This window comes from Microbispora corallina, assembly GCF_016863035.1.
GTDB lineage: Bacteria > Actinomycetota > Actinomycetes > Streptosporangiales > Streptosporangiaceae > Microbispora > Microbispora corallina.
In genome coordinates this window covers 1-55615 of the sequence record NZ_BOOC01000013.1, presented here as the reverse complement: position 1 = coordinate 55615, position 55615 = coordinate 1, and the positions used below count along the sequence as shown (strand labels likewise).

Below are 55615 nucleotides of genomic sequence, written 5' to 3'. Positions count from 1 at the left end.
TAGAGCAGCTGACTCTTAATCAGCGGGTCCGGGGTTCGAGTCCCTGGCGGCGCACCTGCCGAGAAGCCCCGGGCTATCGCCCGGGGCTTCTTCGTGTCCCAAGGCTGTTTCTCCGTGTCCCCCGCGTGCCAGGCCTTCACGGCCAGGCCGGGCCCCACCGTCCTGCCACCGAATATGCCGGCGCGCCGGAGCAGGGCCGCCGGTCAGGCGCCGGGAGTGCGCCGGAATGAAGTCCTCGTCCAGGACCCGGCGGGCCATAGTGACGACGCCATGGGGGCGCCGCTGGCCGTCGCGAAGTCGACGTCATCGGAGGGCCTGGTGACCAGTCCGTGCGCTCTCATCGCGTGACCACCTGCGAGGACCAAGCCGTACATGTCGCAGACAGGGAGGGCGATCTCCATCAGAAGGGCGTGATCGCCCTCAAGCGGGGTGGGCATATGCGGTTGCCAGTTCCGGGAAACGCTCATGCCACAGCCGCCGCAGCGGACGGGGGAGACGGAGGTGCTCCCACTCGGTCATCAGCAGATCGGCATTGAGCCAGCGTGTGTAATGCTCGCGCTTGATGGCCGCCGTCAGCACCGTCATGTAGCAGAGGTACAACTGCCCGGGATCACCGAGGTCGAATAGCGTGCGCCCCGACCAGGCGAGATCCGGCGGCAACCGCACCATGCCGGCGGCGGGGCCGGCAAGATCGTTCAACTGTTCGGGCAGTGCCGAGGCGCCCGTGGACCATCGCGAGGGCATGCTGTCACGGCGGTTCATGCCTCAAGTCTTATCGAAAGAAGCTCCTGTCCGCAGCCTGGGTGCACATTGGGCTCTGGCCCGACCGGCGTGATCCCCTGGGCCAAGGGGATCACGCCGGTGGCCGTCCGCGCTCTGCTCGGAGTGGCTGGGCGGGGATCGGTCAGAGTTCGCCGCTTTCGATGGCCTCCTTGAGCCCCTGCTGGGTCTCCTGGTGGGAGGAGACGCCGTTCGTCACGGTGAAGTCGATGAGCAGGATGCTCGCCTCGAACGCGAGATGCTCGGTCACGCGGGTCCGCCCGTCCCCGAGGTCGTAGAAGACGATCTTCTGGTGGGTGACGACGTTGGGCAGCGTCCAGGTGTCGGTCTCGTAGTAGTAGCCGTCCGGGTGGATGCGCTGCTGCCCGTGGGTCTTGGTGGTGACCGGGACGCCCGCCACCACCGGGATGTCCTCGATGGCCGTGAAGTTGATGTAGTGGACGCCGCTCTCGGTCCAGTCCTTGTGGGTGACGACCCGCTGGAGGAACGAGTGCCGGCCGATGTGGTTGGCGAAGTTCGAGTACACCGCGAAGACGTGGTCCCGCGGCGCGTCGATGTCGATCGAGATGTCCCGCTCGACGCGGCTGCGTCCCGTGTACGGCAGGGGTGCGGTGCCGATCTCGTAGAACTTGTAGAAGTCCCAGGCCAGCTGCCACTCGGCGGCGAGCTGGGCGTCGGTCTCGATCGTGTCGGCCCGGGCCGGGGCCGCCACGAAGGTCAGGAGGAGGAGGGCGGAGAGCGTCTGAGCTGCGAGAAGCCGGAGAAGGTGCTTCACGTGACCTCGCGATGAAGAGCAATTTCGGTCTTAAGTGGCTTATATCCCAAGTGATCGCGATGGAGAAGCCTCAGCGGGTAGGTCCCGCCTCATGAACATCGATCTCACCGGACGCACGGCCTTCGTCAGCGGCTCGACCCAGGGGATCGGCCGGGTGATCGCGGCGAGGCTCGCCGCCGCCGGCGCGACGACCACGATCAACGGCCGGGACGCCGGACGGGTGGACGCCGTCGTGGGCGAGCTGCGGAAGGAGGTGCCGGGGGCGCGGATCGAGGGCGTCGCCGCGGACGTGTCCACGGCCGAAGGGGCCGCCGATCTGTTCGAGGAACTGCCCGCCGTCGACGTGCTCGTCAACAATTTGGGGATCTTCGCGCCTCGGCCCGTGCTGGAGGTCGACGACGACACCTGGCAGCGCTACTGGGACGTCAACGTGATGTCCGCGATCCGTCTCGCCCGGCACTACCTCCCGGGCATGCGTGACCGCGGGTGGGGGCGGGTGCAGTTCATGGCCAGCGACTCGGCCGTGGTGATCCCCGAGGAGATGGTCCACTACGGCGTGACGAAGACGGCGCTGCTGGGCGTCTCGCGCGGGTACGCCAAGGCCCTGGCGGGCACCGGCGTGACGGTCAACGCCGTGATCGCGGGCCCGACGCATACCGAGGGCGTGGAGGACTTCGTCCGCGATCTCGTCGGCGACGACCTGCCCTGGGAACGGGCGCAGGTGGAGTTCATGCGCGTCCACCGGCCGGGCTCCCTGATCCAGCGGCTCATCGAGCCCGAGGAGATCGCCAACATGGTCGTCTACCTCGCCTCCGACCTCGCGTCGGCCACCACCGGTGGCGCCCTCCGCGTCGACGGCGGCTACGTCGACTTCATCGTCCCCTGACCGGCGGCCCGGCCTGCGGCGGTGCCGGGGCCCGGGTCAGGGGGATCGTCGCGGGCTCGGCGGCTGTGGGCGGCGACGTCGGTTTCCTCAGCCCGAGGTGTCGTCGAAGCGGAGCTCGGAGGTGATGCGGTAGCGGTCGCCGCGGTAGATCGAGCGGGTGAACTCGACGACGCGGCCGCCGGCGTCGCGCGTGGTGCGCTCGATCAGCAGCGCGGGGGCGTGCTGGGGCACCCCGAGCAGCGCGGCCTCGGTCTCGTCGGTCACGGTCGGCTCGATGCTCTGGGTGGCGCTGCGGACGTCCACGCCGAAGCGCGTCCGGAGGAACTGGTAGAAGGAGCCCGACACCATGTCGTCCGGATCCAGGCCGGCCACCAGCCGGTGCGGCAGGTGGATGCGCTCGATGGCCATGGGCTCGTCGTCCACCACCCGGAGCCGTACGACCCGCAGGACCGGGTCGGCGGGGGAGACCTGCAGCCGGTGGGCGAGCCGCGCCGTCGCGGGGGCCGAGTCGAACTCCAGGATGCGGCTGAGCCAGTGACCCTCGGCCGCCGGGGCGTGGAAGGAACTGCTGCCGGCGGCGAGGGGCTGGGTGACCTTGCGACGTCCGGTGAACGTGCCCCGGCCGTGCTCCCGCACCAGCATGCCCTGCCGTACGAGCCCGTCGATCGCGGCGCGCAGCGTCGGACGCGACACGCCGAGCTCCCGGGACAGGTCCCGCTCCGAGGGGATCGCCGTGCCGGGCTCCTTGTCGGCGATGAGGTCGAGCAGGACGTCTCTCACCCGATCGCGCTTCAGCCCCGTTGGAAGTCTCTGCACGTCTGAGACCTTACCAGTTATCTAACCAGTTGCCCTGCCGAATACCCAGGCAAATCGGGGTCTAGGACCCTCTTGACACCTCTACTGGTTAAGACCACTCTCCTCTCAAGAAGTTACCAATAACTGACCAGTGGGAGAATCCATGAGGTACCGCCTCCCCGCCACGGCGGCCGCGCTCACCCTCGGGCTCGCCGCCGGCCTCACCGGTTGCGGGTCCACGTCCCAGCCACAGGCGTCGGGGAGCGCGAGCCCCACCACGCTCACCGTCTGGTTCATGCGCGACAGCCTCTCCGACGGCGTCGTCGACCGCTTCAGGACGGACTTCCAGACCGCGCACCCCGGCGTGCGCCTCGACATCCAGATCCAGGAGTGGGACGGCATCGGCCAGAAGGTGACCAGCGCCCTGGCCAGCAAGGACGCCCCCGATGTGATCGAGGTCGGCAACACCCAGGTCGCGGAGTACGCGTCGAGCGGCGGCGTCAGGGACCTCACCGACAAGGTGGCCGACCTCGGCGGCTCCGACTGGCTGCCGGGCCTCGCCGAGCCCGGCAAGATCGACGGCCACCAGTACGGCATCCCCTGGTACGCCGCCAACCGCGTGGTCATCTACAACAAGGACCTGTTCGCGAAGGCCGGGATCGACGCGCCGCCGAAGACCAGGGACGAGTGGATCGAGGACACGGCGAAGCTCGACAAGGGCGGCGTCCAGGGCATCTACCTGCCGGGGCAGAACTGGTACACGCTGGCCGGGTTCGTCTGGGACGAGGGCGGCGACCTCGCGGTCAAGGAGGGCGACCGGTGGCGGGGCGCGCTCGACACGCCGCAGGCGGTCGCCGGCATCGAGTTCTACCGGAGGCTGCAGGCGCTCGGGAAGGGGCCCAAGGACTCCGACGAGGCCAAGCCTCCGCAGGCCGACGTCTTCGGCAAGGGCGACGTGGCCCAGCTCATCTCGGCGCCCGGCGGCGCGGCGGCGATCGAGAAGGCCAACCCGGCGCTCAAGGGCAAACTCGGCTTCTTCCCGATCCCCGGCAAGACGGCCGACCGGCCGGGCGCGGTGTTCACGGGCGGCTCCGACCTGATCATCCCCGAGGCGTCGCGACACCCGGACGAGGCGTACGAGGTGGTCAAGGCGCTGGCCGGCGAGAAGTTCCAGACCGACATGGCCAAGGAGATGAGCTACGTCCCCAACCGGACCTCGTTCGCCTCGGTCCTGAGCGGCAACGAGGCGACCGCGGCCATGGCGGCCGGCGCGGCCAACGGGCACGCCACGCCCAACTCGGCCAACTGGGCGGCCGTCGAGGCCAAGAACGTCATCAAGGAGTACATGACCACGGTGCTGACCGGCGGCGACCCCGCGACCGAGGGCAAGGCGGCCTCCGACGTCATCACCGCCATTCTCAACACCAAGTCCTGAGATGGTGAGCACCGAGTCGCGCCCGGCCGGCGCGCGGGAGCGGCTCGCCGCCCCTCCGCGCGCCGCGGGCCCCCGGCCCCGCCGTACGGCGGCCCGCCGCGCGGCGGGGGCGCTCTGGCCGTACCTGCTGGTCGCGCCCGCCGTGGCGGGCTTCGCCTGCCTGCTCGTCTACCCGTTCGCCCGCAGCCTGGTGATCTCCGTCCAGCACTTCCGGCTGGGCGAGCTCATCCGCGGCGGGGCCGAGTTCGTCGGCCTGGCCAACTACGCGGAGGTGCTGGGCGGCCCCGAGTTCTGGAGCGTGGTCCGCCGGACGTTCGTGTGGACGGCCGTGAACGTCGCGCTGATCATGCTGATCGGCACCGGGGTCGCGCTGATGCTGCCGCACCTCGGGCGGCGGATGCGGCTCGCGGTGATGAGCGGGATGGTGCTCACCTGGGCCACCCCGGTCCTGGCCGCGACGACGATCTTCCAGTGGCTCTTCCAGTCGCGGCTGGGCGTGGTGAACTGGCTGCTCGTCCGGCTCGGGCTCGGCTCGTTCGAGGACTACACGTGGTTCGCCGACGGCACGGCGACGTTCGCGATCCTCGTGGCGCTCGTGGTGTGGCAGTCGGTCCCGTTCGCCGCGCTGACGCTGTACGCCGGGCTGACGACCATCCCGGCCGAGCTGTACGAGGCCGCCAGGATCGACGGGGCGAGCGCCCGGCAGGTGTTCGCCCGGGTCACCTTCCCCATCCTGCGCCCGTTGTTCGGGCTGATCACGTCTCTGGAGATCATCTGGGTCTTCACCTGCTTCGCCCAGATCTGGGCGATCAGCCGGGGCGGCCCGGACGACGCCACGACCACGCTGCCGGTCCACGCGTTCCTGATCGCGCAGTCACTGCACAAGTACGACCTGGGCTCGGCCGTCTCGACGCTGACCGTGCTGATCCTGCTGGCCGTCCTCGTCGTGCACCTGCGGCGCATGTTCCGGCACGAGGGGGAGCAGGCATGAGGCGCGTGACGCTGAACCTCGCGGCGCTCGCGGTCCTGGTGGTGTCGGTCTTCCCGGTCTACTGGATGGCGGCGACCGCCTTCACACCGACCGTCGACATCCTGTCCGAGACCCCGAGCCTCTGGCCGGCCCGGCCGACCCTCGACCACTTCGCCACCGCTGTACGGGCCGCCGGGTTCTGGGCGTTCTGGCGCAACAGCCTCACCGTCACCGTGAGCGCCGTGCTGCTCGCGCTGGCCGTGGCGCTGCTCGCGGCGTTCGCGGTGGCGCGGATGCGCTGGCGGGGGCGGCGCGGCTTCATCCTCATGGTGTTCGTGGCGCAGACCGCGCCCTGGTCGGCGCTGCTCGTGCCGGTGTACATCATCGCCCGCGACGCCGACATGCTCGACCGGCTGTCCACCCTCACCCTCGTCTACTTCGTCACCACGCTGCCGTTCACGATCGTGACGCTGCGGGGCTTCATCGCGGCGATCCCGCCCGAGCTGGAGGAGGCGGCGCTGATGGACGGCTGCGGCCGGGCCGCCGCCTTCCGCAGGGTCGTGCTGCCGCTGCTCGCGCCCGGCCTGATGTCGACCTCCCTGTTCGGGTTCATCACGGCCTGGAACGAGTTCGCCTTCGCCAACGCCCTCATCATCAAGGACCAGGGGGACCGGACCCTGCCCATCTGGCTGTCCACCTTCAGCAACGTCTTCGGCACCGACTGGGGCGCCACCATGGCCGCCGCCACGCTCTTCATGCTTCCCGTGCTGCTCGTGTTCCTCGTCCTCCAGCGCCGCGTCACCTCCGGGATGATCGCGGGCGCGGTGAAGGGATGACCTGACGTGATGATTCCGCGGCCACGTGAGCTGGCCGTGCTCGGGGGTTCCGTCACGCTCCACGACGACCTCGTACGGCACACACCCGATGACCCGTCCCTCGGCCCCGAGGGCTACCGGCTCGACGTCACGCCCACGGGGGCCGAGGTCGCGGCCGGCGGTCCGGCGGGACGCTACTACGCCCTCCAGACGCTCGCGCGGCTCGGCCCGCAGGCGCCCTGCTGCCGGATCGAGGACCGGCCCGCCCACCCCTGGCGGGGGGTGATGCTCGACGTCGCCCGGCACTTCATGCCCAAGGAGTTCGTGCTGCGGCTCGTCGACCTGATCGCCCTCCACCGCCTGAACACCCTGCACCTGCACCTGACCGACGACCAGGGGTGGCGCCTGGAGATCAAGCGCTATCGGCGGCTCACCGAGGTCAGCGGTGAGCACTACACGCAGGAGGACATCAGGGAGATCGTCTCGTACGCCGCCGACCGGTTCGTCACGGTCGTCCCGGAGATCGACGTGCCCGGGCACGCCCAGGCGGCGATCGCGGCCTACCCCTGGCTCGGCAACCAGCCGTCCCGACGGCTGCCCGTCTGGGACGGGTGGGGGGTGAGCGAGCACATACTCAACCTGGAGGAGGCCACGATCGCCTTCTGCCGCGACGTCCTCGACGAGGTCATGGACCTGTTCCCCGGCCGGTACGTCCACCTCGGAGGCGACGAGTGCCCGCCCACCGAGTGGGAGCGCAGCGAGGCGGCGTTGCGGCGGATCGCCGAGCTCGGGCTCTCCGGCCCGGACGCCGCGCGGGCCTGGTTCACCGCGACGCTGGGCGAGCACGTCGCCTCCCGCGGACGCCGGCCGGTCCACTGGTACGAGAAGCCCGACGGCGCGCCCGGGTCGACGGCCATCACCTGGCTCGACGACGAGAGCGGCCCCCGCGCCGCCCTGGAGGGCCTCGACGTCGTGCTCGCGCCGCACACCAGCACCTACTTCGACTACCCGGCCGACGCCCCCGGGCCGCACGGCCGGATGCTCACCCTCGCCGACACGTACGCCTTCGCGCCGCCCCCGGCGCCGGAGGGCGCGACCGGCCGGATCCTCGGCGTGCAGTGCCAGCTGTGGACCGAGTACATGCCCACGCCCGAGCACGTCGAGTACATGGCCTTCCCCCGGCTGTGCGCCTTCTCCGAGGTCGCGTGGGGCACGGCCGGCGACTACCCGGACTTCCTGCGCAGGCTCGGCCCCCACCTGGAGCGGCTCGGCGTCAGGCAGGGACCGGTCATCCCCTAGCCACTCCCCGGTTTCCTCATCCCCCAACGAAAGGAACCACCGTGCCCAGGAAACTGCTGTGGGCCGGCCTGCCGGCCGTCCTGGTGGCCGCGTTCGTCGCGGCGCCGCCCGCCGACGCGGCGCAGTCGCTGCGCCTGCAGTACAAGACCAGCGCGACCGGGGCCACGGCCGACCAGACCGAGCCGTGGTTCAACCTGGTCAACGGCGGCACCTCGGCCGTGCCGCTGTCGGGCGTGAAGATCCGTTACTACTTCAAGGCCGACTCGGCGTCGCAGCAGTACCGCTTCGCCTGCTCGTGGGCGGTGGTCTCCTGCTCCACGGTCACCGGCTCCTTCGGGACCATCTCCCCGGGCACCGCGACCGCCGACCGCTACCTGGAGGTCGGCTTCACCTCCGGCACCCTCGCCGCCGGCGCCCAGACGGGCGACATGCAGCTGCGCTTCTACCGCTCCGACTGGCAGACGCTCAACCAGAGCGACGACTACTCCTTCGGCGCGGCCAGGACGACGTACGCCGACTGGGACAAGGTGGCCGTCTACCAGAACGGGAACCTGGTCTGGGGCACCCCGCCCGCCGGCGGGGGCCCGTCGCCCTCGCCCTCCCCGTCTCCCTCCCCCTCGCCGTCGCCCAGCCCGGGCGGCAGCGGGGTCGTCTTCGACGACTTCGCGTACAGCACGTCGTCCGACCCGGCCATCACCGCGCACAACTGGACGGTCCGCACCAACAGCGGCGGCCCGGGCGTGCCCGGCGCGAGCTGGCCGGCCTCGAACGTCAGCTTCGCGACCGTGAGCGGGAGCAACAAGGCCCTCCAGCTCCGGGCGGCCACGGACGGCACCTCCGGCGGCACCTCCCAGGCCGAGTTCCTGCACCAGCGCAAGTTCTTCGAGGGCACGTACGCGGCTCGGGTGAAGTTCTCCGACGCGCCGGACAGCGGGCCCGACGGGGACAACATCGTGGAGACGTTCTTCACGATCACCCCACTGGCGTACGACCTCGACCCGAACTACAGCGAGCAGGACTTCGAGTACCTCCCGAACGGCGGCTGGGGCGCCCAGGGGCCGATCATGTACACGACGACCTGGGAGACCTACCGCAACGAGCCCTGGCTCGCGGTCAACGTGCACAACGAGCAGACGGCGAGCTACAACGGCTGGCACGACCTGGTGCTGCAGGTCGCGAACGGCAGCGTGAAGTACTACATCGACGGCGTCCTGTTCGCCGAGCACGGCGGGGACTACTACCCCGAGACGCCGCAGTCGGTGAACTTCAACCTGTGGTTCATCAGCGGCGGGCTGGTCGGCTCCTCGACCCCGCGGTCGTACACCCAGCAGGTCGACTACTTCTACTTCTCGAAGAACGAGGTGGTGGCGCCCGGTGACGTCACCGCCCGGGTGAACGCGTACCGGACGGCCGGGACCACCTGGAAGGACACCGTCCCGATGCAGTGAGCCGAGGACGGCGGGCCCGGGCATGCTCCGGGCCCGCCCCTCCTCAGTCGAGCAGGTCGGGGTCGCTCGCCAGGATCTGGTCGAGCAGCGGCTGGAAGTTGAGCCAGCCGACGAAGTCGTTGCCGATCTGGCCGTGGGTGAGCTTGGCGTTCTCGTGCGAGATCGGGACCGTCGGCCCGGCGGCCTTGGCGAGCAGCTGCGCCTGGCAGCTGCGCTCCATCGTGATGAACCACCAGGCGGCGGCCTCGACCGAGTCGCCCACGGTCAGCAGCCCGTGGTTGCGCAGGATCACGGCCTTGTGCGAGCCGAGGGCCTGGGCGATCCGCCGGCCCTCCTCGGTCTCCACCACCACGCCGGTGTAGTCGTCGAACAGGCCGTGGTCCTCGTAGAACGCGCAGGCGTCCTGCGTGAGCGGCTCCAGCAGCGTGCCGAGCGACGACAGGGCCTTGCCGTGCACCGAGTGGGAGTGCGCCGCGGCCACCACGTCGGGACGGGCCTGGTGGACCATCGAGTGGATGGCGAACGCGGCCTGGTTGACGTGGTGACGGCCGTCCACCACCTGGCCCTCGTGGTTCACCAGGATCAGGTCGCTGACCCTGATCTGCTTGAACGACATCCCGAACGGGTTCACCCAGAAGTGGTCGGTGTGCTCGGGGTCGCGGGCCGTGATGTGTCCCGCCACGCCCTCCTCGAACCCGAACCTGCCGAACAGGCGCAGGGCCGCCGCCAGGCGCTCCTTGCGGTGCCGCCGCTCGTCCGCCGCGTTCTCGAACGCCGGGGGCGTACGGAAGGCGAGCTGGTCGGCGGGGACGGGCTGGAGATCGGACAGGCTCATCGCTGCTCCAGGGGACGCGTGGTGGACGGGGGAGTCCACGAGGATCTACCCGTCCAGCCTGGCCCGCCCGCCCGTCCCCTGTCCACGGCGGAACCGAATTTTCGTCCAGTCACCCGCGTCCACCGTGCGGCCGGTCTCGACGATCGCCAGGTCAACTGGGCGGCAAAACTGCATAAGCGTGGCGCGTCCCGGCCGTCGCGGGCGAAGGGCCGTATTCCCATATCGGTAATCGCATACGTCACTACGTCGCGGAAAGGCTGACAATGGCGCACTTCAACCGGATGGGCTTGACAGCGTTGTCCACCGTATTCATCGCGTTCGCGGCCCCAACGGCCGCGTTCGCCGCCGACGACCCGGGTCCCGTGGCGGCGCCGGCGGCGGGTGGAGGGCCCACCATCACACGGAACACGCCTGCCGCGGCGGCGCAGCCGGCCGCCGACCCCGCGACGGCCAAGGGACTGGTCGTCCAGGTGCTGAGCCTGCTGAGCCCGAAGGACGTCACCAGAATGTCGTGGCAGTCCCTCATGAAGACCTTCAACCTCAGCAAGGAGGCGGCGCAGGCCCTCGTCACGATCATCGCGCTCGGCGACGACCCCGGCATGTATCCGCTCATCCCCGCCGGCTGCGTGGAGCTCGCGATGCACACCGCCTGGGACCTGATGGACCGATGGGATCCGACGGCGGCCGAAGGCGGCCGGTGAGGCGGCGGCGTCCGGGCGCCGTGATTTAGAGAAATCTCATGCGAGGAGACCGCCGCCCAGCGCGGGCGCGGCCTCCTCCATGTTCGGGGCCGATCGCGGGGCTCGGCCCCGCGGCGGCCTCCGGTCAGATGATGCCGCCGTTGGCGCGGAGGACCTGGCCGTTCACCCAGTGGCCCGCGGGGCTCGCCAGGAAGGCGACCACCTCGGCGATGTCCTCGGGCGTGCCGAGGCGCTCCAGCGGCGGCTGGGCGGCGAGGTGGGCGATCCGCTCCTCGTCGTTGGCCTCCAGGAACAGCTCGGTGGCGGTCGGACCGGGAGCGACCGTGTTGACCGTGACGTCCCGGCCGCGCAGCTCGCGGGCGAGGATCAGCGTGAGGGCCTCGACCGCGCCCTTGCTGGCGGCGTACGCCGCGTACCCCGGGAAGGCGAGCCCGACGACCGAGGAGGAGAAGGCGACGATCGAGCCGCCCCGGCGCAGCCGCCGGACGGCCTGCTGGCCGACCACGAACGTCCCGCGCACGTTGGTGCGGATCAGGCGGTCGAAGACGTCGAGGTCGTAGTCGGCCAGGGGCGCCAGGTCCATCCGGCCGGCGGCGTTGACGACCACGTCGACGCCCCCGAACCGCTCCTCCGCGAGGTCGAACATCCGCGCCACGGCCTGCTCGTCGGCCACGTCGGCCTGGACCGCGACGGCCTCGCCGCCCGCCTCGCCGACGGCCGCGACGACCTGCTCCGCGGCGTCCGCGCGGCCGCCGTAGCCCACGACGACGGCGTAGCCGTCCGCGGCCAGGCGCTCGGCGACGCCGCGGCCGATGCCCCGGGAACCTCCCGTGACGATCGCGACACGCCTCGTAGTCGTATCGGGCGTGCTGGTGCTCATATCCGTGTCCTTTCCGTTCCGCGGGCGTGCCGTATCGCCGGGCGGCGCCCGCGCGCCGTCCGTGCCGTGGGGATGTCTAGATCACGAGGGGGTGGAGGTGTCGGAGAGCCGGCCCAGCCACTCCCGCAGCAGGGCCGTCTCCGCCTCGGTGAGGGCCGCCGGGGGGCGGTCCCGCAGCAGCGCGCCGAGGGTGGCCGCCGCGACCGCCGTACGGCCGTCCTCGGGGGCGTCGTCCGCCGCTGTGGGCGGGACGGTGACCGCGTCGATGACGGCGTCGCGCACCCGGGTGGAGAACTCGGGGTCCGCGTAGATGGCCGGCCGGGAGATCAGCGACAGCGCGACGCCGGAGTTGGCCGACATGACCATGTCGGCGGCCGTCTCCGGCGAGACCCGCAGGCGCCCGGCCGCCGCGCACCGCTCCAGGACGGCGAGCAGCAGCCGGTGCGCCTCGGCCGCGGCCTCGGGCGGCGCGGACAGGCCGGGCGACCACATCAGCCGGTAGTAGTTCGGGTTGTCCACGGCGAAGGCGACATGGTTGTCCCATCCGTCGCGCAGGTCCCGCACCGGGTCGTCAGACGGCTGCGCCGCCCGCTTGCTCGAGAGGTACTGCTCGAAGCCGTAGTCGACGACGGCCGACAACAGCCCTTCCTTGTCCCCGAACTGCCGATACAGCGCCGGCGCGCCCACGCCGGCCGCCTCGCAGACGGCCCGGGTCGAGATGTCGGCCTCGGGCGCCTGCGAGAGCAGCTCCGCGGCCGCCTCCAGTATCCGCGTTCTCACGTCCACGTTATCGACGATAACACGGCATGCGAATCGGCGCTACCTCTGCTTCGTATCGGCGTTACGACCGGCCGATGTAGCGCCGGAGGTGCCGGGCGGTGAGGGAGGTGCCGGTCTCCACGAGGTCGGCCGGGGTGCCGGAGAAGACCACGCGGCCGCCGTCGTGGCCGGCCCCCGGGCCGAGGTCGACGATCCAGTCCGCGTGGGCCGCCACGGCCTGGTGGTGCTCGATGACGATCACGGTGTTGCCGTCGTCCACCAGGCGGTCGAGCAGGGCGAGGAGCTGGTCGACGTCGGCGAGGTGCAGGCCGGTGGCCGGCTCGTCCAGGACGTACGTCGTGCCGTTCCTCGCCATGTTGACGGCGAGCTTGAGCCGCTGCCGCTCGCCCCCGGACAGCGTGGTGAGCGGCTGGCCGAGGGTGAGGTAGCCGAGGCCCACCGCCGCCAGTCGCTCCAGGATGGTCTGGGACTGCCCGGTGGCGAAGAACTCCCGCGCCTCGGCCACCGGCATGCCGAGGACCTGGCTGATGTTCTTGCCGCGCAGCCGGTAGGCCAGCACCTCGGAGGTGAACCGCCTGCCCTCGCACTCCTCGCAGACCGAGGCCACCTCGGCCATCATCGCGAGGTCGGTGTAGATCAGGCCGATGCCCTTGCAGGCGGGGCAGGCGCCGTCGGAGTTGGCGCTGAACATGCCCGGCTTCACCCCGTTGGCCCGGGCGAACTCGGCCCTGATGGGGTCGAGCAGGCCGGTGTAGGTGGCCGGGTTGCTCCGGCGGGAGCCCCGGATGGGCGACTGGTCGGCCACCACCACGCCCTCCCTCCCGGCGACGTACCCGTGGATGAGCGAGCTCTTTCCCGAGCCGGCTACGCCGGTGACCACGGTCAGCACGCCGAGGGGGATGTCGACGTCCACGTCCCGCAGGTTGTTCAGCGACGCCCCCCGGATCTCGAGGCGGCCCCTCGGCTCGCGCGCCTTCTCCCGCAATTCGGCGCGGTGGTCGAGGTGGCGTCCGGTGAGCGTGCCGGAGGCCCGGAGCCCGGCCAGGTCGCCCTCGTAACAGATCCGGCCGCCCGCCGTCCCGGCCCCCGGCCCGAGGTCGACCACGTGGTCCGCGACGGCGATCGTCTCGGGTTTGTGCTCCACGACGAGCACGGTGTTGCCCTTGTCGCGCAGCCGCAGCAGCAGGCCGTTCATCCGCTGGATGTCGTGGGGGTGCAGCCCGGCCGTGGGCTCGTCGAAGACGTACGTGACGTCGCTGAGGCTGGAGCTCAGGTGGCGCACCATCTTCACCCGCTGCGCCTCGCCGCCGGACAGCGTGGACGACTCCCGGTCGAGGCTCAGGTAGCCGAGGCCGATCTCGACCAGCGAGTCGAGGGTCTCCAGGAGGGTCTCCAGGACCGGCGCGACCGACCGGTCGCCGATCCCGCGGACGAACGCGGCCAGGTCGTCGATCTGCATGGCCGAGCACTCGGTGATCGTGCGGCCGGCGACCACGGCCGACCGGGCGGCCTCGTTCAGCCGCGTGCCGCCGCAGGCGGGGCAGCGGGTGAGCCGGATGGCCCGGTCGGCGAACGCCCGCGTCCCGGACTGCATCGACTCCCGGTCCTTGGCCAGGTAGAGCCGGCGGACCTTGACCACCAGCCCCTCGAAGGTGACGTTGCCGGAGCCGATCCGCACCTTGGTCGGCGGCTTGTGGAGGAAGGCCTCCCACTCGTCCGGGCCGTAGTCCTTCAGCTTGCGGTCGGGGTCGAACAGGCCCGAGCGGGCGATCAGCTGCCAGTGCCAGGTGCCCACGCCGAACCCGGGCACGGTGACGGCCCCCTCGTTCAGCGACAGCTCCCGGTCGACCAGGGCGTCCACGTCGACGTCCGAGACCCTGCCGAGCCCCTCGCACTCGGGGCACATGCCCTCGGCGCGGTTGAAGCTGAACGCGTACGGCGGGCCGGCGTGCGGGACCCCGAGCCGGCTGAACAGGATCCGCAGCATCGTGTGGGCGTCGGTCGCGGTGCCGACCGTGGAGCGGGCGTTCGCCCCCAAACGCTCCTGGTCGACGATGATCGCCGCGCTCAGGTTGCGCAGCGCGTCGACGTCCGGGCGGCCGCGGCTCGGCATGAAGTTCTGCACGAACGCGGTGTACGTCTCGTCGATCAGGCGCCGCGACTCGGCCGCGACGGTGTCGAAGACGAGCGACGACTTGCCCGACCCGGAGACTCCCGTGAAGACGGTGAGCCGCCGCTTGGGGATGTCGAGTGAGACGCCGGTCAGGTTGTTCTCCCTGGCGCCGCGGATCTGGATGACGTCGTGGCCGTCGGCGGCGCGGTGATCCGATGCGCGGGGGTCGTCGAGCTGCGGGACGTTCACTGGGGAACCTTCCTGTCCTGTGATGCGTCGGTGAGGCCGGGGAGTGTCACACCGGCCGCTGCAGGGCCCTGGCCCGCCGGGCCGCCACCCACGAGCCGGACTCCCGCCGCGCCATGCGGCGCAGCACCACCGGCGCCACCGCGAAGCCCAGCACCGCCCAGGCGCCGAGGACGCCGGCCGTCTCCAGATGACGCCAGGAGTGCCCGATCTCCGCGGCGGCGAGGTCGCCGGGGAGCAGCGCCGAGCGCAGCCCGAGGCCGAGCCAGTACAGCGGGAAGGCCTGGGCGACACCCTGCAGCCATCCAGGGAACGCCGTGACGGGATAGAACACCCCGGAGATCGCCATCAGCAGCATCACCGGCAGCGTGACCACGCCCATGCTCTGCGCGCCTTCGAAGAGCGAGCCGAGGACCGCGCCGAGCGGCAGCAGCGCGACCAGGCCGAGCGCCGTGACCCACGCCAGCGTGACCCAGGACGACGCCTCGCCGAGCCGGAGGCCGTCGAACAGGAACGCCGCCGGGACCAGCGGGACGAGCAGGCCGGCGACCGCCGTCGCGGCCCGGGAGACGACCTTGCCGGTCAGGTAGCCCACCACGCCGTTCGGCGTGGCCCTGGCGCGCAGCAGCGTGCCGTCCTCCCGGTCCATCGTGAGCGCCATGGCGAGCGCCATCATGCCGTTGAGGACGACGTTCATCCCGAGGACGCCGGGGACGGCCTGGGAGCCCAGCGAGAACCGAAGGCCGGGGACCGTGGAGTTCCGCAGCAGGTACATCACCACCAGCGCGACCGCGGGGAAGAACAGCGCGCCCCACACCTCCTGGGCGTTCGTCACGCTCTGGCGGAACTCGACGCGCCCGCGCTCCAGGCCCGCGCGCAGGGCGACGGCGCGGGCACCGCTGACCCCGCCTCCCTCGTTCGAGGACTCGACGGCGTGGGCGCTCGTGCCGCCTTCATCGTTCGGCTCGACGGCGGGGGCGCCGCCGATCCGCCCGCTCACGCGGCCACCTCCGTCAGCTCGCCTGGGGCCTCGGTCCGCCGCCCCGACTCGAACTCGCGGACCATGGCCAGGTAGACGTCCTCCAGGCGCGGCCTGCGCACCTCCAGGTCGCCGATCCGCTCGCCGTACCGCGTGAACAGGTCGCGGACGAAGCCCGTCGGGTCCTCGGCCTCGTGCGTGTGGGACTCGCCGTCCCGCGTGTACCGGACCTCCGCCGTACGGGCGACCCGGGCGGCCAGCTCGGCGGCGGTGCCGTCCGCCACGATGCGCCCGGCCACCAGGATGAGGATCCGGCCGGCGAGCCGCTCGGCCTCGTCGAGGTCGTGGGTGGTCAGCAGGATCGTGGTGTCCTCCAGCCCGGACAGCCGGTGGACGAGGGCGTGGAACTCCTGCCGGGCCCGGGGGTCGAAGCCCACCGTGGGCTCGTCGAGGAACAGCAGGTCGGGCCTGCCCACCAGGCCCACGGCCACGTCGAGCCTGCGCCGCTGGCCCCCGGACAGCCTGGCGATCGCCATGTCCGCCTGCTCGGTCAGCCCGACGAGCGCCGTCAGCTCGTCCGGGTCGTACGGCCGGGGACGTCCCGCCGTGCCGTACGGCGTGTAGTAACGGCCGAGGTGGGCGAGCAGCTCGCGCACCCGCCACCTGCCGTGGTCGCGCCACGACTGCAGCACGATGCCGAGCCGCGCCCGCCACGCCTCGTCGCCGTGGTCCGGGTCGGCGCCCAGCACCCGGACCTCTCCCGCCGAACGCCGGCGGAACCCCTCGAGTATCTCGATCGTGGTCGTCTTGCCGGCCCCGTTGGGGCCGAGGAGGGCCACCACCTCGCCCCGCCGCACGCACAGGTCCACCCCGCGCAGCACGTCGGTCGTCCCGTAGCGCATCCGCAGGCCCCGGGTCTCGATGACCGGTTGACGGTCGTCCGCCTCCGCTGTTTCGTCGTTCGTGCCGACATCCATGGGTTCAAGTCTCTCATTAAACCTTTCAGTGAAGACTTTTCATTGATTCCGCCCGCGTCTGCCGTGTTCGGGAAGCGGTAACCTTCAACTCCCCTGTGGAAGCGCTCGGAGGCGGTGACGATGACGCGGGAGGAGACGAGGCTGCGGCCCGTCGACCTGGCCCGGCTGGCGGGCATCTCCGCCCAGCAGGTCCGCAACTACGCGGACGCGGGGGTGCTGCCCCAGGCGCCGCGCAGCCCGGCCGGGTACCGCACGTTCGACGGGCGGCACCGGCGGGCCCTGCTGACCTACCGCGTCCTGGTCCGGGGGTACGGCTGGGAGACGGGCCGGCGGATCATGCAGGCCGTGCACGCCGAGGACGTGCCGCGCGCGCTCGCGCTCGTCGACGCCGCCCACGCGGCGCTGCACGATCAGCGGCTGTCGCTCCGGGCCGCCGGGGAGGCGCTGGAGTCGGTCGCCGTCCAGGCCCCGGACGCCGCGGCCGCGCCGCGGCCGGCCCTGCGGATCGGCGAGATGGCCGCGCACCTCGGCGTGCGCGCCTCGGCCCTGCGTGTCTGGGAGTCCGCCGGGCTCCTCACGCCCCGCCGCGACCCCGCCACCGGCTACCGGTCGTACGGCCCCGCCGACCTGCGGGACGCGCGGATGATCAGCATGCTCCGGCAGGGCCGGTACCCGATGCCCCAGATCAGGCAGATCCTCGACGGCCTGCGCCGTACCGGAAGCAGCGACGCGCTCCGCGCGGCCATCGCCCAGCGCCAGGCCGAGCTGACCCGGCGCGCGGCGGCCATGCTGGAGGGCGCGAGCGTCCTGCACCACTACCTCTCGGGCGACGAGATCCCCGCCTCGCCGTCCTGACCCGTCCCCGTCCGCAGGAGGCGGGCGACGAGTTCGGTCCGGTTGGACACGCCGAGCTTGGCCAGCACGTTGCGGACGTGGCTCTCCACAGTGCGCTCGCTCAGCACCAGCAGGTCCGCGATCTGCCGGTTCGACAGCGCCCGCGCGACCAGCGCGGCTACCTCGCGCTCGCGCGGCGTGAGCGGGTCGCGCCGATCGGCGTCGAGCGCGGCGAGGACGGCGTCGGCCCTGGCCACCGGCCCCGGCAGGGCGAGCCGGACGGCCTCCGCGCGTGCGCGCCGGGCCAGCGCCGCCGCCTCGGCCCGGTCGTCCGCGCCGCCGCCCTCGCGGGACCGGCGCAGCAGGACGCGGGCGAGGTCCGCCCAGGTGTGCGCCAGCCAGGGACGCGCGTCGAGCCGCAGGTTGACCTCGGCCGCGGCGCGCAGGGTCACGACCGCGTCGTCGAGCCGGCCCATGACGGCGGCCATCCGGCCGGCGGCCCTGGCGGTGGCGCCCCCGCACATGCTGTCGGCCGCGCCCGGCAGGCCGCCCGCCTCCCGCCAGGGCGTCCACAGCGCGTACGCCCACCCCGCGGCCTCCGCGTCGTCGAACGCCTCCACCAGCTCGGTGAGGTACTGCAGGACTCCCAGAGAGCGGACCCCGGTCACGGGCTCGCGGAGCGACGGGCGCAGGTGCTCGTAGCGTGACCGCGCCTCGTCGCGGTCGCCCTCCAGGTGCAGGAACAGGCAGCGCGCCGCCTCGGTGAGAGGGGTGCGGGGGAGCGCGGCGAGGACGTCCCGGTGACGACGGGGCAGCTCGCCCGGGTCGCCCCGCACGACGCCGAGCACTCCCGCGAACATCACGCTGACGGCGGCCGCCACCCGGTCCTCCATCCGCCGCGCGAGGTCCCCCGCCTCGCCGGACAGGGCGCGCGCCTCCTCCAGCCGCCCTGCGAGCGCCGCCCGCGCCGCCGCCGCCCGCAGGTGGTACCAGCGCGCCCCCGGCAGCCGCGTCGCCGCGGCCAGCTCGCCGATCGCCGCGACCCCCTCGTCCGCCGCCGCGAGGTCGGCCGCCTGGTAGGCGGCGTCGACGCGCCACAGGTGCCCGCGCACCGCGGCGACGGGCCTGCCCGACCGCAGTCCCGTACGGATCGCGAGGTCCCCCAGCCGCCGCCGCTCGGCCGCGTCGTCCGGGTGGACCAGCACGGCCGCCCGAGCCTGGACGGCGTCCAGCAGCGCGAACGGATCGCCGCACTCCTCCGCCCGCCGCAGGGCCAGTTTCGACGCGCGGGCGGCGTCTTCGGCGCGGCCGGTCTCCACGTCGAGATACGTCCTGCGGGCGACCAGCCGCGCCCGTACGGCCTCGGGGGAGGGGACCGCGCCCGGCTCCTCCAGCGCGGCGAGGGCGCGGTCGCAGAGGGCGGCGACCTTCCTGCCGACGGCCGGGTCGCCGGCGCCGCCGACGACGAGCGCGGCGGCGGCGAGCAGGTCGGCCCGGCCCGCGAGCGCCGCGAGGCCCGCCGCCTCCTCGCAGTGCGCGACGGCGGGCCGTACCTCGCCCGCGGCGACCTCGGCTCTCGCCAGCTCCACCAGCAGTCCGGCCCGCTCGTCCGGCGGCGGGCCCAGGCGGTCGAGCGCGTTCAGCGCCTCGCGCGACAGACGGGCCGCCTCAGGCCCGGCGGGCGCCCGGAGGGCGTGCGCGGCGGCCGCCCGGGCCCACCGCACGAGGGCGCGCAGAGCCTCCTCGTCGCCTCCCGCGCGGCGCCAGTGGGCCGCGATGCGGGCGGCCTGGGCGGGGTCGGCGCCGGCCCGCCGTTCCAGGGCGGCGGCGGCCCGGCGGTGGGCCGTCGCGGTGGCGGCCGGGTCCTGGGCGGCGATGCCCTCCCGCACCAGCGCGTGCACGGCGCGCCGCCCCCGCGACCAGGCGAGCAGCCCGGCCGACGCGAGCGCGTCCAGGTGCCCGGGCACGGCCGAGGGCGGCACGCCGGCCACCTCCGCGAGCAGGTCCACATCCAGGTCCCCGTCGAGGCCCGCGTCCGGAGCCCTGTCCCGGTCCCTGTCCCGGTCCCTGTCCGGGCTCGCATCCGGGTCCGCGTCCGGGTCCGCATTCAAGTTCGCGGGCGCGTTCAGGTCGTCGCCAAGGACCGCGGCCGCCCGCGCCGTCCTCCGTACGTCGGGATCGAGACCGGCGAGCATGCCGAGAACCAGGACGGGCAGGTCGGCCGGAACCGTCCCGCCGCCGCCCGCGTCGCCGTGGCTCGCCTTCATGGCCCGGGCGACGGCGGACACGAGCAGCGGGGACCCGCCGGTCCGCTCGTGCACGCTCCCGGCGGCGGCGTGGCCGCCGGGCAGTCCGGACAGCAGCCGGGCGACCTCCGCCCGGGTGAGCGGCGGCAGGACCAGAGTCCGCGCGGCGCGGGCGCGCGCGACCTCCGCGACGACGGCGGTGAGCACCGGCCCGCCGGCCCGGTGCGTCGCGACCACGAGCAGGTGTGAGCCGGCGGCTTCTACGGCGACGTGGCGGAGCATCGCCTGCGAGGTCTCGTCCGCGTCGTGGACGTCCTCGACGACCACGACGAGCCCTCCCGCGTCCCCGGCCGCCCGGATCAGCGCGTCCGTCAGCGATGCGATCCGGAGGAACCGCGCGCCCGCCTGCCCGCCGGCCTCGGCGTCCCCGCCGGCCGCCGCGCCCCTCACCGCGCCTCCCGCGATGCCGGTCCCGGCGCCGGTCGTGGCGGTCGCCGGGAGGCGGGCCAGCGCGCGCAGCCAGGGCCACAGGGGCGGCGCGCCGTCCTCGGCGACGCAGCGCCCCCAGACGACGGGACGTACGCCCGCGAGCGCCTCCTCCACCAGCCGGGACTTGCCGATCCCGGCCGGTCCCGACACGAGGACGACCCCGCCGCGCCCGGCCCGCGCGTCCGCCGCGGCCTGCCGCAGGAGCGCGATCTCCGCCTCCCGTCCGACGAAGGCGTCCCGTGCGCCGTCCATCGGTCCAGTGTGGCAGCGCGGGCTCGGCGGCGGACCTCAGTGCTGCCCCTGATGTGCGGTCGCCCCCACGAGGCGACGCTGGACGCCTGACGAACGGGAGGACGCCATGGAGACGCACGAGTACGCGAGGTATGACGCCGCCGGGCTGCGCGACCTCATCCGCGCGGGCGAGGTCACGGCCGCCGAGGTGGAGACGGCCGCGAGGGCGGCCCTGGAGTGGGCCGACGCGCGCCTCAACGGGCTGGCGACTCCGGTGTTCGACCGGGCGCTCGACCACGCGGACGACGGCCCGCTGTCCGGTGTGCCGTTCCTCATCAAGGACCACGGCCCGGTGGCCGAGGGCGTGCCGTTCACGATCGGCAGCCGCGCCCTGCGCGGGGTGGTCGCCCGGCACGACACCGGCGTGATGCGGAGGTTCAGGGCCGCCGGCCTCGCGGTGCTCGGTGTGACGACCGTGCCCGAGATGGCGGTCGACTTCGCCACCGAGTCCGAGAGGTACGGCGTCACCCGCAACCCCTGGGACACCGGCCTCGGGGCGGGCGGGTCCAGCGGCGGCGCGGCCGCGCTGGTGGCCGCGGGGGCCGTCCCCGTTGCGCACGCGAGCGACGGGGCGGGGTCGATCCGGATCCCGGCGTCCTGCTGCGGGCTGGTCGGGCTCAAGCCGAGCCGGGGCCGCGTCACGAGCGGGCCCGACATGGGCGAGCCCATGTTCGGCATGGCCTACGAGTTCGCCCTGACCCGGACCGTCCGCGACGCCGCCCTGATGCTCGACGCGGTCGAGGGGCCGGGCGTGGGCGACAAGTACACGGCGCCGCCGCCGCTCCGCCCGTACGCGTCGGAGCCGGGGGCGGACCCCGGTGCGCTGCGGGTGGCCGTGACGACCGGCTCCTGGTCGGGCGGCGGCGTGGACCCCGAGGTGGCCGCCGCGGCGGTCGCGGCCGGACAGGTGCTGGAGGGGATGGGCCACCGCGTCGAGGCGGGCGGGCCGGCGGTCGACTGGGACGACGTGCTGCGGGCCATGCTGGCCGAGGCCGTCGCGGTGGCCTCCACCATGCTGCTCGCGCCGAGGGAGCCCGACCCGGCGTCGCTGGAGGGCCGGACCCGGCGGCTGCTCCAGGAGGCCCGGGAGGCGAGCGCGCTCGACCTGATCGAGGGCTTCCACGCGCAGAACCGGGTCTCCCGGGCGATGGGCGCCTTCTTCACCGGGTGCGACCTGCTCGTGACGCCACCCTGGCCCGGCTGCCGGTGCCGCACGGGACGCTCATCCACGGCGAGGGGCCGGCCGTCGAGGAGCGGCTGCGGGCCATCTTCGACTTCGCGCCGTTCACGATGCCGTTCAACGTGGCGGGGCAGCCGGCGATCAGTCTGCCGCTGGGCTGGAGCGCGGGTCGACTGCCGATCGGCGTCCAGCTCGTGGCGCCGTACGGGCGGGAGGACCTGCTCCTCCGGGTCGCCGCGCGGCTGGAGGAGGCGCTGCCGTGGCGTGACAGGACTCCGGCGGTCTCGCTCGCGGCGGCCGGACGGCGCCCGGAGGACGCCGAACGATCCCTTAGATAACGGCCAGGACGGCTGGACGGTTCAGTCTGGCCGATTCCCGTCGTCCCGGACATCCTCTGTGCCAATGTTCGTGTGTGCATCTGGTGGACACGACGCGGGATGGGCGGATGAGGCTGGAGGCCGTTTTCTTCGACGTCGGCGAGACGCTGGTGGACGAGACGCGGGAGTACGGCACCTGGGCCGACTGGCTGGGCGTGCCGCGCCACACCTTCTCCGCCGTGTTCGGGGCGGTGATCGCCCAGGGCGGCGACTACCGGGAGACTTTCGAGCGGTTCCGGCCCGGCTTCGACCTCCATCTCGAGCGCGAGCGGCGGGCCCGGCGCGGCCAGGCCGAGACCTTCGGCGAGGAGAACCTGTACCCGGACGCGCGGCCGTGCCTGGCCGAACTGGCCGCCATGGGGGTGCGCCTCGGGCTGGCCGGCAACCAGACGGCCCGGGCCGAGCGGATCCTGCGCTCGCTCGGCCTGCCGGTCGACGTCATCGGCACGTCGGACGGCTGGGGCGTGGAGAAGCCCGACCGGGCCTTCTTCCGGCGGGTCGTCGCGGAGGCCGGCTGCGCCCCGGAGGCGGTGCTGTACGTGGGCGACCGCCTCGACAACGACATCCGGCCCGCTCAGGAGGCCGGGCTGCGTACGGCCCTCGTCCGGCGCGGGCCCTGGGGGCACATCCTCAGGGACGACGCGGCGGCCCAGCGGTGCCTGTTCCGGATCGACTCGCTCGGTGAGCTTCCCGCGCTCGTCCGCAAGCACAACGGCGACTGAGGGTCGCCGGCCTCCCGCCTGGGGGCGACACGGGTCCCGCCCGTCTCCCGGGACGGGAGACGGGCGGGGGCGGTGGGCCGGGTCAGGCGCCCGCGGCCCGGAGGGCGGCGGACAGGTCGTTGACGCGGGCGTCCCGCGTCGCGACCGGGGCGAGGTGCAGGCCACGCTCGATCGTGGCGAGGATCGACGTGGTGTCGTACACCGTGTGGTCGACGCCGGAGTGGGGCAGCGACCGGCTCAGGACGATCGCGGGAATGCGGGTGCCGGGGCCGAACTGGTCGTGCGCGCCCCACGTCGGGCTGCCCCTGCCGGGCGGCGGGACGTGGTCCCACTGGCCGCCGAACTCGTCGTACGTCACCACGACCAGCGTGTCCTTCGCCTGCGGGCCGCTCTCGATCGTCGTGATCAGGTCGACCAGGTGGTCGCTGCCCTCGGCCTCGCTGGCGTAGCCGGGGTGCTCGTTCTCCGCGCCGTACGGCTTGACGAAGCTGACGGTCGGCAGCGTGCCCTGCCGGGCCGCGGCGACGAACTCGGTCTCGTCCTTGAGGTGGGCGCGGCCGGGCTGCCCGGGGGCGTACGCGGCGAAGTAGTTGAACGGCTGGTGGTGGTTCTGGAACAGCGGGCCGGGGTGGCCGCCGGCGGCGTCGTTCCAGCCGCCGGAGTACCAGGCCCAGTCGATGCCGGCGTCGCTGAGCCGGTCGCCGATGTTGGGGTACTTCGCATCGTCGATGAGCGGAAGCTGCGGGCCCGAGCCGAACGGCGCGCTGGCCGGCTGGATCGTGTTGACCGCGTAGTCGCCGCAGGCGACGTCCGGGTTGGCGGCGGCCCCGCAGGCCTGCGTGAGCTGGGCGTCCTTCACCGTGGTGGCGGGCTTGTAGAGCGGGTAGCCGGCGTTCGGGAAGCCGGCGGCGTCCACCACCGAGTGCAGGCTCTCCTGGGCGCCGCCGGGCCCCGCGGCCGTGTCGACGGGCGCCCGTGCCGCGATGAGGTACTGGTGGTTGAGGAAGGACCCGCCGAACGCGCCCTGGAAGAACCGGTCGGCGATGACGTACCTGGGCGCGCCGGGCCCGTGCAGGTACGTCCACAGCGGCAGCTTCCTGGTGTCGTACACGCCCATCGTCAGCCCGGCCGCGTCGCCGCCGGTGACGTAGCGGTCCTGCCTGCCGTGGTCGATCTGGTACTGCTCCTGGTAGAAGCGGTGGACGAGGTCGCGGGTGCAGCCGCCCGGCTCGGCGCCCGCGCTGTCCTTCAGCACGCCGTTCGGGGCGAAGACCCCGGGCGCGGGACAGGTCTTGTCCGTGGGCGCGATGTAGTCGTCGATCGTGAACGGCCGGTTGGCGAAGTGGCTCGCCGGGACGCCGTGCGCCGTGTCCTGGCAGGTGGACGACAGCGGGGGCGAGGTCAGGTTCACGTCGTTCTGCAGCAGGCAGGTGTACGGCGTGCCGTCCTGGGCCACCTGCTTCGCGTTGGGGGTGAAGGGACCGGACAGCCCGTCGACGCGGTGGCCCCCGACCGGGCCCCAGCCGCCCCACAGGTTGTCGAAGCTGTGGTTCTCCTCGTAGATGACCACGAGGTGGTGGTAACGGCCGACGACCGTCGTGTCGCCGTGACCGTTCCCGTGACCCGCGCCGCCGCCGGCCAGGGCGGGCGGGGCGGAGAGCAGGGCCAGCGCAAGGGCCGCCACGACGGACGGCAGCACTCGTGAAGATCGCACAGAACCTCCCTTGGGCAACCGGGACGTAAAGCCCCGGCCAAACCCTTTGACCCTGCACCTGCCGGGCAGGAGGGACAAGGGAGGTCATATGACTGTTGGATGACCGATACATGACACAGGCGGTACGGCCGCCCGGCGCCGAGGTGAAGGCGGGCCCGCGAAGGGGTGGCCGGCGTACCGGCCTCTCGTGCGCGCCGTGTCGCCGTGCCCGGCCGCCTGACCGGCGGTGCCTAGGGGATCAGCTCGGGCCGCGCAGTGCGGCCGAGCTCGGTGAGCCGCTCGCCGAGGGCGGCCGTCGTCTCGCCCGAGGGGAGCCCGCGCAGCACCGAGGTCACGCGCTCGTGGCCCACGCCGTACCAGCTGTCCTCCAGCGCGTCGACCGCGCGGCGCAGGTGGTCGGCCGCGGCGTCCTGGTCGGCGGGGGCGTGGGCCGCGGCGAGGTCGGCGTGCAGCACCGAGCGCTGCTTGCCGCCGTTCGGGCCGAGGTGCTCCAGGGCCCGGGCCAGGCGGCGCGCCGCCTCCTCGTGGTGGCCCGCGGTGAGCGCGCTGTAGCCGGCGAAGCCGTCGAGCCGGGCCCGTTCGAAGAAGTCGAGCCAGTGGGGGTCCTCGCCGGTGCCGTCCACCATCCGGTCGGCCCTGTCGATGTGGCGCATGCACTCCTTCGGCTCGCCGCACCTGGCCGCGATCTCCGAGGCGACGCAGTGCAGCCAGGCCCTCGTGAGCGGGCCCACCCCGTGCCAGGCGTGCGCGAACGCGGCGTCGAGCAGGCCCATCGCGGCCTCCCGTTCCTTCGCGAAGCCCGGGACGAACGCGGCGTGCGCGAGGACGGCGGCGGCCAGCGGGTGGTCGCCGCACTCCTTGGTGGCCGCCAGCGCCATCTGGAAGAGCCGCGCCGCCGAGGGGGAGTCGTCCAGGTCGAAGAACGCGACCCGGCCCGACAGCAGGGCCGAGCGGGCGGCCGCCTCGGCGAGCGTCTGCCTGACCGGCCCGGCGGGCGCGCCGCGCAGCAGGGTGACGCCGAGCCGGGTGTGGGCGAGCGACGCCTCGTAGATCTCCGCGGCGGGCGCGGTCCAGTACAGCGCGGCCTGCTGGTCCACCACCCGCGCGAACGCCTGGGCCGACTCGGCGTCGACGCCCCGGCGGTCGTCGGCGGGCAGCCGCTCACCCGAGTCGCTGAGAAGCGGAGCGAGCACGCCCACGCCGAAGAGCCCCCGCAGGAAAGTCGAGCGGTCGATGCCTTCCGTGTGGCCGGCGATCATGCTCAGCAGCCTCCGTATCTCGTCCACCACCTCCGCGACCGGCCGCATGGCCATCTCGTCGGGGGTGAGCAGTCCCAGTTCGCTCGCGGGCCTTCCGAATATGGTCACGAGGTGCTTCCGGTAGCGGGGGTCGGGCCAGCGCTCGCCGGTCTCCCACCGCCGCACCGTGTTGGCGGTGAGACCGGTGTCGGTCTCGCCGGCCGAGCCCATCTCCCTGCGGATGCGCTCGCACAGCTCCTCGTAGGACCACCCTCGCTGCAGGCGCTCCCACGCGAGCTGTCGATTGGGCGGGTAGCGGTGGTTGGCCGGCATGTCGCACCCCCAGCTCCGGGTGTCGCGTGACACACCGAACAGTATGAAGGTTTCCGTGATCGTATGGCTACTGGCTGTGATTGGACGTGTCCTGGCTGATACTCATGGGCCTCCGGACACGGTTTCCTGATGCCACCCCCCGCGAGAATCCGTTGGAGATGAGTGGCACATGACCACATTGGAGGACATCGCACGGGTCCACACCGGCTGGATCATCTGGAGGTCGGATGTGGGCCGCTGGTGGGCGACGCGGCGGGGGCACGTCGATCTCGAGGCGATCCGCATGGGGTGCTCCATGACCCTGGACGCCGACGACCCCGACTCCCTCGCTGCGGAGCTGGCCGCCCAGGACAGGCTCGTCACCACCGCGCCCGACGTCCGTCTCGGCACCGCCCGCTGACGGTCTCCGCACCTCGCACCCCGGCACGGGCGCGTCTCGCCCTCAGCGCCCGTGCCGGCGATCGAGCCGAGGCGAGCGGGGTCAGCCCTTCTCTGCGCCCTCGTTGGCTCCGCGGACGAAGTACCGCTGGAACACCACGAAGATCACCGCGACGGGGATCGTGGCGAGCACGGCGGCCCCGAGCTTCAGCGGGTACTGCGTGCCCTTGCCGAGCGAGCCGCTGACCAGGTCGGCCAGGCCGCGCGGGAGCGTGAACAGCTCGGGGCTCTGTACCGCCACCAGCGTGTGCGGGAACTCGTTCCAGCTGCCCTGGAAGGACAGGATCGTCAGCGTGATCAGGGCGGGCCTGGCCATCGGCAGCACGACCGACCAGAACGTCCGCCACACGCCGGCGCCGTCGATGCGCGCCGCCTCCTCCACGCTGACCGGGATCGTCTCGAAGAACTGCTTCATGATGAAGACGGCCGTCGCGTCGACGATCAGGGGGAGGATCAGCGCCGTGTAGCTGTCGTAGATGCCGAGCTGGTTGAGCACCAGGAACTTCGGCACGAACAGCACCACGGGGGGCACGGCCATGACCCCGAGGGTCGCCGAGAACAGCACCCGGCGCCCCCGGAACCGGATCCGGGCGAGCGCGTAGCCGGCCATCGAGCAGAGCAGCACCCGCCCGAGCGTGACGACGATCGTGACCAGCAGCGAGTTGCCCAGCCAGAGCGGCATGTCGGTGTTGAGGAACACCTTCTCGTACCCGGACAGGGAGAACGGGTGCGGGACCGGCGACAGCGGGTTGGCCGCGGCGTCGGGCTCGGTCTTGAACGAGTTCGCGATCTGGATGACGAACGGGTACAGGAAGACGAGCGCGAAGAAGATCAGGATGAAGTAGCCGGCGAAGGTCGAGGCGAGCGTCCGCGAGCGGACCTCCCCGGGACGGGTCCGGTTCCCGGCGGCCATGTCACGACCTCCTCAGCCGGCGGGACCCCGCCCCGCCGTTCCTGTCCCGCATGACCCACCGCTGGATCAGCGCGAACACCACGATGATGGAGAACAGCACGAACGAGATCGCCGTCCCCGAGCCGTAGTCGAAGCTGCGGAAGGCGGTCTGGTACGACAGGTAGGCCGGGGTCAGCGTGGTCTTGGCCGGGTTGCCCTGGCTCATCACGTAGACCTGGTCGAACACCTGCCAGGTGGCGATCAGGCCGAGCGTCACCACGAGGAACATGGTCGGCTTCAGCATCGGCAGCGTGACGTACCGGAAGCGCTGCCAGCGGCCGGCCCCGTCGAGCATGCTCGCCTCCTCCAGCGTGACGGGGATGTCCTGGAGGGCGGCCAGGAACATCAACATGAACGTTCCAGACGACGTCCACACGACCAGCATGATGATCGTCGTCATGGCCACGCTCGGCCCCGACAGCCACTCCCACCAGGACAGCCCGAACGGCCCCCCGTCCGTGAGCGCCGCCGGCGGCGAGGACGGGTCGACCACCCCGAGCGCGCCCAGCAGCAGGTGGACGACCCCCCGGGAGTCGGCGAACCACTGCGGCCCGTCCAGCCCGAACAGGTTCAGCAGGCTGGTGACGGCCCCCGAGTTGGCGAAGATGAACAGGAAGACCACGCTGATCGCCACGGAGCTCGTGATCGAGGGGAAGAAGAACGCCGAGCGGAAGAACGTCCGGCCCTTCAGCAGCCTGCTGTTGACGACCAGGGCGAGGCCGAGGGCGAGCACGGTCTGCGACGGCACCACGATCAGCACGTAGTAGACGTTGTTGCGGATGCTGGTCATGAAGTCCTGGCGGGCCAGGCCCTCCTCGGTGAACAGCCGCGTGTAGTTGTCCACCCCGACGAACGGCACGCCGGCGCGGAACGGGCTGCCCTGGCCGTTCCAGTCCGTGAGGCTGACCCACAGCGCCATGAGGATGGGCAGCAGCAGGAACAGGCCCAGGATCATCACCACGGGCGCCACGAACAGCCAGCCCGCGATGTTCTCCCTCGTGGCGGCGCGGAGCCGGGAGGTCCCGGCCGGCGCTTTCCCGGCCACGTCAACTCCTTCCGGTCGGGTGCGCCCCGGCCGCCGTGAGGCGCGGCCGGGGCGCTCCTGTCTGCGTCAGTCGCCGAGTGCGGCCTGGGTGTTCTTCTGCACGCGCTCCAGCAGCGTCTTGGGCGAGGAGGAGGCGAGCTGCTGGATGCCGGTGTCGAAGTCCGCCAGGACGCTGTCCATCTTCGGCGCGTTGACCGGGCCCTGGGCGTAGTCGGCGCCGTTCACGAACGGGGCGTCGTCCGGGAACTCCTTGGTGTAGGCGTCCTTGGCCGACTGCCGGGACGGCATGACGCCGAACGCGCGGGCGAAGGCCATCTGCTGGTCCACCGTGGTCATGGCCTCGACGAAGTCGACGGCCTGCTGCTTGTACTTGCTCTTGGCGGAGATCCCCCAGCAGTTGGTGAACGAGAGCGTGCCCTTGCCCTTGGGCCCGGCGGGCAGCTCGTGCACCGAGTACTTCACGTCGGGGAAGTCGGCCTTGAGGGCGCCCTTGATCCAGTTGCCCTCGATGGTCATCGCGGCCTTGCCCTTGCCGAACGCCTCGCCGCCCCAGCCCGCGTCGAGCTGCTTGGGGAACTGCGCGAGCTTGTCCTTCAGCAGCGACTGGACGTACTGCAGCGCCGTGAGGTTCTCCGGGCTGTCGGCGGTGGCGGTCTTGCCGTCCGGGCTGGTGATCCACCCGCCGGCCTGGACCATGAACGCGCCGACCCGGTCGCGGGTGTCGCCGAACACCAGCGGCGTGACGCCCTTGGCCTTGAGCTTGCGGCTGACCGCCGTGAGCTGGTCCCACGTGGTCGGCACATCCCCGTCGCCGAGGCCCGCCTTGCTCCACAGGTCCTGGTTGACGACCAGGGCGAGGGTGGAGAAGTCCTTCGGCGCGCAGTAGAACTTGCCGTCGTAGGTGAACGTCGTGCGCAGGCTCTCGTAGAAGTCCGTGGAGTTGGAGATCTTGTCGCCGTACGGTTCCAGCGCCCCCACGCTGGCGTAGTCGGCGAAGCGTGAGGCGTCGACGTAGAACACGTCCGGCGGGTTGCTGCCGGCGAAGGCCTGGCCGAGCTGCTGGGCGAGGTCCTGCGCGGGGGTCACGGTGGCGGTCGAGCCGCTCTTCTTGGCCCAGGCGTCCGCCGCCTGCTTCACCGCGGCCGTCTCGGCGTCCCCGGACGAGCCGATGAGGATCTGCAGCTTGGCCGGCCCGCCGCTCTGCTGGGCCGGCTGCGCGCCGTTGTCGTCGAAGCCGCTGCCGCAGGCGGCGGAGGACAGCAGGGCGGCGCACGCGGCGGCGCCCAGGGCCGCGACGCGGACGGTTCGTTTCATGGGAGTCTCCCGATCTTTCCGAGGGGGTGGAGGGAACCGGCGCCGGATCAGGCCGACTGCCGTACGACCAGCGAGGGGTCGAGGAGCTCGTGGGCCGGAGGGTCGTCCGGCGCGGGGGCGGGCCCGTCGAGGAGCCGGGCGAGCAGCGCCACGCAGCCTGCCGCGGCCTCGGCCAGGGGCTGGCTGACGCTGGTCAGGCCGACCGCCTTGGCCACCGGGGTGTCGTCGAAGCCGATGACCGCGACAGGCCTGTCGGCGGAGCCGCCCGCCCGCCAGGCGAGCCCGGGGGAGCGGGCCGCGTGCAGCGCGCCGAGCGCGAGCGAGTCGCTCACGCACACCAGCGCGGTCACGCCGCTGCCGCCCGGGCCGAGCAGGTCGTGGGCGGCCGCCTCGCCGTCGGCGACGCCGTCGCTGGTCGCGCGGCTCAGCCCGCCGGGGTCGATACCAGCGGCGGCGAGCGTGCGGGCCCAGCCCTCGCGGCGGTCGTCCCCCACCCCCGACCCCGGCGGCCAGCCGAGGAAGCCGATCCTGCGGTGGCCGGCGGCGAGCAGGTGGCGGGTCGCCGCGGCGGTCCCGGCGGCGCCGTTCACGTCGACCCACGGGTGACCGGCCCCGTCCAGGTCGCCCCACGGCCGACCGAAGGTCACGAACGGCACCTTCCGCTCGCGCAGCCACGAGGTGCGCAGGTCGTCGTGGTGGGTGCTGGTCAGCACGAACGCGTCCGGCTCGTACGCGCCGAGCAGGTCCTCAATCGTGTCGATCTCGCCCCGGTCGCCGTCGGCCGTGTAGAGCAGCACGCGGTAACCCGACCGGGCCGCCGAGTCGGTGAGCCCGTGCAGGAACCGGTCGAGGACCGAGCCGTTGATGCCGTCCCGGTCGGGCTCGATGCGGATGGCGATCAGGCGGGACCGGCCGGTGCGCATCTGGCGGGCGGCCTGGTTGACCCGGTACCCGAGCCGCTCCACCGCCTCCAGCACCCGCTGCCTGGTCTCCTCCCGGACGACGTCGGGGGTGTTCAGGGCGTTCGAGACCGTCTGCCGCGACACGCCGGCGAGCCGGGCGACGTCAGCTATTGTCACCTTCTCGGTCATACACGCGCCCTTCGGGGGATTGAACGTTAAAAGCGAAGTAAGGCATGATTAGATCGTTCAAGTAAAGGAAGTGTTTCGCAATCTGCACCTCCGGCGACCTTCTGTCAAGGTCACGCCGGCACGATTCGACCCAGGGGGCAATCCGTGCTCGTCGGAGCCACGTCCGAACCGGGCGGCGAGAGCGTCGCCGCATCGGCCGATCCGGGATCGGCGCGCCGTCTGCAGCCGCTCCTGCACGACCTGGTCGGCACCGTGATGGCGCCGACCAGCGCGCTGAGCGGGCCTGACGGGCAGGTCAGGCCGGCCGGGGTGCAGGGGCTGTTCCACGCGGACAGGAGGGCGCTCTCGCAGGTCGTCCTCCTGGTGGACGGCCGCGAGCCGGAGGCGCTCGGCCACGTGCACGAGGGGGCGGGCCGCACCCGGTTCGTGTCGGTCGTCCGGTGGCACGGGGACGCCATCGCCGATCCGACCGTGCGGCTCGACCGGGTCCGCGAGATCGGGGCGTACGGCATGGGCGAGCGCGTGGAGATCGTCTCGACCGCGTCGGTCCCGGTCGCGGTGACGGTCACGATCGACGTGGCCTGCGACTTCGCCCCGATCGAGGTGGTGAAGTCGGGCGGGCCCGCCGCCGCGGCCGAGCCGGACGGGTCGGGTGCCGGCGAGCTGTGGTGGAAGTCCGAGGCCGGCCGGGTCACCGTGGTCGGCGAGGCCGCGAGCGCCGAGGCGGCGCCGGGCGGGGGGCGGCTCCAGTGGGAGGTGTCGCTGCCGCCGCGCGGCCGGGCCGTCCTGCGCTGGGAGGCCGTGGTCGACGACCCGGCGGCGATCGTGGTCGCCCCGGCGGGGGCGCCGGAGTGGTCGCGGCCGGAGGTGAGCGCGGCCGACCGGCGGCTGACCCGGCTGCTCGGCCAGTCGCTGGAGGACCTGCGCTCGCTGCGGCTGGCGGAGGCGGACGCTCCCGAGGACACCTTCCTCGGCGCCGGCGTGCCCTGGTTCCTGACCCTCTTCGGCCGGGACAGCATCTGGGCGGCCCGCATGCTGCTGCCCCTCGGCACCGGCCTCGCCGCCGGCACGCTGCGCGTGCTGGCGCGCCGCCAGGGGACGCGCGTCGACGCGGCGTCCGGGGAGGCCCCCGGCAAGATCATGCACGAGCTGCGGCGGCACGAGTTCGCCCTGGAGTCCGAGAACCTGCGGCTTCCGGCCGCCTATTACGGCACGATCGACGCCACCCCGCTGTGGATCACCCTGCTGCACGACGCCTGGCGCTGGGGCATGCCCGAAGGGGAGGTGGCGGCGCTCGTGCCCGCCCTGGAGGCGGCCCTCGGCTGGCTCGCCGGCCACGCCGACCCCGACGGCGACGGCTTCATCGAGTACGTCGACACCTCCTCCCACGGCCTGGCCAACCAGGGCTGGAAGGACTCGGGCGACGCCGTGCGGTTCCACCACGGCGGCCAGGCCCGGCCCCCGATCGCCTTGGTCGAGGTCCAGGGCTACGCCTACCAGGCGGCCCGGCACGCCGCCGCGCTGCTCGACGCCTTCGGCCGCCCGGGAGGGTCCCGTTGGCGCGACTACGCGGAGGCGCTGGCCGCCCGGTTCCGCGAGCGGTTCTGGGTGGACGGCCCCGACGGGCCGTTCCCGGCGCTCGCCCTCGATCGCGACAAGCGCCCGGTGGACGCCCTGACCAGCAACATCGGCCACCTGCTCGGGACCGGCCTGCTGTCCGCGGAGGAGTCCGAGCGGGTCGCGGGCTTGCTGGCGGGCCCGTCGATGGCCGAGGGCTTCGGGCTGCGCACGATGTCCGCGCGCGACGCCGGGTTCAGCCCGCTGTCGTACCACTGCGGCTCGATCTGGGCCCACGACACGGCGATCGTCATGGCGGGGCTGGCACGGGAGGGCTTCGGCGCCCAGGCGGCGGGTCTGGCCGAGGGGCTGCTCGCCGCGGGGGAGGCGTTCGGCTACCGGCTTCCGGAGCTGTACGCGGGGGACGGCGGGCTCGGCCGGCCCCTGCCGTACCCGGCGGCGTGCCGTCCCCAGGCCTGGTCGGCGGCGGCGGCCGTCACCGTGGCGCACGCGGCCCTCGGCCTCTATCCCGACGTCCCCGGCGGCCGCGTCCTACTGCGCCCGCTGGCCGGGGCGCCGCTCGGCCCGGTCTCCGCGCGCGGGCTGCGGATCGGTGACGCCTCCGTAGACGTGGCCGTCGACTCGGCGGGCCGTCCCACCGTGTCGGGCCTGCCCGCCGGGATGGCTCTCGACATCGCCTGACCGGGCGGCCGCGCCGGTCCTACGATGTCCGGATGTCCCCCCGCCTCCCCGCCGTCCTCCTGATCTGGGTCGTCGTCCTGGCCGCCGCGGGGTGCGCCGGGAGCCCCGCCCTGCCCGCCCCGCCCGCCCCGTCGCCTCCGGGGACGGCGCGGGCGACCGCCGGGCCGTCGGCCCGGCCGTCCCCCGCCGGCATCTGGCGCCCGGCCCACCTGGTCGTGGTCGTGATGGAGAACAAGTCGTACAGCCGGGTCGTGGGGGACCCCCGGGCGCCGTACGTCACGTCGCTCGCGCGGCGCGGGGCGGACCTGACGGCGATGTTCGCGGAGACCCACCCGAGCCAGCCCAACTACATCGCGCTGTTCTCCGGGTCCACCCGCGGCGTGCGGGACGACTCCTGCCCGCAGTCGTTCCCCACCGCTCCCAGCCTGGGCCGCCAGTTGCTCGACGCGGGTCTGCGCTTCGTCGCGTACGCCGAGGCGCTCCCGCGGGCCGGGTACGACGGGTGCGTCGGCTCGGGCGGCAGGTACGCCCGCAAGCACGCCCCGTGGACGAACTTCGGCAACCTCCCGCCGTCCGTCGCGCGGCCGTTCGGCGACTTCCCCGGCGACTTCGCCACGCTGCCGGAGGTGGCGTTCGTCATCCCGGACATGTGCGCCGACATGCACGACTGCTCGGTCTCGACCGGGGACGCCTGGCTGCGCCGCGAGATCGGCCCGTACGCCGACTGGGCCGAGACCCACGACAGCCTGCTGATCGTGACCTTCGACGAGGACGACTACCACGCGGGCAACCGCATCCCCACCGTCCTCGTGGGCGGGCGGGTCAGGCGCGGGGCGTACGACGGGCGGGCCGACCACTACACGCTGCTGCGCACGATCGAGGAGATGTACGGCCTGGCCCCGCTCGGCCGGGCGGCGGACCGGCGGCCGCTCACGGCCGTCCTGACACCGGCCTGAGCGCAATGATCGAATAGGTGTTTGAATACCGGGCTTATGCTGGACGCATGGACGCGTTTCAGGGCTCGTTGCTGGACTGGTGCGAGGAGACCGGCCTCGGCCTTCTGGATGGGACGGTGAAGCGGACCCTCCTCGACCGGGGCGCCTGGATCGACGTGCGCCCGCAGTGGGTCACGGGGGCCGACCGGCTCTTCGAGCGGCTGCTGGAGGCCGTCCCCTGGAAGGCGGAGCGCAGGCACATGTACGACCGGGTGGTCGACGTCCCCCGGCTGCTGAAGTTCTACGACGAGGGCGAGGAGCTGCCCGACCCCCTGCTGGTGGAGGCGAGGGACGCGCTCAACATGCACTACGAGGCCGAGCTCGGCGAGCGGTTCGTGACGACGGGCATGTGCCTGTACCGGGACGGGCGCGACAGCGTCACCTGGCACGGCGACACGATCGGCCGGGCAAGCGAGGAGGACACGATGGTGGCCATCCTGTCGGTCGGCACGCCGCGCTCGCTCATGCTGCGCCCGCGCGGGGGCGGCGGCCCCACGCTCCGCCACGACCTGGGCCACGGCGACCTCATCGTGATGGGCGGCAGCTGCCAGCGCACCTGGGAGCACGCGATCCCGAAGACGGCCAAGGTGTCAGGGGCGCGGATCAGCGTCCAGTTCCGCCCGCGCGGCGTCCGCTAGACGCTATCCCGGGGGCGGGGCGCTGGCGGCGGCGCTTTCCTGGTAGTACCTGGGATGGACGGCTCCCGTGACACCCCGGGGAGCCGCGGACCCGGAAGAAAGGCCACGGATGATCCCGCCACGCTACGCCGCCGCCCCCGACCGCTACGCGACCATGCCCTACCGGCGCAGCGGCCGCAGCGGCGTCCGGCTCCCCGAGGTCTCGCTCGGCCTGTGGCACAACTTCGGCGACGGCCAGCCGTTCGAGGTCCAGCGGGCCGTCCTGCGCCGCGCGTTCGACCTCGGCGTCACCCACATCGACCTCGCCAACAACTACGGCCCGCCGTACGGCTCGGCCGAGGAGAACTTCGGGCGGCACCTCAAGGCCGACTTCCTGCCGTACCGCGACGAGCTGTTCGTCTCGACCAAGGCGGGCTACGACATGTGGCCCGGCCCGTACGGCGAGTGGGGGTCGCGCAAATACCTGCTGGCCAGCCTCGACCAGTCGCTGAAGCGGCTCGGGCTCGACTACGTGGACGTGTTCTACTCGCACCGGCCCGACCCGGAGACCCCGATCGAGGAGACCATGGGCGCGCTGGACGCGGCCGTCCGGTCCGGAAAGGCGCTCTACGCGGGCATCTCCAACTACTCGGCGGAGGAGACCGAGCGGGCCGCCGCCGTGCTGCGCGAGCTGGGGACCCCGCTGCTCATCCACCAGCCGCGCTACTCGATGCTCGACCGCTGGGTCGAGGACGGCCTGCTCGACACCCTGGAGCGGGCGGGGGCGGGCTGCATCGCCTACTCGCCCCTCGCGCAGGGCCTGCTGACCGGCCGCTACCTGGACGGCACCGTGCCGGCCGACTCCCGGATGGCGATCGGCCACTTCCTCACCCGCGACCGGCTGACGCCCGAGCTGCTGGAGACCCTGCGCGGGCTGAACAAGGTGGCCGAACGGCGCGGGCAGACGCTGGCGCAGCTCGCGCTCTCGTGGATCCTGCGCGACCGCCGGATCACGTCGGTGCTGATCGGCGCAAGCAGCGTCCCGCAGCTGGAGCAGAACGTGGCCGCCGTGCAGGCGCCCCCGCTGTCGCCCGAGGAGCTGGCCGAGATCGAGCGCCTGCTCTGACGGCCGTACGTCCGGGGAGGCCGCGGCGCCTCCCCGGGCCGCCGCCCCCCGAGAGGCGGCCGGGACGTCGCTAGTGCTCGTCCCAGTGGCCGGCGTGCGCGGCGTGGCGGTGCCCGTCGTGCACGTAGTCCATGTGGTCGCCGTGCAGGACCGCGGGGTGACCGCAGCCCTCGCCGTGCTGGTGCTCGTGCGGATGCTCCACGTGGCCCTCGGGCTCGCACTCGTCCCAGTGCCCCTCGTGCGCGCGGTGCAGGTGCCCGTCGTGCGCGTAGTCGGTGTGGTCGCGGTGCGGCACCGGCGTGTGCCCGCAGTCCGGGCCGTGCAGGTGGCCGTGCTCACCGTGGCTGTGGTGGCTCATGAGGTACCCCCCTCCCCCTGAGCGGGTGGCTCCTCCATCGAGCGTACCCACAGCCCCTGGGGTGAGGTCCAGGCCGGACGGTCTACTTCGGGCCCGGCGAGGCGGTCGTCCATGGAGGGGTGGGCACCCGGCGCAGGAGGAAGATCTGGTCGGCCTTGCCGGTGCAGGCCTGCTGGGCGAGCTCCGCGCCGGCGTTGACGTCCGCCTCGCCGTACAGGGCCCCGAGGCACAGGCCGCTGTGCGCCGGTCGCAGTGAGAACCCCCGGCCGGCGGGTTCCAGAAGGAAATGCTGGTGGGCGGCCCCGGTGCAGGTCGCCGGGGCGAGCAGCGCGCCAGGCCGGGTCTCGGCCTCGTCGACGGTGAGGCAGCCCGCGCCCTCCACCGGATGGTGCCACTGGATCTCGTACTTCCCGTCGCCGACGGGGCTCAGGAACGTGTCGGGAACGAGCCCCCGGCAGGGGCGCTGGACGGCGAGCGGCCGGTCGGTCCGCCCGCTGCGTTCGCGGCCCTCGCCGATGCACAGGTCCCGGTCGGCGACGTGGGACGGGAGGATCCGGTACCACCCCCGGGCCGGCAGAGCCGAGCGGGAGGGAGACGGTGCCCCGGCTGTACTGGCCTTATTGGTCAAACCGCCCGACGGCCTACCGGCCGCGCCGGCCGACGGGGCACCGGCCGGGGCGTGGCCGGTCCAGGAGGCCCGCACCGCCGGCACCGCCAGCGCGCCGGCGACGAGCACCAGGGCGATCGCCACGGCCGCGACGGGGAGACGCCACCGCCGCGGCCGTCCGTGAGCCGGGGGCGCCTGCGCGGTCCCCTCGTCGCCCGGCGAAGGGGAGGGGTCCGCCGGGGCCTCCGGCTGTTCCACCGGTACGGCGGGCTCCTGAGAAGGAGGGGGCGCTCCGGACGCCAGCCGCTTCCTGGCCGCCACCCACCGGGCGGCCTCCACGTCGCCGAGCCCGCACGCCTGGACGAAGGCGACGACGAACTCCTCCTTGGGCAGGGTGGTGCGGCCGAGCGCGCCCGCCGTGGTGCTCGCCGGCAGGACGCGGCCCGCCGCCTCGGCGGCGGCCGCGAGCTGCCGGTAGGTCAGGCCGGACCACTGGCGCAGGCGTCCGAGCGCCGCGACGAAGTCCCCGGCGGTAGAGGCGCCCTCGGGATCCGGAGGCGGGGTCACCGCTCCGTGCACGACATCTCCACGCCCCACAATTCGGTGTCAGTCGGGCAAAGACTAACAAAGATCGGTGACGCGGAGACGGCCCTCCGGGTCAGCGGAGACCGCCGCCCGGAGGGCTTCGACAGCGTGATCGGTGGGGGCTACTGGTCGCGGTGGGTCACGTACACGAACTCGCCGAGGTTGAATCCGGACTCGAGCCCGGCCTCGGCGTCCCAGCGGTAGTGGACGCCGAGCCAGAGCCTGCTCATCGCGTCCTCCTCGGCGGCCTGCTGGAAGCCGGTGAAGGTCCGCGCGCGGGGGTTGGCGTACGGGTCGTCCGTGGGCGCGGTGAAGGTGAGATCGTGCCCGAACCACCGCTGCATCACACCGGCCCACGCCCCGGCGAAGGTGGCGTGCCCGGAGACGTACGCGGGGAAGGGCGGCGAGAACGGCCGGCCCTCGGTGTCGGCCGACAGCGGCCGCCAGTTCGGGTCGGGCGTCAGCCCCGGTGTCACGGAGGGGTCCGCCAGGTTGATCGCGCTCTGCGGCCGCCACAGGTCGATCGGCGTCGCGTACTTCGCCCCCCAGGCGACGATGGAGGCGTCGGCCAGCGCCATCGAGACGAGGTTGAACAGCTCGGCCGTCTCGTTCTGCCTGAGCCCCTGGTCCCGGGAGATCTTCTGGGTGATGGCGAACAGGTGTCCCACGGGCCGGTAGGTGGTGGGCAGGTCGTTGGCCCAGAAGTGCGCGGCCTGGGTCTGGTCGGCGGTCCGGGCGGTGGAGGAGGCGCCGCCGTACTTCTGCACCTCGGCCACCTGGGCCGCGTACGCCGGGCTGCGCACGAGCGCGTCGTACGAGCCGAACCCTCCCGGAAGCGGCGGCCGGAACTGCGTCCCCGAGGTCATGGCGAACGGCTTGAGCTTCCACCAGTTCGGGCTGACGGGCAGCCGGTCGGGGTCGGTCTGACGCCAGGCGCCCGGGACGTTCACCTCCTGCGTGTAGGAGGTGTCGAACGCCGGGCCGTCCCCCGACCGGGCGGCGATCATCAGGTCGCCGATCTTCTCCCCGTCGGCCCTGCCGCCCTGGACGTACGCGGCCGGAACCCAGGCGGGAATCTGGCCGAGCGCGTAGGTGAGGTTCGCGTCGAAGTCGATGTACGGGTAGAGGTGCTCAAGGACCCGGTGCGCGGCCGCGTCCATGGTCGCCTCGATGGAGTCGCTCGGGTTCTGCTGGGTGATCTTCGGCAGGTACGTCACGGGTGCGGCCGGCCAGTTCGCGTCGTGGATCGCGATGTGCAGCATCGCGCCCGCGCGCGCCAGGAGCGTGGGGTCGCCTGCGTGCGGGTCCTGGCCGAGACGGGGAAGCGTGCGGATCGTGTCGAGGAACACGCTGTTCCAGTAGAGGACGTGGTCGAACGAGGACGCCTGCGGCGGTGGCCCCGTGACCGCCGCGTGCGCCCGAAACGGGACCGTCAGGAGGGCGCCGGTGGCGACGAGGGCCGTCGCGACCGCCGCCCATCGTCGTCTGCGGCCGATGGAGAGGTGCATCGAGGGGAACCTCCGTGGGAAACCGCTCGAACCCACCGATTGGGTCGAGGGGAGCACCACGAAAGATCCACGGCGCCGGAGGGGCGGGACAAGATCTTTGGGCGTCCGGAACAGTTCGGGACGGTTCCGGACGGCTCGGAACGCCTCCGGGCGTGCCGGCAGGCGCGGACGCCCGGACGGCCGGGCGGGCGGAAGGGGGGGTCAGTCGACCTCGGCGCTGCCGTTCACGCGCAGCTTGCGGCGGGCCCGCTCGTAGAAGGTGGTCGTGCCGAGCCGGACCACGCGGGCGGCGCCGCGCAGGGCGGTGACGGTGAGGCGGTCGCCGGGGGCGAGGTGGCCGCCGATGGCGCCGTCGACCTCCAGCGCGAGCTGGCCGCTGCTCGGCAGCACGTCGAGCGTGACCTCCTCGTCGGCCGACATGACGAGCGCCCGGTTGAACGACGAGTGGGCGGCCGCCGGGACCACGAGGAAGCCCTCGACCGTGGGGGAGACGATCGGCCCGCCGGCCGAGAAGCTGTACGCGGTCGACCCGGTGGAGGTCGCGACGATCACGGCGTCGGCGGAGTACCGGACGAACGGGTGGCCGTACACGGAGACGGCGACGGCGGACAGCCCGTCGCCGGGGATCCGCACGAGCGCGATGTCGTTGAAGGCCGTCACCATCTGGCCGTCCTTGCCGGTGGCCCGGACCGCCATGCGGGGCTCGACCGTGTACTCGTGGTTGTCGATGGCCGACAGCGCGGGCGCCAGGTCCTCCACGTCGATCTCCGCGAGGAAGCCGAGCCGCCCGAGGTTCACCCCGAGGACGGGCGTGGGGCGGCCCGTGATCAGCCGCATCGTGCGCAGCATGGTGCCGTCGCCGCCGAGGCTGACGAGCAGGTCGGCCTTGTTCACCAGCGTCTGCGCGTCCACCGCGACCGCGCTGCAGTCGATCCGCCCGACCTCGTCCGGCAGCCCGAGGACCGTGCCGCCGCGCGTGCGCGCCCACTCGACGATGGTGTCGATGGCCTCCTTGGAGTCGCGCTGCGGGTGCAGTACGAGGCCCACCGTGCTGACCATGCCCATGCCCACACTGTACGGCCGGTGGGAGGGCGCCCGGTCCGCCGGTCAGGCTCCCTGCTCGATCGGCAGGTACACCTGGAACCGGGTGTCGCCCGGCTCCGACTCGACCCGGATGTCGCCGTGGTGCTTGTTCACCACTATCCGATAGGAGATGTCCAGCCCGAGCCCGGTGCCCTCGCCGACCGGCTTGGTGGTGAAGAACGGCTCGAAGATCCTCGGGCGGATCTCCGGCGGGATGCCGGGCCCGGTGTCGCCGATCTCGACCACGATCCGGTCGTCCTTCCGGAACGTCCGTACGGACAGCGTGCCGCTGCCGCCCATCGCGGACAGGGCGTTGTCGATGAGGTTCGTCCAGACCTGGTTCAGCTCCGCCGCGTACGCCGAGATCTGCGGCAGCGACCGGTCGTACTCCTTCACCTTGCGCACGCCCTCGGGCATCTTGGCGTGCAGCATGGTCAGCGTCGCGTCGAGGAGGTCGTGCACGTCGACGGTCTGGTACGGCGCGCGGTCGAGCTGGGAGTACTGCTTGGCCGCCGCGACGAGGCCGGAGATGCGGGTGACGGCGTCGTCGATCTCGCCCATCAGCAGCTCGGTGTCTATCGTGTAGCACAGCCACCGGACGGCCGCCTCGAGGTTGTCCTCGCCGACGGCTCCCGAGATCTGGTCGAGCCACTCGGCGTCGATGCCGCCGGCCACGAGCGTGGGGGCGAGGTCCCAGGCGCCCACGATGTCGCGCTCGTCGAGCCAGTCGGCGATGGCGTCCTCGGCGTCCGAGGCCGCGAGCGGGGACAGCTCCGGCGCCGACGCCGCCCGCTTGACCGCCTCGTCCTGCAGTTCGACCAGGTCGTGGAGCTGGCGGCCGTCCAGCCGGCCGTCCGCGATCATCGCGAGCTTCTGGCGCATGCCGGCGACCCGGCCGCGCAGCGCCGCGGTCGCCCGGACGGCGGCGGCCGCGGGGTTGTTCAGCTCGTGGGTCAGGCCGGCCGACAGCGAGCCGAGCGCGAGCAGCCGCTCCCGCTCGCCGATGATCGTCTGGTGCGCCCGCATGCCGAGGAACAGCCCCTCCAGCAGGTGCATCGCCATCGGGAACCACTCGCGGACGCAGTCGCCGATGATCTCGGCGGGCAGGACGAAGAACTCGGCGTCGGTTATCGCGCTGAGCGTGTTGAGGTACGTCTGGTCGGCCCGGTCGCCCATGTACGCCTGGGTGGCGCCGCCGTACACGCCGCGCTGCTCGGTGCGGCTCACCTCGACGTCGTCGCCGTGGATGCGGCGGCTCATCGCGACGGTGCCGTGGAGCAGCACGAAGAAGCAGGTGGCGGGCTCGCCCTCCTGGTAGACGGCCGTGCCGGCCTGCCGCTGCTCCACCCGGCCGGCCTCGGCCAGATGGGCGAGCTGGTCGTCGGTGAGGGCCTCGAAGAGGAACAGGGTGCGCAGCTCGTCGGGGGTGAGCCGCTCGTTCATTGGGCCTCCAGGTAGCGGTGCACGAGCGACACGGCCATCGCGCCCTCGCCGACGGCGGAGGCGACCCGCTTGACCGAACCGGCCCGCACGTCGCCGGCGGCGAAGACGCCCGGCATGCTCGACTCGAGATGGTAGGGGTCGCGGGGGAGCGACCATCCGGCCGGGCGGCGTCCCTCGGCGAGCAGGTCGGGGCCCGTCAGCACGAAGCCGTTCGCGTCCCGGGCGACCGCGCCGCCCAGCCAGTCGGTGCGCGGCTCGGCGCCGATGAAGACGAACAGCCACGACGTGTCGACCGTCCTGGTCCGCCCCGACTTCTGGTCGCACAGCGTCAGCCGTTCGAGGTGGTCGTCGCCCTCGCCCTCGATCACCTGGGTGTTGGGATGCACCTCGATGGTGGGGATGGCGTCGATCTGGTCGATCAGGTACTGCGACATCGACCGGCCGAGGTCGTCACCCCGGATCAGGATGTGCACCTTGTGGGCGTACCGCGAGAAGTAGACGGCGGCCTGCCCGGCGGAGTTGGCCCCGCCCACGATGTAGATCTCCTCGCCGGAGCAGTTCGGCGCCTCGGTCGAGGCCGAGCCGTAGAACACGCCCCGCCCGGTCAGGTCGGCCAGCCCCGGGGCGTCCAGCAGCCGGTAGGAGACGCCGGTGGCCAGGACGACGGTGTGGGCCGCGATCGTGGTGCCGTCGCCGAACCGGAGCATGGTGGCCGACCCGCACCGCTCCAGGCCCACGACCTCGCGGGTGGTGAGGAGCTCGGCCTGGAACTTCAGGGCCTGGCGCCGCGCCCGTTCGGTGAGCTGGGCCCCCGAGACGCCGTCGGGGAAGCCGAGGTAGTTCTCGATCCGGCTGCTCTGCCCGGCCTGCCCGCCGGTCGCCCGCTGCTCGACGAGCACGGTCTTCAGGCCCTCGGAGGCGCCGTACACGGCCGAGCCGAGCCCGGCCGGGCCCGCTCCGATCACGGCCAGGTCGTAGAAGTCCAGCGCCGGGGTGGTGCTCAGGCCGACGTGCGCGGCGAGGTCGGTCTCGGACGGGCGGGCCAGCGCCTTGCCGTCCGAGGTGATCACCACCGGGACGTCGGTCGCGGCCATCCCGGCCGCGGTGAGCAGCCGGCCGCCCTCCGGCTCGTCCGCCAGCAGCCACCGGTAGGGCACGAGGTTGCGGGCCAGGAAGTCCCGTACGGCGAAGGACCGGGCCGACCAGCGGTGCCCGACGACCTTGGTCTCCGGGATCGCCACGTCGGGGGTGGCGAGCCACGCCTCCAGCATGGCGTCGACCACCGGGTAGAGCTTCTCCTCCGGCGGGTTCCAGGGCTTGAGCAGGTAGTGGTCCAGGTCGACGATGTTGATCGCGTCGATCGCGGCGTCGGTGTCGGCGTACGCGGTCAGCAGGACGCGGCGGGCCAGCGGGAACAGGTCCATCGCCGCCTCGAGGAACTGGATGCCGTTCATCTGGGGCATCCGGTAGTCCGCGAGCAGCACGGCCACCTGCTCGCCGCGCAGCTTGATCTCGCGCAGGGCGTCCAGGGCGTCCAGGCCCGACTCGGCGCGGACGATGCGGTAGCGGTCGCCGTACCGGCGCCTCATGTCGCGGGCCACCGCCCGCGACACGGCCGGATCGTCGTCGACGGTCAGAATCGCGGGATTCGGCATGAATACATAAAAGCATGTCTTTCCACCTCAAACGGCAGTGCGGCGGTCTGTTAGCCGGCGGTCGCGCGGCATGACGGGGCGGGCGCGCGGCGAACCTCGGGCGGGTGGTTACCGTGGATGAAGTCGCACGTGGACGGCGGTGCCGCGTGCGCCGGGGACGGGGGTCCAAGGTCCCGGGAAGGGATGACCTTCGCCGCTCCCCGCTCACACCCGTACGGCGGAAGGCTGAGGGTGAAGGAGGACGGGTCATGGCGATGACCGTCAGAGACGTCATGAACAGGTTCGTGGTGGCGGTCGAGACGAGCGCGTCGTTCACGGACATGGTGACGGCCATGTGCCGGTTCCACGTCGAGGCCGTCCCGGTGGTCGACGCCGACAGGAGGGTGGTCGGGATGATCTGCGACGACGACCTCCTGCTGCGGGAGATCGACAGACGCCCCGGCGACCTGCTCTTCGAGGGACCGGCGCGCCGCCGCGAGCGCCGCCGGGCCGGCGGGCGGACGGCCGGCGAGATCATGACGAGCCCGCCGATCACCGTCACGGAGGACACCGACCTCAGAAGGGCCGCCTGCCTCATGCACAGGAACAGGGTGAAGCAGCTTCCCGTCGTCGACGGCGGCACCGGCCGGATCATCGGCGTGCTGCGCAAGGCCGACCTGCTCCGGGCGTTCTGCCGGTCGCCCGAGGACATCCGCGACGACGTCCAGGCGGTGGTGCGGCGCCACGCGGTGCACGTCGACATACGGGTGGAGGACGGCGTGGTGGTCCTTTCGGGAACGGTGGACCGCCGCTCCGGCATCGCCCCCCTGCTGGAGGAGGTCGGGAAGGTGGACGGGGTGGTGGACGTGACCTGCGACGTCACGTTTCTGATCGACGATCTCGAGCGGCCGGCGGCGCCGGGCCGGCGCCGAGAGGAAGGCGGGGCGTCATGGACGTGGAGACCATGACCGCGGCCGACGTGATGAGCAGGATCCTCGTCACCGTCGAGCCGGACGAGTCGCCGCTGATGGCGTGGGAGCTCATGCGCCGGGCCGGGGTGCACCACCTGCCGGTGGTCGGTCCCGACTCCCGCGTGCTGGGCGTGCTGTGCCGGGAGGACCTGGCCAGCCACTGGTCGGGCGGGCCGGCCGAGCAGTCCGAGGCGGGCGTTGGGCGGCTGGTGCTCGGCCAGCCGTGCCGGCACGCGCGGTCGCAGACGCCGCTGCGCGACGTCGCCGCGATGATGATCGACTCGGACCTGAGCGTGGTGCCGGTGGTCGACCCCTCGGGCGTCCTGGAGGGACTGGTGACCGCCACCGACGTGCTGAGGGCGGTCGCCGGGAGGGTCGTCCGCGTCGAGCGTGCGGGCGACGTCAAGGGGGGCCTGTTCCGGCTGGAGCCGGTCCTGCCTCCCGGCTCGTGACACCCGCCCGGGTCCCCGGAGGCGGCGCGCCCTCCCGCTCGGCCGGCCGTCCGTGGACGGCGGCCGAGCGGACGTGGTCGGGTGTTCGCTGCGGTCGCGGTGACGCGGCGGACGCGGTCAGGACATCAGGAGGACGGCCGCGCCCTCGACGCGGTCGGCGGCCAGGTCGGACAGCGCCCGGTCGGCCTCCTCGAAGGCGTAGGGCGTGGTGGTCACCCGGGGCCGGTGCTCGGCCGCCAGCCTGAGGAACTCGCGGCCGTCGGCCCGGGTGTTGGCCGTGACGCTGCGCAGCGTCCGCTCCTGGAACAGGTGGCGCCGGTAGTTCAGCACCGGTATGTCGGTGAGGTGGATCCCCGCCACCGCCAGCGTCCCGCCCCGGTCGAGCGCCTCCAGCGCCACCGGCACGAGATCGCCGACGGGCGCGAACAGGATCGCCGCGTCCAGGGGTTCGGGCGGCGGGTCGGCGCTGCCGCCCGCCGAGGCCGCGCCCAGCCGGCGGGCCAGCTCCCTGGCCGCCGCCGACCTCGTCATGACGTGGACGGTCGCGCCCTCGGCGATCGCGATCTGCGCGGTCAGGTGGGCCGACGCCCCGAAGCCGTAGATCCCGAGCCGGCCGCCCGGGGGCAGGTCGGCCCGCAGCAGCGCCCGGTACCCGATGATCCCCGCGCACAGCAGCGGCGCGAGCTCCTCCGCCGGCTCGTCCTCGGGCAGGGGGTAGACGTAGGCGGCCGGGGCGGTGAGGCGGCGGGCGTAGCCGCCGTCCGCGTCCCATCCGGTGTACGTGGACATCGGGCACAGGTTCTCCGCCCCGCGGAGGCAGTAGCGGCATACCCCGCAGGTCGAGCGCAGCCAGGCCACGCCCACCCGGGAGCCCGGCGGCGGGCCCTGCGCGTCCGGCCCGAGCGCCTCGACCCGTCCGACGACCTCGTGTCCGGGGACCGTCCGCGGCCGTCGCGGCGGCAGGTCGCCCTCCGCCAGGTGGAGATCCGTACGGCAGACCGCGCACGCCTCCACGCGGACGAGCAGCTCGCCGGGGCCCGGCTCCGGGTCGGGGAGCCGGGTCCGCTCCAGGGGACGCGTGGCGACGGGCCCGGGACGGGCCACCACCCAGGCGTCCACTACGCGTGCCGGATCCGGCGGCCGCTGATGTCGACGGGCGCGATCCTGATGTACAGCTCGCGTTCGCCGCCCGCCCACGACTCGACCCCGGACGCCTCGGCCTCCGCCCGGTCCCGGTCGGTGATGTGGTGGGCCCCGCCGCGGACGAGCACGCTCCACCCCTCGCGGGTGCTCTCGTCGATGTGGTCGACCTCGAAGGCGACCATGAACTCCGCGCCCTCCACGCCGGTGCGCAGGTCGGTGTCCATCGGGCCGCCCAGGGCCGTGCGGAACAGGACGGCGTTGTCCTCGATCGTGTAGTTGACCGGGAGGATCACCGGCCCGGCGGGGTTGTTGAAGGCCACCCGGCCCACGCCGCCGGGGGAGATGAGCCGCAGGCAGTCGTCCTTGTCCAGGCGCTCAAGCCGCGGCATCCCGGCGGGGAGCGGCTCGCCGGGCTCGCTGAGAGGGCTGGTGAATTCCGTCATGAGAAACCTCCAGAGGCACACAAGGGCGCGCGGGACCAGCATCCGTCCCGTGGCCCGCCGCCGGGCACCGCCTTCCGTCACCGGTGCCCGGGACGAAGGGCCCTGACCGCCCTTGGGCGCCGCTTGCCGTAATCGGTCCTTTAACCGCATGCCCCCTGTGGGCACCAACGTCACATGGAAGTGCTGAGCAGCCGCATACTCCTGCGCCCCGCGGACCGGGCGGCGTGCCGCCGCTTCTACCGCGACGTCCTGGGGCTGGCCGTCTACCGGGAGTTCGGGCCGCCGGAGGACCCGGGGGTGGTGTTCTTCCTCGGCCAGGGGTTCCTGGAGATCTCCGGGCGGTCGTCCGGCGGGCCCGGGGCGGGCCTGCAGATCTGGCTCCAGGTCCGCGACGTCCATCAGGAGCACGAGAGGCTGGTGGAGGCGGGGGTTCCCGTGGTCCGGCCGCCCCGGATGGAGCCGTGGGGGCTGCTGGAGATGTGGATCGAGGACCCCGAGGGCACGGCCATCGTGCTGGTGGAGATCCCCGAGGGCCACCCGATCCGCCGCGACCAGCGGTCGTTCTCCCCGCGGCCCGCCTGACCTCCACCTTCGTGCCGTCCTGCCGATTTGAAGAATTTTGCAATTCAAGAAATGATGCAGGCGGCGACAAGGAGAGGGGACGGGGTGGAGGAGTTCACCGCGGAGCTGCGGGCCCGCCTGCGGGAGGCCCGGCGGGAGCTGCGCCGGGCCCGCGAGAACGGCGACGAGTACGACGTGCAGGTGGTGTCGGGCCGCCTGGACACCCTGGAACGACTCGCGACCGAGCACGGCATCGACCCGGCCGGCGACGAGGCCTGATCGCATGCCGGTCCCCCTTTATCAGGCCAAGGCCGAGTTCTTCCGCACGCTCGGCCATCCGGTCCGCATCCGGGTGCTGGAGCTGCTCAGGGACGGCCCCCGTCCGGTCAGGGAACTGCTGACCGAGATCGAGGTCGAGCCGTCCAACCTGTCGCAGCAACTCGCCGTCCTGCGCCGTACCGGGCTGGTGAACGCGGTGCGGGAAGGCGGCAGCGTCGTCTACTCGCTGTCCACGCCCGACGTGGTCGACCTGCTGGCGGCCGCCCGGCGGATCCTCACCGACATGATCGCCGACCAGGGCGAACTGCTGGCCGAGCTGCGGGCGGAGGCGGCCGAATGACGCCCTGGGCGGCCCGTGCGGCGCGGCTGCTCCCCTCGCTCGCGGACTGGCGGCCCGCCCGGCGGGCGCCCGGCCGCGACCTGCTCGCCGGACTCACCGTCGCCGTGGTGGCGCTCCCGCTCGCGCTGGCGTTCGGGGTCGGGTCCGGGCTGGGGGCTCAGGCGGGCCTGGCCACCGCCGTCGTGGCGGGGGCGCTGGCGGCCGTGTTCGGCGGGAGCAACCTCCAGGTGTCCGGGCCCACGGGCGCGATGACCGTGGTGCTGGTCCCGATCATGCGGAGTCACGGGCCGTCCGGCGTGCTCATGGTGGGCCTGCTCGCGGGGGTCGTCCTCGTGGTGCTCGCGCTGGCCGGGGTGGGCCGGTACGCCCGGTACATGCCCACCCCCGTCATCGAGGGGTTCACCGCGGGGATCGCCGTCGTGATCGCCCTGCAGCAGGTGCCCGCCGCGCTGGGCGTGAGCGGGGCGTCGGGCGAGCGGGTCTGGCAGGTCGCCGCGGACGCGGCCGTCCGGTTCGCCCGCGATCCGCGTCCCGTGCCGCTCGTCATGACCCTCGCCGTCGCCGCGGCCATGCTCGCCGGGGCCAGGTGGCGGCCGACCGTGCCGTTCTCGTTCGTCGCGGTGGTGGTGGCGACGGCGGTGGCCGAGGTGGCGAGGCTCGACGTGGCGAGGATCGGCGCGCTGCCCGTCGGCCTGCCCGTGCCGTCGGCGGGGTTCCTCGACCCCGGCGCCGTGGGGACGCTGGTCCCGGCGGCGCTGGCGGTGGCCGCGCTCGGCGCCGTCGAGAGCCTGCTGTGCGCCTCGGTGGCCGACGCGATGAGCGTGGGTGAGCGGCACGACCCGGACAGGGAACTCTTCGGTCAGGGGCTCGCCAACATCGCGGCTCCCCTGTTCGGCGGCGTCCCGGCGACGGCCGCCATCGCCCGTACGGCCGTCAACGTGCGGTCGGGGGCCCGGTCGAGGCTGGCCGCGCTCACGCACGCGGCGGTCCTGGCCGTGATCGTGTTCAGCGCGGGCGGCCTGGTCGGCCGCATCCCGCTGGCCGCGCTGGCCGGGGTGCTGGTGGCGACCACCGTCCGCATGGTGGAGGTGGGCTCGCTGCGCGCCGTCGCGCGCTCCACCCGGGGCGACGCCGCGGTCATGGCCCTCACCTTCTCGGTGACCGTCGCCCTCGATCTCGTCACGGCCGTGGCGGTGGGGGTCGGAGTCGCGATCGTGCTGGCCCTGCGCGCCGTCGCCCGCAGCGTCCGGGTCGAGCAGGTGCCGCTGGAGGCCGGGGACCACGGCGACGAGGAGCGCCAGCTCCTGGCCGAGCACATCGTCGCCTACCGGTTCGACGGACCGCTGTTCTTCGGCGCGGCCCACCGGTTCCTGCTGGAGTTGTCCGAGGTGGCCGACGTCCGGGTGGTCATCCTGCGCATGTCGCGCGTGTCGACGATCGACGCGACCGGGGCGGGGGTCCTCGGCGACGTGATCTCCCGTCTGGAGGGTCGGGGGATCGTCGTCCTGTTGTCCGGCATCCGGCCCGGGCACGACGGGGTCATCGGCCGTCTCGGAGTGGCCGGGCATCTGTGGCGGGACGGCCTCGTCCTCCCCGACACGCCCGCCGCGATCGCCCGTGCTCGTACGCTCATCGGGCGCACCCCGAAGGGTGTGGTCGCCCCTCTGGGGCCCGTACGCTTCGAGTGAGACGAAAGTAGCCGTATTACCTACCAAAAATGTGGGACTATGAGGCATGAGCTCGTGGCCACGCGCTGAGACGCCGATGACCGCCGCCATCATGGCCGCGCGCTGGGTGCGGTCGGCGGCCGTCGACGACGAGTCCGGACGGCACTGGCTGGCCAACCCCGATCCCCGGGGCCGGTCGGCGAGGGCGGGACATCCGTCGTCCCTTTATGCGGGCGCCGCCGGGATCGTGCTGTTCTTCCTGGAGCTCGCGGCGGCCACCGGGCACCAGGCGTACCTCGACGACGCCCGGGCGGGCGCCCGCTACCTCGCCCGTACGTGGCCGGAACAGGCCGACCTCACGCTGTACCACGGGCTGGCCGGCGCGGTGTTCGCGATGGCGGAGACCGGCTGGGCCACGGGGGACGAGGATCTCACCGACGCGGCCCGCGCCGCCGCCGACCAGATCGTTCGGAGCGTACGGCAGATGGGCGACGGCATCGGCTGGACCGGCGACCCCGCCCAGCGCGGCGACGGCGGCATCGTGCTCGCGCTCCTGCACGCGTCCGGCATCCTCGGCGTGCCCGTCTACGAGGAGGTCGCGGTCGAGGCCGGTCAGCGCATCGCGAACCTCGTGGTCCCCGGCCACCGCTTCGGCGGCGACTCCTGCGCGGACCTGCCGGTCGACGCCGTCACGCCGGGGTTCCTGTCCGGCACGGCGGGCACGGCGTTCCTGCTCGCCCGCCTGTACGGCGTGACGGGTGAGGAGCGGTTCCTCGCCGCGGCCCGGCGGGGGGCCGACTTCGTCCGCACGGTCAGCGAGGTGACCGACAAGTGCGCCCTCGTCCCGCACCACGTGCCGCAGGGACGCCGCCTCCACTACCTCGGCTTCTGCTCGGGCTCGGCCGGCGTGGCCCGGATGTTCTACGAGCTCCACCGCGTCACGGGCGACCCGGGCGACCTCGACTGGGTGGAGCGGCTGGCCCACGGGATCGTCCACAGCGGCGTGCCCAACCGGCACACCCCGGGCTACTGGAACGTCGCCTGCCTGTGCTGCGGGACGGCCGGCGTCCTCGAACTGTTCGTCGGCCTGTGGGCCGCCACCGGGCGGGAGCAGTACCTCGACTTCGCCCGGTCGCTCGCGGCCAACCTGATCGGCCGGGCGACCGAGCACGACGACTCGGGTTACCGCTGGTACCAGGCCTACCGCCGGCTGCGGCCCTGGGAGGTCACGGCCGACACCGGCTACATGGTCGGCGCCGCCGGCATCGGCGCCGCCCTCCTCCACCTGGACGCCGCTGGCCTGCCCGCCTCGCCCCGCCGGCTGATCCTCCTGCCCGACAACCCGTTCCCGGCCATTCCCGTCCCCGCCGCCGTTCTCCGCGACGGGCCGGCATAGGCGTTTCCGCCTTGAGGGCTCCCATGGGCTGGCTGTTTGCGCTGAGGTGAAAACTTCTGGGCACCCTGTCGGCGCGCGACCACACTGGTTCAGGTGTGCCCGGGGACCGGCCGCCGGGCGGCGGGGCCGATGCGGCGAGCCGAGGTGGCCTTCTGTCTCCGGCGAGAAAACCGAGCAGAAGACAACGAGCGTCCGCGCGAACACCCCCGGCTCCGGCCGCGTCTGAAAGCACGAGCGTCCGAATGCGCCACGAAGGCGCCGCCGAGTAACGGCTTCACGGGACGCCGGCATGTGACGAGCGCGCGAGCGCTTACCGACGGGAGGACACGATGAGAACGAGACGTGGCGGAGCGACCCTGGCAACCGGCGCGCTCGTCCTGACGGGCGTGTGCGTCGCGCCTTCCGCGCCGGCGCAGGCCGCCGCGGTCGCGGCCCCGCGCGCGGTGGCCGCGGCCACCGGCGTCGCGGCCGCCCGGGCGAGCCACAAATGCGACCGGAGCGACGACAGCAGGAAGTTCGCTCTTCCCGGCAAGAGCGACATCGCCGTCTTCATCAATCACTGCATCTTCAAGGAGAAGTCCGGCGGGAGCTACAAGATCAATTCCTCGATGGTCATTTCGTGGAACGAGGTCGGCCGGCATTTCGGGTCGATGCACAGGTTCAATCACTTCTACGCCTACCTGTACATCAACCGGAGGAAGCACAACCGGTTCGGCGGCGACGAGAACTACAGAAGGACCCGCTGCGACTTCACCGACAACCTCAACGCGCGCCGCAGCGGCAGCGTCGGATGTCAGACCCCGAAGGTGAAGTACAGCTCCAAGTACGACTACTACTCCGATGTCTACGTCGTCGCCGATGTCGCCAGCGACGGCAAGGGCGACATCAACTGGCCTCTCGACAGCTCGTACTCCATCCACTGATCCGCCGCTCCACGCGAGAGTCCACGGGCCGGAGGGCGCGAGCCCCCGGCTCGGCGGGGACGGGCGCCGCCGAGGGTGGGCGGCGTTCGGCGGCGGTACATATGTCACGCCGTTTTCCGTACGTATGAGCCTGTCCGGCGCCGGGCGCGGTGAGCACGCTGGATGGCATGCGACGACTGCTCCCGGCGCTGGCGCTGTTCCTCCTCGCCCCGCTGGTCGCCGAGTTCCTGCTGGGCGACTTCCCGATCACGTATCTGGCCGCCCTGGTCCTGCTCGCCCCGATGTACGGCGGGGGCGCCCTGCTGATCCGCGAGGTCGTCCGGCGGACGGGCCGGGGGTGGCCGTCCATCGTGCTGCTCGCGCTCGCGTACGGGGTGGTGGAGGAGGGGCTCGTCACCCAGTCCCTGTTCGATCCCGATTACGCGGGCGCCCACCTGCTCGATCGGGGATTCGTCCCGGGACTGGGCATCGCCCTGCCCTGGACGCTGTTCGTGCTCGGCCTCCACACGGTCTGGAGCATCAGCGTGCCCGTCGCGCTGGTCGAGGAACTGGCGGGCGAGCGGCGGACGCAGCCGTGGCTGCGCCGCACCGGGCTGGCGGTGACCGCTGCGCTGCTGGTGGCCGGGGCGGCGGTCACCACGCTGTTCACCTACGCGCAGTACCACTACATGGCGCCGGCGCCCCGGCTCGCGGCCGCCGCCGCGGTCGCCGTTGCGCTGGCGGTGCTCGCGTTCCGCCTCCCGGTCGCTGGGCCGCCGGTCGCGCGGCTCAGCGCGGGCCGTGCTCCGTACTCGCGCCTTGCTGCGGGCCGTGTTCCGTCCGCGCGCGTTGCCGCAGGCCGTGCTCCGTACTCGCGCCTTGCTGCGGGCCGTGTTCCGTCCGCGCGCCCGGCGCCGGGGCCGCTGCCGGTCTTCCTGGCGTCGCTCGCCGCGGGGGCGTGTTCATGGTCGCGATGGCCGCACCCGCGGCGGTCGCGGTCGCCCTGCAGGTGGCGCTCTACGCGGCGGCGGCCTGGGCGGTGACGGCGTGGGCGCGCCAGACAGGCTGGGGCGGGGGGCAGCGAGTGGCGCTCGCCGCCGGGGCTCTGCTCACCTACGCCTGGCACGCGTTCCTGTCCCGGCCCGTGGTGGACAGCACCCCGGCCCTGGACCTCACCAGCCACGTCGTGCTCGGCCTCGGCGCGGCGGCGCTCGCGGCCGCGGCCTACCGGTCCGCCCGTCTCCGGCCCCGGCCCGTCGTCTCCCGAACCTGACCCGTCGTCTCCCGAACGCGACCTGCCTGTTCCAGAACGCGACCCACCGGCCCCCCGAGCCCTCGTGCACCGGCTGCCGGGGGCCGCGATGACCGGGCACGACTGAAAATTTCAGCTGTGCGGCCTCATTTGCGCTGATGGAGGGTCGACGACCTCGTACGTTGTTGAATAAACCGGTCAAGTTGACAACGCTTCCGTCCGGTCTTCGACGGAAGGACGGAAGCGACCATGCGACGGAGAGGCGCCATCCTCACCGCCCTCGGCCTGATCGCCGCGGGTGGATTCGCGTTGGTGAACACGCCGGCGGCCGACGCCGCCGTGGCATGCAAGGTCACCTACGCCGCCAGTCAGTGGCAGGGCGGCATGTCCGCCAACCTGAGCATCCAGAACCTGGGCGACCCGATCAACGGCTGGACGCTCACGTTCACGTTCCCCGACAGCGGCCAGAAGGTCGTCCAGGGCTGGTCGGCCACCTGGAGCCAGTCCGGCAGCGCCGTGACCGCCGTCGGCCTGGACTGGAACAAGTCCCTGGCCAACGGCGCCTCGACGAGCATCGGCTTCAACGGCACCTGGACCGGCAGCAACCCCACGCCGACCGACTTCAAGATCAACGGCGTGTCCTGCAACGGCCCCACGCCGTCCCCCAGCCCGAGCCCCAGCCGGACGCCGACGCCCACACCGACGCCCACACCGACGCCGACCCCGACGCCGACCCCGACGCCGACCCCGACGCCGACCCCCACTCCTCAGCCGGGCGCGGCGCCCAAGCTCAAGGTCTCCGGCAACAAGATCGTGAATGCCTCCACGGGCGCCGCGTACCGGCTGCTGGGCGTGAACCGGTCGGGCGGCGAGTTCATGTGCGTCCAGGGCCGCGGCATCTGGGACGGCCCGACCGACAACGCGTCCATCGACGCCATGCTCACGTGGAAGGTGCGGGCCGTGCGCGTCCCGCTCAACGAGGAGTGCTGGCTCGGGCTCGGCAACATCCAGTCCGCGTACGGCGGGACCGCCTACCAGAACGAGGTCAAGGGCTACGTGAGCCGCCTGGTCGCGAAGGGGGTCACGCCGATCGTCGAGATGCACTGGAACTACGGCCAGTACACCGGGCCGTCGTCGGGCTGCTCCGACGTCCACGCCACCTGTCAGAAGCCGATGCCCGACGCGCAGTACGCGCCGCAGTTCTGGACGGGCGTGGCCAACGCGTTCAAGGGGCAGACCGAGGTGGTCTTCGACCTGTTCAACGAGCCGTACCCGGAGCGGGCCACGGGCGGCACGGCCAGCGGCTGGGCCTGCTGGCGCGACGGCGGCACCTGCTCCGGCATCCCCTACCAGGTGGCGGGCTTCCAGACGCTGGTCAACACGGTCCGGGCGACCGGCGCCCAGAACGTCATCATGATCGGCGGCCTGGCCTACTCGAACGACCTCAGCCAGTGGCTCCAGTACAAGCCCACCGACCCGCTGAACAACCTGGCGGCGGCCTGGCACGTCTACAACTTCAACGCCTGCGTCAGCAGCTCGTGCTGGGACAGCCAGCTCGCGCCGGTCGCGGCCCAGGTGCCGCTGGTCGCCGGCGAGATCGGTGAGAACACCTGCTCGCACGGGTTCATCGACCAGGTCATGGCCTGGCTGGACGGCAAGGGAGCGTCGTACCTCGGCTGGACCTGGAACACCTGGGACTGCTCCTCCGGCCCCTCCCTCATCAGCGACTACAACGGCACCGCGACCGGCTTCGGCGCCGGGCTGAGGGCGCACCTCCAATCGGTGTGACCCACCGGCCGTCCCCGCCGTGGCATGCCTTCACCCGTTCCGGGAAGAGGTATGCCACGGCTTTTGCCTGCTTCGTCCGGATCTCTACCTGTTCCAACCCAAAGTAAAATTTCTGTCCTAAATATCGCCTGTTGGGCTCTTCCTGGCTTAGTGTCCGATTACCAAACCGTGACCAGTCAGGAGATCCCCCATTTCCAGCTACGCGGACAACCACCACGACGCCTGGTGGCAGACGGCCTCTGTGGCCGACGGCGTCGCGCACGCACAGTACGACGGCGCGCGGGTCGAGCAGCATCAGGACTCCTCCCTGCTCCCCGCCGCCGCCCAGGACGGGACGGCCGCCCCCGAGCGCATGCTCGCCGTCTCCGCCCCCGCCGGTGAGACCGCGGCCGCGGACGCGACGGCCGGTCACACCGCGTCCGGTTGTCCCGGTGCCGGTGACGAGTTCCTCTTCAAGGGCCACACGACCGCCTCGTACTTCTGGGACGACGGTTCCGGCGTCAACGGCGACACCGGGGCCCCCGCCTCCGGCGAGCCGATGCAGAAGGGTCTCGTGGCGAGCCCGAGCTGGCCGATGGGCACGAAGGGCTACGTCCTGTACGACGGCAAGAAGGCCGACTTCTTCGTCGGGGACCGCGGCCCGGGGGTCCCGTCGAGCAGCGGGGTCATGATCGACCTCGACGGCAAGACGTTCGCGGAGCTGACCGGCGGCACGTGGAACCACGATTCCTACACCGTTCAGGGCGTCGGCGGCATCGGCCACATCGCCGTCCAGTACGTCATCACCGAGTGGGGCTCCGGACCGGGCAAGAAGGGCGCGCCCGTGCCGTTCTCCGATGGCGCGTACGCGATGCGGCACAGCCCGGACCCCTGCCCCCACGCCTCCGCCGCGCCGTCCCCCTCGCCGTCCGAGACGGCGGCGGCGCCGGCGGCTGACCCGTCGGCGTCCGCGCCCGCCGTGGCCAAGGCCGTGGCCGAGAACGCCCCGCGGAACGAGCAGGGATCGCAGGGCGCGGCGGGCGGCGCCGGCAGTCAGGGCGCCCAGGCGGTTCCCGAGACCACGGCCCCGAAGAGCCAGGCGACCGGCGCGGCGACCGGCGACCTCCACACGGTGTCGGCGGTCACCCCCCAGCCGGAGCAGGACCTGCCCGTCCCGGTCGTCTCCACCGCCGTCATCGCCTGCGCGCTCGCCGCCTGCGGCGCGAAGTTGGTCTTCCGCCGCGGATCC

The 55615-nt window shown here is 72.8% G+C and carries 50 protein-coding genes, 1 tRNA gene and 1 pseudogene (1 of these 52 cut by a window edge); 28 read left to right on the top strand and 24 right to left on the bottom strand.

Features of this window, described 5'->3' with window-relative positions; genetic code table 11:
- A tRNA-Lys gene (locus tag Mco01_RS15620) sits at window positions 1-54 on the top strand; it begins 20 nt to the left of the window's first position.
- 366 nt (window positions 55-420) lie between these two features.
- Here the strand turns inward: Mco01_RS15620 and Mco01_RS15615 are convergent.
- Together Mco01_RS15615 and Mco01_RS15610 are read right to left on the bottom strand one after the other, a co-directional pair.
- The gene (locus Mco01_RS15615; RefSeq protein ID WP_204057633.1) at window positions 421-762 is read right to left on the bottom strand and encodes a hypothetical protein; all 342 of its coding nucleotides are present in this window, start codon (window positions 760-762) and stop codon (window positions 421-423) included.
- 142 nt (window positions 763-904) lie between these two features.
- Window positions 905-1555 carry a hypothetical protein gene (locus Mco01_RS15610; RefSeq protein WP_204057632.1) on the bottom strand — a complete coding sequence of 217 codons (651 nt, stop codon included), beginning with the start codon at window positions 1553-1555 and terminating at the stop codon, window positions 905-907.
- A gap of 91 nt (window positions 1556-1646) precedes the next feature.
- Here Mco01_RS15610 and Mco01_RS15605 point away from each other — a divergent pair, with 91 nt between their 5' ends.
- Window positions 1647-2441 carry an SDR family NAD(P)-dependent oxidoreductase gene (locus Mco01_RS15605; RefSeq protein ID WP_204057631.1) on the top strand — a complete coding sequence of 265 codons (795 nt, stop codon included), beginning with the start codon at window positions 1647-1649 and terminating at the stop codon, window positions 2439-2441.
- 87 nt (window positions 2442-2528) lie between these two features.
- On the opposite strand, the gene Mco01_RS15600 is transcribed toward Mco01_RS15605, so the two are convergent.
- Complete coding sequence (locus tag Mco01_RS15600) at window positions 2529-3257, bottom strand: GntR family transcriptional regulator (RefSeq protein WP_204057630.1); 729 nt, start codon at window positions 3255-3257, stop codon at window positions 2529-2531.
- A gap of 142 nt (window positions 3258-3399) precedes the next feature.
- On the opposite strand from Mco01_RS15600, the gene Mco01_RS15595 reads away from it, so the two are divergent.
- The 5 genes from Mco01_RS15595 to Mco01_RS15575 are packed head-to-tail and all read left to right on the top strand — an operon-like array spanning window position 3400 to window position 9203.
- The gene (locus Mco01_RS15595; protein WP_204057629.1) at window positions 3400-4671 is read left to right on the top strand and encodes an extracellular solute-binding protein; all 1272 of its coding nucleotides are present in this window, start codon (window positions 3400-3402) and stop codon (window positions 4669-4671) included.
- A 1-nt stretch (window position 4672) separates the two neighbouring features.
- On the top strand, window positions 4673-5662 hold the full coding sequence (locus Mco01_RS15590; RefSeq protein ID WP_204057628.1) for a carbohydrate ABC transporter permease: 990 nt from the start codon (window positions 4673-4675) through the stop codon (window positions 5660-5662).
- The gene (locus tag Mco01_RS15585; RefSeq protein WP_204057627.1) at window positions 5659-6477 is read left to right on the top strand and encodes a carbohydrate ABC transporter permease; all 819 of its coding nucleotides are present in this window, start codon (window positions 5659-5661) and stop codon (window positions 6475-6477) included. The genes Mco01_RS15590 and Mco01_RS15585 overlap by 4 nt, the downstream gene beginning before the upstream one ends.
- 9 nt (window positions 6478-6486) lie before the next feature.
- A complete protein-coding gene (locus Mco01_RS15580; protein WP_239103633.1) occupies window positions 6487-7755 on the top strand; it encodes a beta-N-acetylhexosaminidase in 1269 nt (422 codons plus the stop codon).
- A gap of 41 nt (window positions 7756-7796) precedes the next feature.
- Window positions 7797-9203 carry a cellulose binding domain-containing protein gene (locus tag Mco01_RS15575; protein WP_204057625.1) on the top strand — a complete coding sequence of 469 codons (1407 nt, stop codon included), beginning with the start codon at window positions 7797-7799 and terminating at the stop codon, window positions 9201-9203.
- 43 nt (window positions 9204-9246) lie between these two features.
- Here Mco01_RS15575 and Mco01_RS15570 read toward each other — a convergent pair whose 3' ends face one another.
- Window positions 9247-10038: a class II aldolase/adducin family protein gene (locus Mco01_RS15570; protein ID WP_204057624.1), complete on the bottom strand. Its 792-nt coding sequence runs from the start codon at window positions 10036-10038 to the stop codon at window positions 9247-9249.
- A gap of 296 nt (window positions 10039-10334) precedes the next feature.
- Between Mco01_RS15570 and Mco01_RS15565 the strand changes: the two genes are divergently transcribed.
- Window positions 10335-10739: a hypothetical protein gene (locus Mco01_RS15565; RefSeq protein WP_204057623.1), complete on the top strand. Its 405-nt coding sequence runs from the start codon at window positions 10335-10337 to the stop codon at window positions 10737-10739.
- A 124-nt stretch (window positions 10740-10863) separates the two neighbouring features.
- On the opposite strand, the gene Mco01_RS15560 is transcribed toward Mco01_RS15565, so the two are convergent.
- From Mco01_RS15560 to Mco01_RS15540, 5 genes are all read right to left on the bottom strand, one after another.
- Window positions 10864-11619 (bottom strand): SDR family oxidoreductase, encoded by a 756-nt coding sequence (locus tag Mco01_RS15560; RefSeq protein WP_204057622.1) that lies wholly within the window; start codon window positions 11617-11619, stop codon window positions 10864-10866.
- Window positions 11620-11700: 81 nt separating this feature from the next.
- On the bottom strand, window positions 11701-12405 hold the full coding sequence (locus Mco01_RS15555; protein ID WP_239103632.1) for a TetR/AcrR family transcriptional regulator: 705 nt from the start codon (window positions 12403-12405) through the stop codon (window positions 11701-11703).
- 55 nt (window positions 12406-12460) lie between these two features.
- A complete protein-coding gene (locus Mco01_RS15550) occupies window positions 12461-14761 on the bottom strand; it encodes an ATP-binding cassette domain-containing protein (protein ID WP_204057621.1) in 2301 nt (766 codons plus the stop codon).
- A gap of 46 nt (window positions 14762-14807) precedes the next feature.
- Entirely contained in the window at window positions 14808-15758 is a 951-nt protein-coding gene (locus tag Mco01_RS15545) for an ABC transporter permease (protein ID WP_239103631.1), read from the bottom strand.
- Window positions 15755-16714, bottom strand: coding sequence for an ABC transporter ATP-binding protein (locus Mco01_RS15540; protein WP_204057620.1), 960 nt, complete (start codon window positions 16712-16714; stop codon window positions 15755-15757). Before Mco01_RS15540 ends, Mco01_RS15545 begins: the two co-directional genes overlap by 4 nt.
- Before the next feature lie 120 nt (window positions 16715-16834).
- On the opposite strand from Mco01_RS15540, the gene Mco01_RS15535 reads away from it, so the two are divergent.
- Window positions 16835-17569, top strand: a complete 735-nt coding sequence (locus Mco01_RS15535; RefSeq protein WP_204057619.1) for a MerR family transcriptional regulator — start codon at window positions 16835-16837, stop codon at window positions 17567-17569.
- Here the strand turns inward: Mco01_RS15535 and Mco01_RS15530 are convergent.
- Window positions 17530-20535: an AAA family ATPase gene (locus Mco01_RS15530; protein WP_204057618.1), complete on the bottom strand. Its 3006-nt coding sequence runs from the start codon at window positions 20533-20535 to the stop codon at window positions 17530-17532. The genes Mco01_RS15535 and Mco01_RS15530 overlap by 40 nt on opposite strands.
- Window positions 20536-20641: 106 nt before the next feature.
- Between Mco01_RS15530 and Mco01_RS15525 the strand changes: the two are divergent.
- Window positions 20642-22092, top strand: a pseudogene (locus tag Mco01_RS15525) (amidase).
- Between the two features lie 107 nt (window positions 22093-22199).
- Window positions 22200-22853: an HAD family hydrolase gene (locus Mco01_RS15520; protein ID WP_204057617.1), complete on the top strand. Its 654-nt coding sequence runs from the start codon at window positions 22200-22202 to the stop codon at window positions 22851-22853.
- Between the two features lie 82 nt (window positions 22854-22935).
- On the opposite strand, the gene Mco01_RS15515 is transcribed toward Mco01_RS15520, so the two are convergent.
- On the bottom strand, window positions 22936-24567 hold the full coding sequence (locus Mco01_RS15515; protein WP_204057616.1) for an alkaline phosphatase family protein: 1632 nt from the start codon (window positions 24565-24567) through the stop codon (window positions 22936-22938).
- A gap of 230 nt (window positions 24568-24797) precedes the next feature.
- A complete protein-coding gene (locus tag Mco01_RS15510; protein ID WP_204057615.1) occupies window positions 24798-26171 on the bottom strand; it encodes a helix-turn-helix domain-containing protein in 1374 nt (457 codons plus the stop codon).
- 136 nt (window positions 26172-26307) lie between these two features.
- On the opposite strand from Mco01_RS15510, the gene Mco01_RS15505 reads away from it, so the two are divergent.
- Window positions 26308-26538, top strand: a complete 231-nt coding sequence (locus tag Mco01_RS15505; RefSeq protein ID WP_204057614.1) for a hypothetical protein — start codon at window positions 26308-26310, stop codon at window positions 26536-26538.
- A gap of 81 nt (window positions 26539-26619) precedes the next feature.
- Here the strand turns inward: Mco01_RS15505 and Mco01_RS15500 are convergent, their stop codons facing one another.
- From Mco01_RS15500 to Mco01_RS15485, 4 genes are all read right to left on the bottom strand, one after another.
- On the bottom strand, window positions 26620-27489 hold the full coding sequence (locus tag Mco01_RS15500; RefSeq protein WP_204057613.1) for a carbohydrate ABC transporter permease: 870 nt from the start codon (window positions 27487-27489) through the stop codon (window positions 26620-26622).
- Window position 27490: 1 nt separating this feature from the next.
- Window positions 27491-28573, bottom strand: coding sequence for a carbohydrate ABC transporter permease (locus tag Mco01_RS15495; protein WP_239103630.1), 1083 nt, complete (start codon window positions 28571-28573; stop codon window positions 27491-27493).
- A gap of 66 nt (window positions 28574-28639) precedes the next feature.
- Window positions 28640-29887: a sugar ABC transporter substrate-binding protein gene (locus tag Mco01_RS15490; RefSeq protein WP_204057612.1), complete on the bottom strand. Its 1248-nt coding sequence runs from the start codon at window positions 29885-29887 to the stop codon at window positions 28640-28642.
- Between the two features lie 47 nt (window positions 29888-29934).
- A complete protein-coding gene (locus Mco01_RS15485) occupies window positions 29935-30978 on the bottom strand; it encodes a LacI family DNA-binding transcriptional regulator (protein ID WP_204057611.1) in 1044 nt (347 codons plus the stop codon).
- Window positions 30979-31122: 144 nt separating this feature from the next.
- Between Mco01_RS15485 and Mco01_RS15480 the strand changes: the two genes are divergently transcribed.
- From Mco01_RS15480 to mgrA, 4 genes are all read left to right on the top strand, one after another.
- A complete protein-coding gene (locus Mco01_RS15480) occupies window positions 31123-33237 on the top strand; it encodes an amylo-alpha-1,6-glucosidase (protein ID WP_239103629.1) in 2115 nt (704 codons plus the stop codon).
- Between the two features lie 32 nt (window positions 33238-33269).
- Entirely contained in the window at window positions 33270-34193 is a 924-nt protein-coding gene (locus Mco01_RS15475) for an alkaline phosphatase family protein (protein ID WP_204057610.1), read from the top strand.
- 47 nt (window positions 34194-34240) lie between these two features.
- Complete coding sequence (locus Mco01_RS15470; protein WP_204057609.1) at window positions 34241-34870, top strand: alpha-ketoglutarate-dependent dioxygenase AlkB; 630 nt, start codon at window positions 34241-34243, stop codon at window positions 34868-34870.
- Window positions 34871-34979: 109 nt separating this feature from the next.
- Complete coding sequence (gene mgrA, locus Mco01_RS15465; protein ID WP_204057608.1) at window positions 34980-35975, top strand: L-glyceraldehyde 3-phosphate reductase; 996 nt, start codon at window positions 34980-34982, stop codon at window positions 35973-35975.
- A 70-nt stretch (window positions 35976-36045) separates the two neighbouring features.
- Here the strand turns inward: mgrA and Mco01_RS15460 are convergent, their stop codons facing one another.
- The 6 genes from Mco01_RS15460 to Mco01_RS15435 form a co-directional block, all read right to left on the bottom strand.
- Window positions 36046-36333: a hypothetical protein gene (locus Mco01_RS15460; protein WP_036331500.1), complete on the bottom strand. Its 288-nt coding sequence runs from the start codon at window positions 36331-36333 to the stop codon at window positions 36046-36048.
- Between the two features lie 82 nt (window positions 36334-36415).
- Entirely contained in the window at window positions 36416-37519 is a 1104-nt protein-coding gene (locus Mco01_RS15455) for an RICIN domain-containing protein (protein ID WP_204057607.1), read from the bottom strand.
- 128 nt (window positions 37520-37647) lie between these two features.
- A complete protein-coding gene (locus Mco01_RS15450) occupies window positions 37648-39033 on the bottom strand; it encodes a vanadium-dependent haloperoxidase (protein WP_204057606.1) in 1386 nt (461 codons plus the stop codon).
- A gap of 201 nt (window positions 39034-39234) precedes the next feature.
- Window positions 39235-40098, bottom strand: coding sequence for an NAD(+)/NADH kinase (locus Mco01_RS15445; RefSeq protein WP_239103628.1), 864 nt, complete (start codon window positions 40096-40098; stop codon window positions 39235-39237).
- A 42-nt stretch (window positions 40099-40140) separates the two neighbouring features.
- On the bottom strand, window positions 40141-41559 hold the full coding sequence (locus Mco01_RS15440) for an ATP-binding protein (protein WP_204057605.1): 1419 nt from the start codon (window positions 41557-41559) through the stop codon (window positions 40141-40143).
- The gene (locus Mco01_RS15435; RefSeq protein WP_204057604.1) at window positions 41556-43214 is read right to left on the bottom strand and encodes an NAD(P)/FAD-dependent oxidoreductase; all 1659 of its coding nucleotides are present in this window, start codon (window positions 43212-43214) and stop codon (window positions 41556-41558) included. The genes Mco01_RS15440 and Mco01_RS15435 overlap by 4 nt, the downstream gene beginning before the upstream one ends.
- 248 nt (window positions 43215-43462) lie before the next feature.
- Between Mco01_RS15435 and Mco01_RS15430 the strand changes: the two genes are divergently transcribed.
- Both Mco01_RS15430 and Mco01_RS15425 read left to right on the top strand, forming a co-directional pair.
- Entirely contained in the window at window positions 43463-44161 is a 699-nt protein-coding gene (locus Mco01_RS15430; protein ID WP_204057603.1) for a CBS domain-containing protein, read from the top strand.
- The gene (locus tag Mco01_RS15425; protein ID WP_204057602.1) at window positions 44143-44616 is read left to right on the top strand and encodes a CBS domain-containing protein; all 474 of its coding nucleotides are present in this window, start codon (window positions 44143-44145) and stop codon (window positions 44614-44616) included. Before Mco01_RS15430 ends, Mco01_RS15425 begins: the two co-directional genes overlap by 19 nt.
- A 117-nt stretch (window positions 44617-44733) precedes the next feature.
- Here the strand turns inward: Mco01_RS15425 and Mco01_RS15420 are convergent, their stop codons facing one another.
- Together Mco01_RS15420 and Mco01_RS15415 are read right to left on the bottom strand one after the other, a co-directional pair.
- Window positions 44734-45735 (bottom strand): zinc-binding alcohol dehydrogenase family protein, encoded by a 1002-nt coding sequence (locus Mco01_RS15420; RefSeq protein WP_204057601.1) that lies wholly within the window; start codon window positions 45733-45735, stop codon window positions 44734-44736.
- Window positions 45735-46202 (bottom strand): pyridoxamine 5'-phosphate oxidase family protein, encoded by a 468-nt coding sequence (locus Mco01_RS15415; protein WP_239103626.1) that lies wholly within the window; start codon window positions 46200-46202, stop codon window positions 45735-45737. Before Mco01_RS15415 ends, Mco01_RS15420 begins: the two co-directional genes overlap by 1 nt.
- Before the next feature lie 174 nt (window positions 46203-46376).
- Here Mco01_RS15415 and Mco01_RS15410 point away from each other — a divergent pair, with 174 nt between their 5' ends.
- From Mco01_RS15410 to Mco01_RS39105, 10 genes are all read left to right on the top strand, one after another.
- Complete coding sequence (locus tag Mco01_RS15410; RefSeq protein WP_204057599.1) at window positions 46377-46784, top strand: VOC family protein; 408 nt, start codon at window positions 46377-46379, stop codon at window positions 46782-46784.
- Window positions 46785-46868: 84 nt separating this feature from the next.
- Complete coding sequence (locus Mco01_RS15405) at window positions 46869-47042, top strand: hypothetical protein (RefSeq protein WP_204057598.1); 174 nt, start codon at window positions 46869-46871, stop codon at window positions 47040-47042.
- A gap of 4 nt (window positions 47043-47046) precedes the next feature.
- Window positions 47047-47382: an ArsR/SmtB family transcription factor gene (locus Mco01_RS15400; RefSeq protein WP_036331514.1), complete on the top strand. Its 336-nt coding sequence runs from the start codon at window positions 47047-47049 to the stop codon at window positions 47380-47382.
- Entirely contained in the window at window positions 47379-49070 is a 1692-nt protein-coding gene (locus Mco01_RS15395) for a SulP family inorganic anion transporter (RefSeq protein ID WP_204057597.1), read from the top strand. The genes Mco01_RS15400 and Mco01_RS15395 overlap by 4 nt, the downstream gene beginning before the upstream one ends.
- Window positions 49071-49146: 76 nt before the next feature.
- Window positions 49147-50445 carry a lanthionine synthetase LanC family protein gene (locus Mco01_RS15390; RefSeq protein WP_239103625.1) on the top strand — a complete coding sequence of 433 codons (1299 nt, stop codon included), beginning with the start codon at window positions 49147-49149 and terminating at the stop codon, window positions 50443-50445.
- A gap of 329 nt (window positions 50446-50774) precedes the next feature.
- Entirely contained in the window at window positions 50775-51368 is a 594-nt protein-coding gene (locus tag Mco01_RS15385) for a hypothetical protein (protein ID WP_204057595.1), read from the top strand.
- Window positions 51369-51535: 167 nt separating this feature from the next.
- A complete protein-coding gene (locus tag Mco01_RS15380; protein ID WP_204057594.1) occupies window positions 51536-52390 on the top strand; it encodes an AF_0692 family protein in 855 nt (284 codons plus the stop codon).
- Complete coding sequence (locus Mco01_RS15375; RefSeq protein WP_204057593.1) at window positions 52321-52620, top strand: hypothetical protein; 300 nt, start codon at window positions 52321-52323, stop codon at window positions 52618-52620. Before Mco01_RS15380 ends, Mco01_RS15375 begins: the two co-directional genes overlap by 70 nt.
- A gap of 228 nt (window positions 52621-52848) precedes the next feature.
- Complete coding sequence (locus tag Mco01_RS15370) at window positions 52849-54387, top strand: cellulose binding domain-containing protein (RefSeq protein ID WP_204057592.1); 1539 nt, start codon at window positions 52849-52851, stop codon at window positions 54385-54387.
- 241 nt (window positions 54388-54628) lie between these two features.
- The coding region (locus tag Mco01_RS39105; protein WP_239103624.1) for a hypothetical protein at window positions 54629-55615 on the top strand (987 nt) is incomplete at its 3' end.

What these genes read in the sequence shown, in the direction of transcription:
- Mco01_RS15615 (WP_204057633.1), bottom strand. Translation starts at nt 762, where the DNA reads ATGAACCGCCGTGACAGCATGCCCTCGCGATGGTCCACGGGCGCCTCG.
- Mco01_RS15605 (WP_204057631.1), top strand. Translation starts at nt 1,647, where the DNA reads ATGAACATCGATCTCACCGGACGCACGGCCTTCGTCAGCGGCTCGACC.
- Mco01_RS15595 (WP_204057629.1), top strand. Translation starts at nt 3,400, where the DNA reads ATGAGGTACCGCCTCCCCGCCACGGCGGCCGCGCTCACCCTCGGGCTC.
- Mco01_RS15590 (WP_204057628.1), top strand. Translation starts at nt 4,673, where the DNA reads ATGGTGAGCACCGAGTCGCGCCCGGCCGGCGCGCGGGAGCGGCTCGCC.
- Mco01_RS15585 (WP_204057627.1), top strand. Translation starts at nt 5,659, where the DNA reads ATGAGGCGCGTGACGCTGAACCTCGCGGCGCTCGCGGTCCTGGTGGTG.
- Mco01_RS15580 (WP_239103633.1), top strand. Translation starts at nt 6,487, where the DNA reads ATGATTCCGCGGCCACGTGAGCTGGCCGTGCTCGGGGGTTCCGTCACG.
- Mco01_RS15570 (WP_204057624.1), bottom strand. Translation starts at nt 10,038, where the DNA reads ATGAGCCTGTCCGATCTCCAGCCCGTCCCCGCCGACCAGCTCGCCTTC.
- Mco01_RS15560 (WP_204057622.1), bottom strand. Translation starts at nt 11,619, where the DNA reads ATGAGCACCAGCACGCCCGATACGACTACGAGGCGTGTCGCGATCGTC.
- Mco01_RS15540 (WP_204057620.1), bottom strand. Translation starts at nt 16,714, where the DNA reads ATGGATGTCGGCACGAACGACGAAACAGCGGAGGCGGACGACCGTCAA.
- Mco01_RS15535 (WP_204057619.1), top strand. Translation starts at nt 16,835, where the DNA reads ATGACGCGGGAGGAGACGAGGCTGCGGCCCGTCGACCTGGCCCGGCTG.
- Mco01_RS15530 (WP_204057618.1), bottom strand. Translation starts at nt 20,535, where the DNA reads ATGGACGGCGCACGGGACGCCTTCGTCGGACGGGAGGCGGAGATCGCG.
- Mco01_RS15520 (WP_204057617.1), top strand. Translation starts at nt 22,200, where the DNA reads ATGAGGCTGGAGGCCGTTTTCTTCGACGTCGGCGAGACGCTGGTGGAC.
- Mco01_RS15505 (WP_204057614.1), top strand. Translation starts at nt 26,308, where the DNA reads ATGACCACATTGGAGGACATCGCACGGGTCCACACCGGCTGGATCATC.
- Mco01_RS15500 (WP_204057613.1), bottom strand. Translation starts at nt 27,489, where the DNA reads ATGGCCGCCGGGAACCGGACCCGTCCCGGGGAGGTCCGCTCGCGGACG.
- Mco01_RS15490 (WP_204057612.1), bottom strand. Translation starts at nt 29,887, where the DNA reads ATGAAACGAACCGTCCGCGTCGCGGCCCTGGGCGCCGCCGCGTGCGCC.
- Mco01_RS15485 (WP_204057611.1), bottom strand. Translation starts at nt 30,978, where the DNA reads ATGACCGAGAAGGTGACAATAGCTGACGTCGCCCGGCTCGCCGGCGTG.
- Mco01_RS15475 (WP_204057610.1), top strand. Translation starts at nt 33,270, where the DNA reads ATGTCCCCCCGCCTCCCCGCCGTCCTCCTGATCTGGGTCGTCGTCCTG.
- Mco01_RS15470 (WP_204057609.1), top strand. Translation starts at nt 34,241, where the DNA reads ATGGACGCGTTTCAGGGCTCGTTGCTGGACTGGTGCGAGGAGACCGGC.
- mgrA (WP_204057608.1), top strand. Translation starts at nt 34,980, where the DNA reads ATGATCCCGCCACGCTACGCCGCCGCCCCCGACCGCTACGCGACCATG.
- Mco01_RS15460 (WP_036331500.1), bottom strand. Translation starts at nt 36,333, where the DNA reads ATGAGCCACCACAGCCACGGTGAGCACGGCCACCTGCACGGCCCGGAC.
- Mco01_RS15450 (WP_204057606.1), bottom strand. Translation starts at nt 39,033, where the DNA reads ATGCACCTCTCCATCGGCCGCAGACGACGATGGGCGGCGGTCGCGACG.
- Mco01_RS15445 (WP_239103628.1), bottom strand. Translation starts at nt 40,098, where the DNA reads ATGGGCATGGTCAGCACGGTGGGCCTCGTACTGCACCCGCAGCGCGAC.
- Mco01_RS15440 (WP_204057605.1), bottom strand. Translation starts at nt 41,559, where the DNA reads ATGAACGAGCGGCTCACCCCCGACGAGCTGCGCACCCTGTTCCTCTTC.
- Mco01_RS15435 (WP_204057604.1), bottom strand. Translation starts at nt 43,214, where the DNA reads ATGCCGAATCCCGCGATTCTGACCGTCGACGACGATCCGGCCGTGTCG.
- Mco01_RS15430 (WP_204057603.1), top strand. Translation starts at nt 43,463, where the DNA reads ATGGCGATGACCGTCAGAGACGTCATGAACAGGTTCGTGGTGGCGGTC.
- Mco01_RS15425 (WP_204057602.1), top strand. Translation starts at nt 44,143, where the DNA reads ATGGACGTGGAGACCATGACCGCGGCCGACGTGATGAGCAGGATCCTC.
- Mco01_RS15415 (WP_239103626.1), bottom strand. Translation starts at nt 46,202, where the DNA reads ATGACGGAATTCACCAGCCCTCTCAGCGAGCCCGGCGAGCCGCTCCCC.
- Mco01_RS15410 (WP_204057599.1), top strand. Translation starts at nt 46,377, where the DNA reads ATGGAAGTGCTGAGCAGCCGCATACTCCTGCGCCCCGCGGACCGGGCG.
- Mco01_RS15400 (WP_036331514.1), top strand. Translation starts at nt 47,047, where the DNA reads ATGCCGGTCCCCCTTTATCAGGCCAAGGCCGAGTTCTTCCGCACGCTC.
- Mco01_RS15395 (WP_204057597.1), top strand. Translation starts at nt 47,379, where the DNA reads ATGACGCCCTGGGCGGCCCGTGCGGCGCGGCTGCTCCCCTCGCTCGCG.
- Mco01_RS15390 (WP_239103625.1), top strand. Translation starts at nt 49,147, where the DNA reads ATGACCGCCGCCATCATGGCCGCGCGCTGGGTGCGGTCGGCGGCCGTC.
- Mco01_RS15385 (WP_204057595.1), top strand. Translation starts at nt 50,775, where the DNA reads ATGAGAACGAGACGTGGCGGAGCGACCCTGGCAACCGGCGCGCTCGTC.
- Mco01_RS15380 (WP_204057594.1), top strand. Translation starts at nt 51,536, where the DNA reads ATGCGACGACTGCTCCCGGCGCTGGCGCTGTTCCTCCTCGCCCCGCTG.
- Mco01_RS15375 (WP_204057593.1), top strand. Translation starts at nt 52,321, where the DNA reads ATGGCCGCACCCGCGGCGGTCGCGGTCGCCCTGCAGGTGGCGCTCTAC.
- Mco01_RS15370 (WP_204057592.1), top strand. Translation starts at nt 52,849, where the DNA reads ATGCGACGGAGAGGCGCCATCCTCACCGCCCTCGGCCTGATCGCCGCG.